Origin of the sequence: Pseudomonas sp. IT-P44, assembly GCF_949768225.1 — a bacterium.
GTDB classification, from domain to species: domain Bacteria; phylum Pseudomonadota; class Gammaproteobacteria; order Pseudomonadales; family Pseudomonadaceae; genus Aquipseudomonas; species Aquipseudomonas migulae.
The window spans coordinates 1-54,956 of the sequence record NZ_CATKQM010000029.1; the positions used below are offsets into that span (position 1 = coordinate 1).

General features: G+C 58.3%; 59 protein-coding genes and 2 tRNA genes (1 of these 61 running past the window's edge). 38 read left to right on the plus strand and 23 right to left on the minus strand.

From position 1 onward, the window contains the following. Positions 1–98: 98 nt before the first annotated feature. Entirely contained in the window at positions 99–2,549 is a 2,451-nt protein-coding gene (locus ACM6IO_RS16505) for a glycogen/starch/alpha-glucan phosphorylase (RefSeq protein WP_008028030.1), read from the minus strand. Between the two features lie 259 nt (positions 2,550–2,808). Here ACM6IO_RS16505 and ACM6IO_RS16510 point away from each other — a divergent pair, with 259 nt between their 5' ends. After that, positions 2,809–3,249: a YkgJ family cysteine cluster protein gene (locus ACM6IO_RS16510; RefSeq protein WP_085988407.1), complete on the plus strand. Its 441-nt coding sequence runs from the start codon at positions 2,809–2,811 to the stop codon at positions 3,247–3,249. Between the two features lie 202 nt (positions 3,250–3,451). Here ACM6IO_RS16510 and typA read toward each other — a convergent pair whose 3' ends face one another. Both typA and thiI read right to left on the minus strand, forming a co-directional pair. Then, complete coding sequence (gene typA, locus ACM6IO_RS16515; protein WP_008028025.1) at positions 3,452–5,272, minus strand: translational GTPase TypA; 1,821 nt, start codon at positions 5,270–5,272, stop codon at positions 3,452–3,454. Positions 5,273–5,411: 139 nt separating this feature from the next. Further along, entirely contained in the window at positions 5,412–6,866 is a 1,455-nt protein-coding gene (thiI, locus tag ACM6IO_RS16520; RefSeq protein ID WP_008040995.1) for a tRNA uracil 4-sulfurtransferase ThiI, read from the minus strand. A 330-nt stretch (positions 6,867–7,196) separates the two neighbouring features. Here thiI and glnA point away from each other — a divergent pair, with 330 nt between their 5' ends. The 5 genes from glnA to ntrC all read left to right on the plus strand — a co-directional run bounded on the left by glnA (position 7,197) and on the right by ntrC (position 12,777). Then, a complete protein-coding gene (glnA, locus tag ACM6IO_RS16525) occupies positions 7,197–8,603 on the plus strand; it encodes a type I glutamate--ammonia ligase (protein ID WP_192417192.1) in 1,407 nt (468 codons plus the stop codon). A gap of 298 nt (positions 8,604–8,901) precedes the next feature. Continuing rightward, on the plus strand, positions 8,902–9,411 hold the full coding sequence (locus tag ACM6IO_RS16530; protein WP_414911868.1) for a DUF4124 domain-containing protein: 510 nt from the start codon (positions 8,902–8,904) through the stop codon (positions 9,409–9,411). Then, a complete protein-coding gene (locus ACM6IO_RS16535) occupies positions 9,408–10,028 on the plus strand; it encodes a DUF4124 domain-containing protein (RefSeq protein WP_414911869.1) in 621 nt (206 codons plus the stop codon). The genes ACM6IO_RS16530 and ACM6IO_RS16535 overlap by 4 nt, the downstream gene beginning before the upstream one ends. A 230-nt stretch (positions 10,029–10,258) precedes the next feature. Further along, on the plus strand, positions 10,259–11,344 hold the full coding sequence (gene glnL / locus ACM6IO_RS16540) for a nitrogen regulation protein NR(II) (protein ID WP_008024908.1): 1,086 nt from the start codon (positions 10,259–10,261) through the stop codon (positions 11,342–11,344). Continuing rightward, positions 11,341–12,777, plus strand: a complete 1,437-nt coding sequence (ntrC, locus tag ACM6IO_RS16545; RefSeq protein ID WP_064675450.1) for a nitrogen regulation protein NR(I) — start codon at positions 11,341–11,343, stop codon at positions 12,775–12,777. Before glnL ends, ntrC begins: the two co-directional genes overlap by 4 nt. Before the next feature lie 522 nt (positions 12,778–13,299). Here ntrC and ACM6IO_RS16550 read toward each other — a convergent pair. Beyond that, positions 13,300–13,740: a hypothetical protein gene (locus ACM6IO_RS16550; protein ID WP_414911870.1), complete on the minus strand. Its 441-nt coding sequence runs from the start codon at positions 13,738–13,740 to the stop codon at positions 13,300–13,302. On the opposite strand from ACM6IO_RS16550, the gene trmL reads away from it, so the two are divergent. Then, positions 13,739–14,194 carry a tRNA (uridine(34)/cytosine(34)/5-carboxymethylaminomethyluridine(34)-2'-O)-methyltransferase TrmL gene (trmL, locus tag ACM6IO_RS16555; protein ID WP_008040998.1) on the plus strand — a complete coding sequence of 152 codons (456 nt, stop codon included), beginning with the start codon at positions 13,739–13,741 and terminating at the stop codon, positions 14,192–14,194. The genes ACM6IO_RS16550 and trmL overlap by 2 nt on opposite strands. Positions 14,195–14,325: 131 nt before the next feature. Here the strand turns inward: trmL and secB are convergent, their stop codons facing one another. Genes secB through ACM6IO_RS16570 form a run of 3 tightly spaced genes read right to left on the minus strand, consistent with a single transcriptional unit; the run spans position 14,326 to position 15,522 of the window. Next, a complete protein-coding gene (gene secB, locus ACM6IO_RS16560) occupies positions 14,326–14,811 on the minus strand; it encodes a protein-export chaperone SecB (RefSeq protein ID WP_007897410.1) in 486 nt (161 codons plus the stop codon). A gap of 41 nt (positions 14,812–14,852) precedes the next feature. Continuing rightward, positions 14,853–15,107: a glutaredoxin 3 gene (grxC, locus tag ACM6IO_RS16565; RefSeq protein ID WP_008024917.1), complete on the minus strand. Its 255-nt coding sequence runs from the start codon at positions 15,105–15,107 to the stop codon at positions 14,853–14,855. A 1-nt stretch (position 15,108) separates the two neighbouring features. After that, a complete protein-coding gene (locus ACM6IO_RS16570; RefSeq protein WP_008024918.1) occupies positions 15,109–15,522 on the minus strand; it encodes a rhodanese-like domain-containing protein in 414 nt (137 codons plus the stop codon). A gap of 153 nt (positions 15,523–15,675) precedes the next feature. Between ACM6IO_RS16570 and gpmI the strand changes: the two genes are divergently transcribed. From gpmI to ACM6IO_RS16590, 4 genes are all read left to right on the plus strand, one after another. Next, on the plus strand, positions 15,676–17,205 hold the full coding sequence (gene gpmI, locus ACM6IO_RS16575) for a 2,3-bisphosphoglycerate-independent phosphoglycerate mutase (RefSeq protein WP_414911871.1): 1,530 nt from the start codon (positions 15,676–15,678) through the stop codon (positions 17,203–17,205). A 217-nt stretch (positions 17,206–17,422) separates the two neighbouring features. After that, positions 17,423–18,721, plus strand: a complete 1,299-nt coding sequence (locus ACM6IO_RS16580; protein ID WP_008024921.1) for a murein hydrolase activator EnvC family protein — start codon at positions 17,423–17,425, stop codon at positions 18,719–18,721. A gap of 34 nt (positions 18,722–18,755) precedes the next feature. Further along, on the plus strand, positions 18,756–20,075 hold the full coding sequence (locus ACM6IO_RS16585) for a S41 family peptidase (RefSeq protein ID WP_008024923.1): 1,320 nt from the start codon (positions 18,756–18,758) through the stop codon (positions 20,073–20,075). Position 20,076: 1 nt separating this feature from the next. Continuing rightward, a complete protein-coding gene (locus ACM6IO_RS16590; RefSeq protein WP_414911872.1) occupies positions 20,077–20,844 on the plus strand; it encodes a divergent polysaccharide deacetylase family protein in 768 nt (255 codons plus the stop codon). 134 nt (positions 20,845–20,978) lie between these two features. Here the strand turns inward: ACM6IO_RS16590 and ACM6IO_RS16595 are convergent, their stop codons facing one another. The 7 genes from ACM6IO_RS16595 to ACM6IO_RS16625 all read right to left on the minus strand — a co-directional run bounded on the left by ACM6IO_RS16595 (position 20,979) and on the right by ACM6IO_RS16625 (position 26,789). Further along, the gene (locus ACM6IO_RS16595; RefSeq protein WP_008024926.1) at positions 20,979–21,734 is read right to left on the minus strand and encodes a substrate-binding periplasmic protein; all 756 of its coding nucleotides are present in this window, start codon (positions 21,732–21,734) and stop codon (positions 20,979–20,981) included. Between the two features lie 77 nt (positions 21,735–21,811). Further along, positions 21,812–22,582 carry an imidazole glycerol phosphate synthase subunit HisF gene (gene hisF, locus ACM6IO_RS16600; RefSeq protein WP_007972752.1) on the minus strand — a complete coding sequence of 257 codons (771 nt, stop codon included), beginning with the start codon at positions 22,580–22,582 and terminating at the stop codon, positions 21,812–21,814. Positions 22,583–22,591: 9 nt separating this feature from the next. Beyond that, positions 22,592–23,329, minus strand: a complete 738-nt coding sequence (gene hisA / locus ACM6IO_RS16605; protein ID WP_017336056.1) for a 1-(5-phosphoribosyl)-5-[(5-phosphoribosylamino)methylideneamino]imidazole-4-carboxamide isomerase — start codon at positions 23,327–23,329, stop codon at positions 22,592–22,594. A 42-nt stretch (positions 23,330–23,371) separates the two neighbouring features. Beyond that, entirely contained in the window at positions 23,372–23,629 is a 258-nt protein-coding gene (locus ACM6IO_RS16610; RefSeq protein WP_008024930.1) for a DUF2164 domain-containing protein, read from the minus strand. Next, positions 23,630–24,268, minus strand: coding sequence for an imidazole glycerol phosphate synthase subunit HisH (gene hisH, locus ACM6IO_RS16615; protein WP_192226824.1), 639 nt, complete (start codon positions 24,266–24,268; stop codon positions 23,630–23,632). It lies immediately after the preceding gene. After that, positions 24,268–24,861, minus strand: a complete 594-nt coding sequence (gene hisB, locus ACM6IO_RS16620) for an imidazoleglycerol-phosphate dehydratase HisB (protein ID WP_003218037.1) — start codon at positions 24,859–24,861, stop codon at positions 24,268–24,270. The genes hisH and hisB overlap by 1 nt, the downstream gene beginning before the upstream one ends. 263 nt (positions 24,862–25,124) lie before the next feature. Beyond that, the gene (locus ACM6IO_RS16625) at positions 25,125–26,789 is read right to left on the minus strand and encodes an OFA family MFS transporter (RefSeq protein WP_414911873.1); all 1,665 of its coding nucleotides are present in this window, start codon (positions 26,787–26,789) and stop codon (positions 25,125–25,127) included. Positions 26,790–27,013: 224 nt separating this feature from the next. On the opposite strand from ACM6IO_RS16625, the gene ACM6IO_RS16630 reads away from it, so the two are divergent. The 6 genes from ACM6IO_RS16630 to ACM6IO_RS16655 all read left to right on the plus strand — a co-directional run bounded on the left by ACM6IO_RS16630 (position 27,014) and on the right by ACM6IO_RS16655 (position 32,006). Further along, the gene (locus ACM6IO_RS16630) at positions 27,014–27,418 is read left to right on the plus strand and encodes an acetyl-CoA sensor PanZ family protein (protein WP_192226820.1); all 405 of its coding nucleotides are present in this window, start codon (positions 27,014–27,016) and stop codon (positions 27,416–27,418) included. Between the two features lie 70 nt (positions 27,419–27,488). Continuing rightward, a complete protein-coding gene (locus tag ACM6IO_RS16635; RefSeq protein ID WP_414911874.1) occupies positions 27,489–29,714 on the plus strand; it encodes an AsmA family protein in 2,226 nt (741 codons plus the stop codon). Continuing rightward, entirely contained in the window at positions 29,711–30,778 is a 1,068-nt protein-coding gene (gene mutY / locus ACM6IO_RS16640) for an A/G-specific adenine glycosylase (protein ID WP_414911875.1), read from the plus strand. The genes ACM6IO_RS16635 and mutY overlap by 4 nt, the downstream gene beginning before the upstream one ends. Next, a complete protein-coding gene (locus ACM6IO_RS16645) occupies positions 30,775–31,047 on the plus strand; it encodes an oxidative damage protection protein (RefSeq protein ID WP_008024947.1) in 273 nt (90 codons plus the stop codon). Before mutY ends, ACM6IO_RS16645 begins: the two co-directional genes overlap by 4 nt. Positions 31,048–31,150: 103 nt before the next feature. Beyond that, positions 31,151–31,226 (plus strand) — tRNA-Phe (locus ACM6IO_RS16650). 318 nt (positions 31,227–31,544) lie between these two features. Then, positions 31,545–32,006: a DUF4234 domain-containing protein gene (locus ACM6IO_RS16655; RefSeq protein WP_008041019.1), complete on the plus strand. Its 462-nt coding sequence runs from the start codon at positions 31,545–31,547 to the stop codon at positions 32,004–32,006. 82 nt (positions 32,007–32,088) lie between these two features. Here the strand turns inward: ACM6IO_RS16655 and ACM6IO_RS16660 are convergent, their stop codons facing one another. Further along, positions 32,089–32,538 carry a hypothetical protein gene (locus ACM6IO_RS16660; protein ID WP_008041020.1) on the minus strand — a complete coding sequence of 150 codons (450 nt, stop codon included), beginning with the start codon at positions 32,536–32,538 and terminating at the stop codon, positions 32,089–32,091. A gap of 261 nt (positions 32,539–32,799) precedes the next feature. Between ACM6IO_RS16660 and ACM6IO_RS16665 the strand changes: the two genes are divergently transcribed. The 6 genes from ACM6IO_RS16665 to vapC all read left to right on the plus strand — a co-directional run bounded on the left by ACM6IO_RS16665 (position 32,800) and on the right by vapC (position 36,608). Next, positions 32,800–33,858, plus strand: coding sequence for a PDDEXK nuclease domain-containing protein (locus ACM6IO_RS16665; protein WP_414911876.1), 1,059 nt, complete (start codon positions 32,800–32,802; stop codon positions 33,856–33,858). Between the two features lie 69 nt (positions 33,859–33,927). Beyond that, entirely contained in the window at positions 33,928–34,896 is a 969-nt protein-coding gene (locus ACM6IO_RS16670) for an alpha/beta fold hydrolase (RefSeq protein WP_414911877.1), read from the plus strand. A gap of 19 nt (positions 34,897–34,915) precedes the next feature. Beyond that, positions 34,916–35,332, plus strand: a complete 417-nt coding sequence (locus ACM6IO_RS16675) for a hypothetical protein (protein ID WP_008041027.1) — start codon at positions 34,916–34,918, stop codon at positions 35,330–35,332. A gap of 6 nt (positions 35,333–35,338) precedes the next feature. After that, positions 35,339–35,791 (plus strand): hypothetical protein, encoded by a 453-nt coding sequence (locus ACM6IO_RS16680; protein WP_008041028.1) that lies wholly within the window; start codon positions 35,339–35,341, stop codon positions 35,789–35,791. A 179-nt stretch (positions 35,792–35,970) separates the two neighbouring features. Then, positions 35,971–36,201 (plus strand): type II toxin-antitoxin system VapB family antitoxin, encoded by a 231-nt coding sequence (vapB, locus tag ACM6IO_RS16685; protein WP_008041029.1) that lies wholly within the window; start codon positions 35,971–35,973, stop codon positions 36,199–36,201. Next, the gene (vapC, locus tag ACM6IO_RS16690; protein ID WP_008041030.1) at positions 36,201–36,608 is read left to right on the plus strand and encodes a type II toxin-antitoxin system tRNA(fMet)-specific endonuclease VapC; all 408 of its coding nucleotides are present in this window, start codon (positions 36,201–36,203) and stop codon (positions 36,606–36,608) included. The genes vapB and vapC overlap by 1 nt, the downstream gene beginning before the upstream one ends. A 76-nt stretch (positions 36,609–36,684) precedes the next feature. Here vapC and ACM6IO_RS16695 read toward each other — a convergent pair whose 3' ends face one another. Next, on the minus strand, positions 36,685–37,011 hold the full coding sequence (locus ACM6IO_RS16695; RefSeq protein WP_192226808.1) for a hypothetical protein: 327 nt from the start codon (positions 37,009–37,011) through the stop codon (positions 36,685–36,687). Between the two features lie 368 nt (positions 37,012–37,379). Beyond that, positions 37,380–38,771, minus strand: a complete 1,392-nt coding sequence (gene gabP / locus ACM6IO_RS16700) for a GABA permease (RefSeq protein ID WP_008024968.1) — start codon at positions 38,769–38,771, stop codon at positions 37,380–37,382. Between the two features lie 553 nt (positions 38,772–39,324). On the opposite strand from gabP, the gene ACM6IO_RS16705 reads away from it, so the two are divergent. The 15 genes from ACM6IO_RS16705 (at position 39,325) to ACM6IO_RS16775 (ending at position 50,775) form a co-directional block, all read left to right on the plus strand. Then, positions 39,325–40,098, plus strand: coding sequence for an ABC transporter ATP-binding protein (locus tag ACM6IO_RS16705; protein ID WP_007897462.1), 774 nt, complete (start codon positions 39,325–39,327; stop codon positions 40,096–40,098). Positions 40,099–40,111: 13 nt separating this feature from the next. Further along, positions 40,112–40,858: an ABC transporter substrate-binding protein gene (locus ACM6IO_RS16710; RefSeq protein ID WP_008041033.1), complete on the plus strand. Its 747-nt coding sequence runs from the start codon at positions 40,112–40,114 to the stop codon at positions 40,856–40,858. Between the two features lie 78 nt (positions 40,859–40,936). After that, on the plus strand, positions 40,937–41,632 hold the full coding sequence (locus ACM6IO_RS16715) for an ABC transporter permease (protein WP_008024973.1): 696 nt from the start codon (positions 40,937–40,939) through the stop codon (positions 41,630–41,632). Then, positions 41,629–42,318, plus strand: a complete 690-nt coding sequence (locus tag ACM6IO_RS16720; RefSeq protein ID WP_008041034.1) for an ABC transporter permease — start codon at positions 41,629–41,631, stop codon at positions 42,316–42,318. Before ACM6IO_RS16715 ends, ACM6IO_RS16720 begins: the two co-directional genes overlap by 4 nt. Next, positions 42,299–43,528, plus strand: a complete 1,230-nt coding sequence (locus ACM6IO_RS16725; protein WP_414911878.1) for a methyltransferase — start codon at positions 42,299–42,301, stop codon at positions 43,526–43,528. The genes ACM6IO_RS16720 and ACM6IO_RS16725 overlap by 20 nt, the downstream gene beginning before the upstream one ends. 299 nt (positions 43,529–43,827) lie before the next feature. Next, positions 43,828–45,069: a nucleoside deaminase gene (locus tag ACM6IO_RS16730; RefSeq protein WP_414911879.1), complete on the plus strand. Its 1,242-nt coding sequence runs from the start codon at positions 43,828–43,830 to the stop codon at positions 45,067–45,069. A gap of 119 nt (positions 45,070–45,188) precedes the next feature. After that, positions 45,189–45,264, plus strand: a tRNA-Thr gene (locus ACM6IO_RS16735). Between the two features lie 125 nt (positions 45,265–45,389). After that, positions 45,390–46,208 carry a hypothetical protein gene (locus ACM6IO_RS16740; protein WP_414911880.1) on the plus strand — a complete coding sequence of 273 codons (819 nt, stop codon included), beginning with the start codon at positions 45,390–45,392 and terminating at the stop codon, positions 46,206–46,208. A 487-nt stretch (positions 46,209–46,695) separates the two neighbouring features. Beyond that, positions 46,696–47,052, plus strand: a complete 357-nt coding sequence (locus tag ACM6IO_RS16745) for a hypothetical protein (RefSeq protein ID WP_414911881.1) — start codon at positions 46,696–46,698, stop codon at positions 47,050–47,052. Between the two features lie 213 nt (positions 47,053–47,265). Next, positions 47,266–47,493: a hypothetical protein gene (locus ACM6IO_RS16750; protein WP_414911882.1), complete on the plus strand. Its 228-nt coding sequence runs from the start codon at positions 47,266–47,268 to the stop codon at positions 47,491–47,493. A 28-nt stretch (positions 47,494–47,521) separates the two neighbouring features. Beyond that, positions 47,522–47,956: a DUF2335 domain-containing protein gene (locus ACM6IO_RS16755; protein ID WP_414911883.1), complete on the plus strand. Its 435-nt coding sequence runs from the start codon at positions 47,522–47,524 to the stop codon at positions 47,954–47,956. Between the two features lie 551 nt (positions 47,957–48,507). Continuing rightward, positions 48,508–48,768, plus strand: coding sequence for a hypothetical protein (locus tag ACM6IO_RS16760; protein WP_414911884.1), 261 nt, complete (start codon positions 48,508–48,510; stop codon positions 48,766–48,768). 3 nt (positions 48,769–48,771) lie between these two features. Continuing rightward, on the plus strand, positions 48,772–49,068 hold the full coding sequence (locus tag ACM6IO_RS16765) for a hypothetical protein (RefSeq protein WP_414911885.1): 297 nt from the start codon (positions 48,772–48,774) through the stop codon (positions 49,066–49,068). Between the two features lie 115 nt (positions 49,069–49,183). Further along, positions 49,184–49,744 carry a hypothetical protein gene (locus tag ACM6IO_RS16770; protein ID WP_414911886.1) on the plus strand — a complete coding sequence of 187 codons (561 nt, stop codon included), beginning with the start codon at positions 49,184–49,186 and terminating at the stop codon, positions 49,742–49,744. A gap of 8 nt (positions 49,745–49,752) precedes the next feature. Next, positions 49,753–50,775 (plus strand): DUF262 domain-containing protein, encoded by a 1,023-nt coding sequence (locus tag ACM6IO_RS16775; RefSeq protein ID WP_414911887.1) that lies wholly within the window; start codon positions 49,753–49,755, stop codon positions 50,773–50,775. A gap of 3 nt (positions 50,776–50,778) precedes the next feature. On the opposite strand, the gene ACM6IO_RS16780 is transcribed toward ACM6IO_RS16775, so the two are convergent. The 6 genes in view from ACM6IO_RS16780 to ACM6IO_RS16805 are tightly spaced (at most 10 nt apart) and all read right to left on the minus strand, a layout consistent with a single transcriptional unit that may run on beyond the window. Then, positions 50,779–51,756 (minus strand): hypothetical protein, encoded by a 978-nt coding sequence (locus ACM6IO_RS16780; protein ID WP_414911888.1) that lies wholly within the window; start codon positions 51,754–51,756, stop codon positions 50,779–50,781. Next, positions 51,729–52,439, minus strand: coding sequence for a hypothetical protein (locus tag ACM6IO_RS16785; protein WP_414911889.1), 711 nt, complete (start codon positions 52,437–52,439; stop codon positions 51,729–51,731). Before ACM6IO_RS16785 ends, ACM6IO_RS16780 begins: the two co-directional genes overlap by 28 nt. After that, entirely contained in the window at positions 52,439–52,981 is a 543-nt protein-coding gene (locus ACM6IO_RS16790) for a DNA-binding protein (RefSeq protein ID WP_414911890.1), read from the minus strand. The genes ACM6IO_RS16785 and ACM6IO_RS16790 overlap by 1 nt, the downstream gene beginning before the upstream one ends. Further along, positions 52,978–53,901, minus strand: coding sequence for a hypothetical protein (locus tag ACM6IO_RS16795; RefSeq protein WP_414911897.1), 924 nt, complete (start codon positions 53,899–53,901; stop codon positions 52,978–52,980). Before ACM6IO_RS16795 ends, ACM6IO_RS16790 begins: the two co-directional genes overlap by 4 nt. Continuing rightward, positions 53,898–54,587 carry a hypothetical protein gene (locus ACM6IO_RS16800; RefSeq protein WP_414911891.1) on the minus strand — a complete coding sequence of 230 codons (690 nt, stop codon included), beginning with the start codon at positions 54,585–54,587 and terminating at the stop codon, positions 53,898–53,900. The genes ACM6IO_RS16795 and ACM6IO_RS16800 overlap by 4 nt, the downstream gene beginning before the upstream one ends. Before the next feature lie 10 nt (positions 54,588–54,597). Next, a protein-coding gene (locus ACM6IO_RS16805) for a phage tail protein (RefSeq protein WP_414911892.1) crosses the window boundary here: on the minus strand, positions 54,598–54,956 show its final stretch. Its footprint extends 2,155 nt past the window's final position; only the last 359 of its 2,514 coding nucleotides appear in the window; its start codon lies beyond the right edge, outside the window — the gene reads right to left on this strand; its stop codon occupies positions 54,598–54,600.

Consider the following 54,956-nt stretch of genomic DNA (forward strand, 5'->3'; position numbering starts at 1 on the left):
GCCCGCAAGGACATCACTGAAACATCTGGCAAACTGGTGCTTAGTATATCGGCCAGGTCCAACAACCGTCGGACCTTGCGCACATTTGTGGCTAAAAGTTACTCCAATGCTTTCCAGATATCCGTCGCGTACTCGCGAATGGTCCGGTCGGAGGAGAACCAGCCCATCCGGGACGTGTTCAACACCGCCGAACGCCACCACTCGTTCGAGTCGTGCCAATGGGCTTCAACACGCATCTGCGCGTCCCAGTAGGAATCGAAATCGGCGCAGACCAGGAAGCGGTCGTAGTCGATCAGCGAGTCAATCAAGCCGGTGTAACGGGATGGATCATCCGGCGAGAACACCCCGCCACGAATCGCTTGCAGCACGTCATTCAGCCGATGGGACGCGGCAATATCCGGCGTCGCATTGAACTCATGATTCTGTTTGCGCGCTTCAACCTGCTGCGCGCTGAGGCCGAAGATGAACATGTGCTCGGCGCCGATGCGCTCGCACATTTCCACGTTGGCACCGTCCAGCGTGCCAATCGTCAGCGCGCCGTTGAGGCCGAACTTCATGTTACTGGTGCCCGACGCCTCAAAGCCTGCGGTGGAAATCTGCTCGGACAAATCCGCCGCCGGAATGATGCTCTCCGCCAGGCTGACGTTGTAGTTAGGCAGGAACACCACTTTAAGCAAGCCGCGCACGGTCGGGTCGTTGTTCACCACCCGGGCGATGTCGTTGGTCAGTTTGATGATCAGCTTGGCCTGGTGATAACTGGCGGCGGCCTTGCCGGCGAAGATTTTCACTCGCGGCACCCAGTCGATTTCCGGCTCGGCGCGAATCGCCTGATACAGCGCGACGGTGTGCAGCAAGTTGAGCAACTGACGTTTGTATTCGTGGATCCGTTTGACCTGCACGTCGAACATCGCCGCCGGGTTGACCGCAACCCCAAGGCGCTCGTGAATGATGTACGCCAGCGCTTTTTTGCTGTGCAGGCGCTGTTCGGCGAAGGCCTTGCGGAACGCGGCTTTTTCCGCGAACGGCTCCAGATCGAGCAAGCGCTCTTCCGGGTTATCCAACAGATCAGGGCCGAGGGCATCGACCAACATCGAGGTCAATTCCGAGTTGGCCTGATACAGCCAGCGGCGGAAAGTAATGCCGTTGGTCTTGTTGTTGATCCGCTCCGGGTAGAGCTTGTGCAGTTCCGAGAACACGGTTTTGCGCATCAGTTGGGTGTGCAGCCCGGACACGCCGTTGACGCTGTGGGAGCCAAGGAACGCCAGGTTGCCCATGCGCACACGGCGACCGTTGTCCTCTTCGATCAGCGATACCGCGCGCAGCACGTCAAAATCATGGATGCCTTTGGCGCGCAGCGAGTCGATGTGCTGGGCGTTGATCAGGTAAATGATCTGCATGTGCCTTGGCAGCATCCGCTCCATCAAACCGACCGGCCAGGTTTCCAGCGCTTCCGGCAACAGCGTGTGGTTGGTGTACGAAAGCGTGTCGACGGTGACCTGCCACGCGGCGTCCCACGCCACGTCGTAGACATCGACCAATTGGCGCATCAGCTCGGCCACGGCAATGGACGGGTGAGTGTCGTTGAGCTGGATTGCCGCGTGGTCGCCCAGGGTCAGCACCGAGGTGTGCATGTTGCGATGACGGCGCAGCAAATCCTGGAGAGATGCCGCGACAAAGAAGTATTCCTGGCGCAGGCGCAGTTCCTGGCCGGCCTCGGTGCTGTCCGCCGGGTACAGCACGCGGGAGATACTTTCCGCCCGCGCCACTTCAGCGACCGCGCCGAGGTGGTCGCCGGCGTTGAAGCGCTCAAGGTGCAAATCTTCCATCGCGCGGGCACGCCACAGGCGCAGCGTGTTGACGCTCGCCCCGCGCCAGCCGACTACCGGGGTGTCATAAGCAATGGCGCGCACGGTTTCCGCCGGGGACCAGACTTGCTTGGACTTGCCGTTTGAGTCGGTCACGGTTTCGACGCTGCCGCCGAAGCCGATCGGGTAAACCACTTCCGGCCGTTCGAATTCCCACGGGTTGCCGAAATCCAGCCAGTGTTCGGTCTGTTCCTGCTGCCAGCCATCGACAATCGCCTGGCGGAACAAGCCGTGTTCGTAACGGATGCCATAACCGTGGCCGGCGATGCCGAGGGTCGACATGCTTTCCATGAAGCACGCCGCCAGACGACCGAGGCCGCCGTTGCCCAAGGCTGCGTCGGGCTCCAGCAGGCGGATGCGTTCGAGGTCGACGCCGAGCTCGGTCAGCGCTTCGCGGGCGACGTCGAGCAGGCCGAGGTTGCTCAAACTGTCGTAGAGCAGCCGGCCGATGAGAAATTCCAGGGAGAGGTAATAAACCCGCTTCTGACCTTTGCGGTAGATCTGCCGGGTGTGGTCCATCCAGTGCTCGACCATGTGATCGCGCGCCGCCAACGCAATGGCTTCGAACCAGTCGTGGTCGAAGGCGTGATCCGGGTCTTTACCCACCGCGTAGGTGAGTTTGGTCAAGACGGCGTCGCGGAATGCGGCCACCTCTGCTTCGCGAACAAGTGGTTCTTGAGTCATCGATAAGACCTCGAGCGAGCTTTGAGTTGTCTGAGCCTAGACGGTCTGACAGGCGGTAGAGGCTCTGGTTCGGCAGTTTTTCCTGTTAGTGCGAGATAGGTCGGCATTACCTTGTCGTGTACCTGAATCAATGCAGGGGCCGTGCCGGAATTCACGTGTTGTTGACCGCAGTTAAAAAAATCTGGCGAAAGGTTGTTCAAAAATCCACCAGTCCCGGTATGATCGCGCGCCCTGATGCACACGCTGGTAACAACCGATGATGAAGCCCAACCTGATCGCCGCCGCAGAGATCGATCGTCTCGATACCTGGGCCAAATACTCTGCGCCGATGTGCGGTTCCTGCATATCCAGCTGCTGCACCCTGCCGGTCGAGGTCAAGATCAAGGATCTGATCCGCATCGGCATCGTCGACGAGTTCGAGCGCGGCGAACCGGCGAAGAACATCGCCAAGCGTTTGCAGAAGGAAGGGATCGTCGAGCGTTACAGCCAGAAGACCGAGATCTTCACCCTCCAGCGCATGAGCAACAACGATTGCCTGTACCTGGATCGTAAGAGCCGTCTGTGCACTATTTATGAAAAGCGCCCGGATACTTGCCGCAACCACCCGAAGATCGGGCCGCGACCGGGGTATTGCGCTTACAAGCCGAAGGAAGTGGCGCGCGAGACCAGCAGCAGCCGTCGGCCCCTCGAGAAATTCTGATCCGGAATATGGGCGCCTGAACGGGCGCCTTCGCGGGCAAGCCTCGCTCCTACAAGGGCAGCGCATAACCTGTAGGAGCGAGCGATGCGGCGATCCGACTTGCCCGCGAAGGGGCCGGTGAAAACACCACACAAATCGCAGACAAACAAAAACGCCCCCGGCCTTTCGACCGGGGGCGTTTTCATTCAGCCTGAACTAAAACTCAGTTCTTGGCTTTCTTGGCAGCGCGGGTACGCTCGCCTTCGTCCAGGATCTTCTTGCGAAGACGGATGGACTTAGGCGTAACTTCACACAGCTCGTCGTCCTGGATGAATTCCAGGGCCTGTTCCAGGGTGAAGCGAACAGGTGGAACCAGAGCGATGGTTTCGTCTTTACCCGAAGCACGCATGTTGTCGAGCTTCTTACCTTTGGTTGGGTTGACGCCCATGTCGTTATCACGGCTGTTCAGACCAACGATCTGACCGTTGTAGATTTCCTGACCGTGTTCAACGAACAGCTTGCCACGTGCCTGCAGGGTTTCCAGGGAGTAGGTCAGAGCCTTGCCGGTTTCTACCGATACCAGAACACCGTTCTGACGACCGGACATGTCGCCGGACTTCATGGTGTCGTAGCGATCGAAGATCGAGGTCAGGATGCCAGCACCGTTGGTCAGGGTCAGGAACTGGTTACGGAAACCGATCAGACCACGAGCAGGGATGTTGTATTCCAGACGCACACGGCCTTTGCCATCCGGCACCATGTTGGTCAGGTCGCCCTTACGCAGACCCATCTCTTCCATGACCTTGCCCTGGGATTCTTCAGGGGTGTCGATGGTGACGTTTTCAAACGGTTCCTGCTTCACGCCGTCAACCTGACGGATGATCACTTCAGGACGACCAACGCCCATTTCGAAGCCTTCGCGACGCATGGTTTCGATCAGTACCGAGAGGTGCAGCTCACCACGGCCGGAAACCTTGAACTTGTCAGCCGAGTCGCCTTCTTCAACGCGCAGAGCAACGTTGTACAGCAGCTCTTTGTCCAGACGTTCCTTGATGTTACGGGAAGTCACGAACTTGCCTTCTTTACCGCAGAAAGGCGAGTCGTTCACCTGGAAGGTCATGGAAACGGTTGGCTCGTCAACGGTCAGAGGCTTCATCGCCTCGACGTTGTCCGGCTGGCACAGGGTGTCGGAGATGAACAGCGAGTCCATACCGCTCACGCACACGATGTCACCGGCAAACGCTTCTTCAACGTCGATACGGTGCAGACCGTGGTGACCCATCAGCTTCAGGATACGGCCGTTGCGTTTCTTGCCGTCGGCGCCGATGGCGACAACCGGAGTGTTCGGCTTGACGCTACCACGAGCGATACGGCCAACACCGATAACACCCAGGAAGCTGTTGTAGTCCAGTGCCGAGATTTGCATCTGGAACGGGCCTTCACGGTCAACTTTCGGCGCAGGTACGTTGTCGACGATCGACTGGTACAGCGGGGTCATGTCTTCAGCCATGTCGGTGTGGTCCAGACCGGCAATGCCGTTCAGGGCCGAGGCGTAGACGACTTTGAAGTCCAGCTGTTCTTCGGTGGCACCCAGGTTGTCGAACAGGTCGAAGATCTGGTCCAGAACCCAGTCCGGACGCGCGCCTGGACGGTCAACCTTGTTGATGCACACGATCGGACGCAGGCCGGCTTCGAAAGCCTTCTTGGTCACGAAACGGGTTTGCGGCATAGGGCCGTCTTGAGCGTCAACCAGCAGCAGAACGGAGTCAACCATCGACATTACGCGTTCAACTTCGCCGCCGAAGTCGGCGTGGCCCGGGGTGTCCACGATGTTGATGTGGTAGCCGTTCCAGTTGATGGCGGTGTTTTTCGCCAGAATGGTAATACCGCGCTCTTTTTCCTGGTCGTTGGAGTCCATCACGCGCTCGTCGTTGAGCTCGTTGCGCTCCAGAGTGCCGGATTGACGCAGGAGTTTGTCTACCAGGGTGGTTTTACCATGGTCAACGTGAGCAATGATGGCGATGTTGCGTAGATTTTCGATCACTTGTGTATCTCGATCAGAGGATTCGGTGTGCTGACAAGTCTTGGCAGCGATTAACAGTAGAGTCAGGCCTTGCCGTTACAGCTTGACGGCAGAGTCGGGGGGCCGATGACGCAGGCCACAGGCAAACAGCCCCGGGCTCTTAGCTCGGTCGATAAACGCGCACATTGGCATGCCCCTCACTGAGCAAATGGTGGGCATGCAGGCGACTCATCACGCCTTTGTCGCAATACAGCAGGTACTGGCGAGTAGGGTCCAGTTCCTTGAAACGAGCGTTCAATGCATAAAACGGCATCGTCTGTACCTCAATGCCACCGAGTTCCAGCGGCTCGTCTTCAGCGGCATCCGGGTGACGGATGTCGATGATGATCTGGCCCGCCAGTGCTTCGCTGACTTCTTCGATTTGCAAATCCTGGCCCAATTCGTCGATCACGCGATCGATCGGCACCAGTTTGGCGTTCTCGAGCGCACGCTCAAGGACTGCCATGTCGAATTCTTTCTCTTCATGCTCCACCCGGTGGCGCTTGGCAGCCGTCTTCGGGTTGACTGAAATGACCCCGCAATACTCCGGCATGTGCCGGGCGAAATCGGCGGTACCGATTTCGTTGGCCAGATCGATGATGTCCTGCTTGTGACTGGCGATCAGCGGGCGCAGCACCAGCTTCTCGGTCACGCAGTCGATCACGTTCAGATTCGGCAATGTCTGGCTCGACACCTGGGAGATCGCCTCCCCGGTCACCAGCGCTTCGATTTGCAGTCGATCGGCAATTTGGGTCGCAGCGCGCAACATCATACGCTTCAATACTACGCCCATATGACTGTTATCGACTTTACCGAGAATTTCTCCCAGTACTTCCTCGAACGGCACACTGACAAATAACACGCGTTGGGAGCTTCCGTACTTCTTCCAGATGAAGTGCGCGACTTCCATCACGCCCAGCTCGTGAGCCCTTCCGCCCAGATTGAAGAAGCAGAAGTGGGCCATCAGGCCGCGACGCATGATCTGGTAGGCCGCCACAGTGGAGTCGAAGCCGCCGGACATCAGCACAAGCGTCTGCTCCAGTGCACCCAGCGGATAACCGCCGATGCCGTTGTGCTGACTGTGGATCACGAACAACCGTTGGTCGCGAACTTCGATTCGGACTTCGATTTCAGGCTTTTTCAGGTCGATCCCGGCGGCACCGCACTGGCGGCGCAACTGGCTGCCGACGTATTTCTCAATATCTATCGAGCTGAATGGGTGCTTGCCGGCGCGTTTGCAACGCACCGAGAAAATCTTGCCGGCCAGTGCATCACCGTAGTGCTGCTTGCATTTTTCAACGATGTCGTCGAAATCACCCAGCGGGTACTCATCGATTTGCAGGAAGTGCGCGACGCCCGGCATGCAGCTCAGACGCTCGCCCATCTCCTTCAGAGCCTTGGGATCGCTGACGCGGGTTTCCAGCTCGAGGTTGTCCCACACACCGTTCACCACCACGGCCGGATCCAGATCGCGGAGCACGGCACGGATGTTCTTGGCCAACTGGCGGATGAAACGCATCCGTACCGGGCGGCTCTTGATGGTGATCTCTGGGAAGACTTTTACGATTAATTTCATGGAAACAGCGCGCGCGAGGCCTGCCGAAAAAGGGGGGCGCGGATTATAGCGGAAATTGCTCAAGGTTTAACCAGTTAATGTGCAGAAGGTTTTGCACGCACCAAAACAGGTCATTTATTGATTTTAGCGCCACATTGTAGGGCGGGATTTTCCCCATTAATGCGCTTTACACCTTTATAAGCGTGATATTGGGGCAAAAAACCCATGGTGGGGCACTGGCATGCAATTTGCTCCCTTGTGAGGCAGGTTGCCTTGGCAGAGTATTCGCGCCGGCATCACCCACATTCTAAGGGCATCCACTACTAAGCCCGAAGCCACCCGGAGGACACTATGTCGAAGTCGGTTCAACTCATCAAAGATCATGACGTCAAGTGGATTGATCTGCGCTTCACGGACACCAAAGGCACCCAGCACCACGTGACCATGCCGGCTCGCGACGCGCTGGATGAAGACTTCTTCGAAGTCGGCAAGATGTTCGACGGTTCCTCCATCGCTGGCTGGAAAGGCATCGAAGCCTCCGACATGATCCTGCTGCCGGACGACAGCACTGCCGTACTGGACCCGTTCACCGAAGAGCCGACCCTGATCCTGGTCTGCGACATCATCGAACCTTCGAGCATGCAAGGCTACGATCGCGACCCACGTGCGATCGCCAAGCGCGCAGAGGAATACCTCAAATCCACCGCCATCGGCGACACTGTGTATGCCGGTCCGGAGCCAGAGTTCTTCATCTTCGACCAAGTGAAGTTCAAGTCCGACATCTCCGGTTCCATGTTCAAGATCTACTCTGAACAAGGCTCGTGGATGTCCGACCAGGACGTGGAAGGCGGCAACCGTGGCCACCGTCCAGGCGTCAAAGGCGGTTACTTCCCGGTTCCACCGTTCGACCACGACCACGAAATCCGTACCTCCATGTGCAACGCACTGGAAGAAATGGGCCTGACCGTCGAAGTTCACCACCACGAAGTGGCAACTGCCGGCCAGAACGAAATCGGCGTCAAGTTCAACACCCTGGTGAAGAAAGCCGACGAAACCCAAACCCTGAAGTACGTCGTGCACAACGTGGCCGATGCCTACGGCCGCACCGCTACCTTCATGCCTAAGCCTCTGTACGGCGACAACGGCTCGGGCATGCACGTGCACATGTCCATCTGGAAAGACGGCAAGAACACCTTCGCAGGTGAAGGCTATGCCGGCCTGTCCGATACCGCTCTGTACTTCATCGGCGGCATCATCAAGCACGGTAAGGCCCTGAACGGCTTCACCAACCCGGCGACCAACTCCTACAAGCGTCTGGTTCCAGGCTTCGAAGCTCCAGTGATGCTGGCCTACTCGGCCCGTAACCGCTCCGCTTCGATCCGTATTCCTTACGTGTCGAGCCCGAAAGGCCGCCGTATCGAAGCACGCTTCCCGGATCCAGCTGCCAACCCGTACCTGTGCTTCGCAGCACTGATGATGGCTGGCCTGGACGGTATCCAGAACAAGATCCACCCTGGCGATGCAGCTGACAAAAACCTGTACGACCTGCCGCCTGAAGAGGCGAAAGAGATCCCACAAGTTTGCGGCAGCCTGAAAGAAGCCCTGGAAGAGCTGGACAAAGGTCGTGCGTTCCTGACCAAAGGCGGCGTGTTCTCCGATGACTTCATCGACGCTTACATCGCTCTGAAAAGCGAAGAAGAAATCAAGGTACGCACCTTCGTACACCCACTGGAATACGAGCTGTACTACAGCTGCTGATCCGGTAGCGCCTGCGCAAGCGGCGTGACAAAAAGAGGCCTCCTTCGGGAGGCCTTTTTTGTGCCCGCGATTCCGCGGATGACCCCGCTTTTCTGTGGGAGCGAGCCTGCTCGCGAAGGGGTCGTCACATCCAACATTGATTTTGAATGACGCACCGCTTTCGCGAGCAGGCTCGCTCCCACAGGGACTTGCGCAGCCTGATGTATTGCAGGAAATCATGCCCGAATGTTTACAGCTTGGGCCAACCGCCGCCACTGACCTATGCTGCAACCCAACGCGTTCGTTTCTGGTCGATTTTATGGGTCGTGGTTTTCTGTTCATCCTGCTGTTGATCGCCCTGCCCGCCGCCGCGCAGATTTATAAGTACACCGACGCCGCCGGCAACACCGCCTACAGCAATCAACCACCCGACGGTGTGAAGGCTCAGCCGGTCGAACTGCCGCCGCTCAACAGCGTCGAGCGCCAAGCGCCTCCCACCCCACCCGCACAAGCCACCAGCGGCGAACAACCTCGCAGCGCCTACAAGGTGCTGGAGCTGACCAACCTGCCCACCACCGAAGCGCTGCGAGCCAACAACGGTACCTTCACCGTCAACGTGTTGATCAAACCGCGCTTGCAAGGCCCGCATCTTTTCAGGCTGCTGCTGGACGACCAGCCTTACGGCCAGCCGAGCAACGTGCCGATCCTGCAACTGGTCAACATTGATCGCGGCACTCACAGCCTCGCGGTGCAGGTGATCAACGGGGAAGATATCGTGCAGCAGAGTCCGACCGTAACCTTCACGGTTCAGCGGGTGCACAAGCCGTGAGGTTATGGCTGCTGGCCGCCTGCCTGATCGCGTTGTCCGCATCGGCCGAAGTCTTCACTTACATCGACGCACAGGGCAATCGGGTCTTCACCGACCAGCCTGGCTCCGGCAACGCCAGACGCGTACCGCTGGCGACGAGCAACCGCATGTCCGCCAACCCGACCGGCGCAGCGCCGGTGATTGCCGAGAAGCGGACCGAAACCAAACCCCTGTTCCGCTACGACATGCTGCGAGTGCTGGTGCCCGAGCCCGACGCCACAATCCGCAGCAGCGCCGGCGAGCTGATCGTCAGCATCACCAGCGAGCCCGGCCTGCAACGAGGCCATCGCTACCGCTTGTTGCTGGACGGGCAGCCCACCGCTGAACCGGGTCCGAGCCCGGTGTTCGCCTTGAGCAACATCGATCGCGGCAGCCACAACCTGTCCGTGGAAATCCTCGACGAACACGGCCGCATCGTCGAGCGCACCGCCAATCAACCGTTCCATATGCTGCGCATTTCCTTGGCACAAAAACGCCAGGTCAAACCCTGCGCGCTGACCGACTACGGCCAACGACCGGAATGTCCGCTCAAGGACAAACCCATCGAGCCAAAAAATCCCTTCCTGCGTTTCTTCTAACCTCGTTCAGCTTTGCGCACTATATTGGTGCGATAGGTTGCACCGTACCCAAATATCAACCCATTTTGGTTCGAAAGTACCCGCAAAAGCTGGCAGAACGCCACGCAAACGAGCGTCAAACGCCCGTTTCAGGCCTTTGACGCTTCTTTTCGGAGCCTTGGTTTGGTTTTTGCATTTTCCTCATATCGGCGCGTTATTCACGCGCATGCCCTGCTCCAAAAGAGGTCCTGATGACCATTAGCGACGCACTGCATCGATTGCTGCTCGACAACCTGACCACCGCCACCATCCTGCTCGACGCCGAACTGCGCCTCGAGTACATGAACCCGGCGGCGGAGATGCTGCTGGCCATCAGCGGCCAGCGCAGCCATGGGCAGTTCATCAGTGAGTTGTTCACCGAATCCACCGAAGCCCTGAATTCCCTGCGCCAGGCAGTCGAGCAGGCGCATCCGTTCACCAAACGCGAAGCGATGCTCACCGCCCTGACCGGCCAGACGCTGACCGTCGATTACGCGGTCACACCGATCCTGGCCAACGGCGCCACCATGCTGCTGCTGGAAGTCCACCCGCGTGACCGCTTGCTGCGAATCACCAAGGAAGAGGCGCAGCTGTCGAAGCAGGAAACCAGCAAGATGCTGGTGCGCGGCCTCGCTCACGAGATCAAGAATCCGCTCGGCGGGATTCGCGGTGCGGCCCAGCTGCTCGCCCGCGAACTGCCGGAAGAAAGCCTGCGCGACTACACCAACGTCATCATTGAAGAAGCCGACCGCCTGCGAAACCTGGTCGATCGCATGCTCGGCTCCAACAAGCTGCCATCGCTGGCCATGTGCAACGTCCACGAAGTGCTGGAGCGCGTCTGCCACTTGGTCGAGGCCGAAAGCCAGGGCTGCATCACATTGGTGCGCGATTACGACCCAAGCATTCCCGACGTGTTGATCGACCGCGAACAGATGATTCAGGCCGTCCTGAATATCGTGCGCAACGCAATGCAGGCCATCAGCAGCCAGAACGAGCTGCGCCTGGGCCGCATCAGCCTGCGCACCCGCGCCATGCGCCAGTTCACCATCGGCCACGTGCGCCATCGCCTGGTGACCAAGATCGAAATCATCGACAACGGCCCCGGCATTCCTGCGGAACTTCAGGAAACCATCTTCTTTCCCATGGTCAGCGGGCGCCCGGACGGTACCGGGCTCGGCCTGGCCATTACCCAGAACATCATCAGCCAGCACCAGGGCCTGATCGAATGTGACAGCCATCCAGGCCACACCACCTTCTCGATCTTTCTGCCACTGGAACAAGGAGCCACATCGACATGAGCCGTAGTGAAACCGTGTGGATCGTCGATGACGACCGTTCTATCCGTTGGGTCCTGGAAAAAGCCTTGCAGCAGGAAGGCATGACCACGCAAAGCTTCGACAGCGCCGATGGCGTGATGAGCCGCCTGGCGCGCCAGCAGCCGGACGTGATCATCTCCGACATTCGCATGCCGGGTGCCAGCGGTCTGGACCTTCTGGCGCGGATTCGCGAGCAACACCCACGGCTGCCAGTGATCATCATGACTGCGCACTCCGATCTGGACAGCGCTGTCGCGTCCTATCAGGGCGGCGCGTTCGAATACCTGCCCAAGCCGTTCGATGTCGACGAAGCGGTGTCCCTGGTCAAGCGCGCCAACCAGCACGCCCAGGAACAGCAAGGCCTGGAAGTCCCGGTCGCCCTGACCCGCACCCCGGAAATCATCGGCGAAGCGCCGGCGATGCAGGAAGTGTTTCGCGCCATCGGGCGCTTGAGCCACTCCAACATTACCGTGCTGATCAACGGTGAATCGGGTACGGGTAAAGAGCTGGTCGCCCATGCCCTGCACCGTCACAGTCCACGGGCGGCTTCGCCATTCATTGCGCTGAACATGGCGGCCATCCCGAAAGACCTGATGGAATCCGAGCTGTTCGGCCATGAAAAAGGCGCGTTCACCGGTGCGGCCAACCTGCGTCGCGGACGATTCGAACAGGCGGATGGCGGCACGCTGTTCCTTGATGAAATCGGCGACATGCCGGCGGACACGCAGACCCGTTTGCTGCGCGTGCTGGCAGACGGCGAGTTCTACCGCGTCGGCGGCCACGTGCCGGTCAAAGTCGACGTGCGGATCATCGCCGCGACTCACCAGAATCTGGAAACCCTGGTGCACGCCGGGAAATTCCGTGAAGACTTGTTCCACCGCCTCAACGTGATCCGCATTCATATTCCACGCCTGTCGGACCGTCGCGAAGACATCCCGACCCTCGCCAAGCACTTCCTCAGCCGCGCCGCGCAAGAACTGGCGGTCGAGCCGAAGCTGTTGAAAAGCGAAACCGAGGAATACCTGAAGAACCTGCCGTGGGGCGGCAACGTTCGTCAGCTGGAGAACACCTGCCGCTGGATCACGGTGATGGCTTCGGGTCGCGAAGTGCACATCAGCGACCTGCCGCCAGAGCTGCTGAGCCTGCCACAGGATTCGGCGCCGGTGACCAACTGGGAGCAAGCGCTGCGCCAGTGGGCCGATCAGGCGTTGGCGCGTGGTCAGTCGAGCCTGCTCGACAGCGCGGTGCCGGCGTTTGAGCGGATCATGATTGAAACCGCGCTCAAGCACACTGCTGGCCGTCGTCGTGATGCAGCGGTTTTGCTGGGTTGGGGGCGTAATACCCTGACGCGCAAGATCAAGGAATTGGGGATGAAGGTGGATGGTGGGGATGATGATGAAGGGGAAGAGGGTTAATTAGCCTTTAGATCATCATCGTTGCATAGATCCATTCGCGGGCAAGCCTCGCTCCTACAGATTCGTAAAAATCCTGTAGGAGCGAGGCTTGCCCGCGAAGCTTTTGGGGTCAACATGCACCGACTGAATGCAGAGTGAACCGCAATCGCGCACACCAACCGATCCAAAACCCCACCTGCGTTCACAATCGAACCCCTGGCGAAAAAACACGAAAGCCCCGTATTACGGGGCTTTTGGCGTTTCAGAGCGCGTGATTGTTTCAAGCTGTTAAAACCTGGCACGCCCCCTGCAATAGTCCATTCAGTGATTCAGTTCACTACCCGGTTTCGGGGACCTTGGTACAGGCAGGCCGGGGATTCCCCTCTTTACATCGGGCTCACACCGCACTTGCGACGAGCCCAAACAGTTTTGGGGCCCTTGATACAGGCAGGTCAGGGGTTCCTTCTTTACACCGGGCTCACGCAATGCGCGAGCCCTCCCGTTTTGGGAACCTTGGTACAGGCAGGCCGGGGATTCCCTCTTTTATTGCTCCCGGAGATGGATCTCCAGCCGCCAGCGGTCATCGACCTCGCTACCGGCCCACTCGCCCTGCAGTGGCCGGGCCGCCACCACCGACAGCAACAACCCCCCATCACTCAAACGCACCCGCCAGTTCACGTTCTTGTCGTTGAGCTTGAGCTGACCTTTCTGCGTCTTGCCCTCCGCCTCGAACAGCAACGCCAGGCTGCCGTCGATAAACTCGCCGTGGGACTTGGGTTCGTTGTTGAACCACACCACCAGGCCGTCGTTCGTCACCTCGATCTGCTGCAATTCACTGGGGTTGGGCGTGGTCAGGCGACCGATCATCAGCCCCACCATTACCCCGACAATCGCCAGCGAACCCATCACGCGCGGGAATAGTTTCGAACGGGGATCCGCTTGCGGCGTAGAATGCCCGTCATCTTTACCTTCGGAGCCGTGCATGTTTCACGTCATCCTTTTTCAACCAGAAATTCCGCCGAATACCGGCAACGTTATCAGGCTGTGCGCCAACAGTGGCTGCCACCTGCATTTGATCGAACCGCTGGGCTTCGAGATGGACGACAAGCGCCTGCGCCGGGCCGGCCTCGATTACCACGAGTATGCCACCCTGCAACGCCATGCGGACCTCGCCAGTTGCCTGGAGAGCCTTGGTCATCCAAGGGTGTTCGCGTTTACCACCAAGGGTTCGCGGCCGTTCCATGACGCGAGCTTCGCCGAGGGCGATGCCTTTCTGTTCGGCCCGGAAAGCCGAGGCTTGCCGGCAGAAGTGCTGGATGCCCTGCCCGGCGAACAACGTCTGCGTTTACCGATGCGCGAAGGCTGTCGCAGCCTGAACCTGTCGAACACTGTGGCGGTTGCCGTCTACGAAGCGTGGCGGCAGAACGACTTCAAATAACACCCCATAACAAATGTGGGAGCGGGCTTGCTCGCGAAGGGGCCATAACATTCAACATCATCGTTGACTGTTACAGCGCTTTCGCGAGCAAGCCCGCTCCCACATTGGACTTTCTACGACGCTCAGACCGTTTACTGAACGGTTGGAGTCTCGCCAGCCGCCTGCATGCGTTGCAGTTCTTGTGCGTACAGCGCGTCGAAGTTCACCGGGGCCAGCATCAGGGCCGGGAACGAACCACGGGTCACCAGGCTGTCCAGGGTTTCGCGAGCGTACGGGAACAGGATGTTCGGGCAGAACGCGCCGAGGGTGTGGCTCATCGAAGCGTCGTCCAGGTTCTTGATCAGGAAGATCCCGGCCTGTTGCACTTCAGCGATGAACGCTACTTCTTCACCGTTTTTCACGGTCACGGACAGGGTCAGCACGACTTCGTGGAAGTCGCCTTCCAGTGCCTTCTGGCGGGTGTTCAGATCCAGACCGACGCTTGGTTCCCACTGCTGGCGGAAGATCGCCGGGCTTTTCGGGGCTTCGAACGACAAGTCACGTACGTAGATGCGCTGCAAGGAGAATTGCGGTGCGGTTTCTTCTTCGCTAGCTGCAGTGTTCTGTTGGTCAGTCATCTCAGATCCTTTCTGATCTTGGGGTCTTATAGGGAAGGCATTCAGGCCTTGAGCATGGCGTCGAGCTTGCCGGCGCGCTCAAGGGCAAACAAATCATCACAACCGCCAACGTGGCGCTCACCGATCCAGATCTGCGGCACGGACGTGCGCCCGGCCTTCTGGGCCATGGCGGCGCGCACCTGCGGCTTGCCATCGACCTTGATCTCTTCGAAGGCCACGCCTTTGTTCTCGAGCAGGTACTTGGCTCGCGAGCAGTAAGGGCAGTAATCGCTGGAATAGACGACGACGTTGCTCATATCACTTCACCAGCGGCAGGTTGTCGCCTTTCCAGCTGGAAATACCGCCGGACAGCTTGGCGGCGGTGAAGCCGGACTTCATCAGTTCGCGAGCGTGAGTGCCGGCGGTCTGGCCCATGGCGTCGACCAGGATGATGGTCTTGGCCTTGTGTTTTTCCAGTTCGGCCACGCGAGCGGCCAGTTTGTCGTGAGGAATGTTCAACGCGCCAACAATATGACCGGCGGCGAAATCCTTGACCGGACGAATGTCGATCACAACGCCCGCGTCCTTGTTGACCAGGCCGGTCAGTTCACCGGTGCTCAGGCTGCGGCCGCCGCCTTGCATCTGATAGGCGATCAGCAACGCCAGCAGTACCACGAAGATACCGACGAGCAGATAGTGGTTAGTGGCAAATTCAATCAGGTGAGCAACCATCGAAGGAGGTTCCAGGGCGTTAAAATGTCGGCCAGTATACACAGCCACTATGGTGGGCCAAACCCCGTCCGGCGGTGACGCCGTCGGAACTTCGCTTTAAACTGCCACTCCCTTTTCCATTGCCCTCTTTTAACTCAGCCACGAGTGGAATCCATGACTACCACGCCTAAACCTTTGGTCCTGATTATTCTCGACGGCTTCGGTCACAGTGAGAGCCCTGAATCCAACGCCATCTATGCGGCGAAGAAGCCCGTACTGGACCGTCTGTGGGCCACCGTGCCGAACGGTCTGATCTCGGGCAGTGGCATGGACGTCGGCCTGCCGGATGGCCAGATGGGCAACTCCGAAGTCGGCCACATGAACCTCGGTGCCGGCCGCGTTGTGTATCAAGACTTTACTCGCGTGACCAAATCGATCCGCGACGGCGAGTTCTTCGAGAACCCGACCATCTGCGCGGCTGTGGATAAAGCCGTTGCCGCCGGCAAAGCCGTGCACTTCATGGGCCTGCTGTCCGATGGCGGCGTTCACAGCCACCAGGATCACCTGGTTGCCATGGCCGAACTGGCTGCCAAACGCGGCGCGGAAAAAATCTACCTGCACGCCTTCCTCGATGGCCGCGACACGCCGCCGAAAAGCGCCCAGTCGTCGATCGAACTGCTCGACGCGACCTTCCAGGCCCTCGGCAAAGGCCGGATCGCCAGCATTATTGGCCGTTACTTCGCCATGGACCGCGACAACCGCTGGGACCGCGTGTCCCAGGCTTACAACCTGATTGTCGATGGCAATGGCGAATTCAACGCCGCCACCGCCCAGGAAGGCCTGCAAGCCGCGTACGAGCGTGGCGAGAGCGACGAATTCGTCAAAGCCACCTCCATCGGTGAGCCGGTTAAAGTCGAAGACGGCGACGCCGTGGTGTTCATGAACTTCCGCGCCGACCGCGCCCGCGAGCTGACCCGCGTGTTCGTCGAAGACGGTTTCAAGGATTTCGAACGTGCGCGCCAGCCAAAACTGGCCGGTTTCGTCATGCTCACCCAATACGCCGCCAGCATCCCCGCGCCATCGGCCTTCGCCGCCGGCAGCCTGGACAACGTGCTCGGCGACTACCTGGCTAAAAACGGCAAGACGCAGCTGCGTATCGCCGAAACCGAGAAGTATGCCCACGTGACCTTCTTCTTCTCAGGCGGTCGTGAAGAACCTTTCCCGGGCGAAGAACGCATCCTGATCCCGTCGCCGAAAGTCGCTACTTATGACTTGCAGCCGGAAATGAGCGCGCCGGAAGTCACCGACCGCATCGTCGACGCCATCGAAAACCAGCGTTACGACGTGATCGTGGTCAACTACGCCAACGGCGACATGGTCGGCCACAGCGGCGTGTTCGAAGCAGCGGTAAAAGCCGTGGAATGCCTGGACCTGTGCGTCGGCCGCATCGTCGATGCGCTGGACAAAGTCGGCGGCGAAGCGCTGATCACGGCTGACCACGGCAACGTCGAGCAGATGTCCGACGAAACCACTGGCCAGGCGCATACCGCGCACACCACCGAGCCGGTGCCGTTCATTTATGTCGGCAAGCGTGACCTGAAGGTGCGTGAAGGCGGCGTGCTGGCGGATGTGGCGCCAACCATGCTGAAGCTGTTGGGCCTGGAAAAACCGGCTGAAATGACCGGGACTTCGATCCTCGTCTAATCACCGTCAATCCCTGTGGGAGCGGGCTTGCTCGCGAAAGCGGTGTGTCAGTCGACATCAACCTTGATTGACACACCGCATTCGCGAGCAAGCCCGCTCCCACATTGGTATTGCGTGGTTTTTCGGGCCGGTTATCACACAGCCCCAATTGGGCGTTTTTTTTGCAGCGTGGGGCGGGCATACTAGGCCGTCCCTTTCCCTGGTGTCGCCCGCCTCTATGCTTCGCGTCCTGATAGCCCTTGCCCTGACTTGCCTGCTCCAACCGGCCTTTGCTGACGAGCGCGCGCAAACCCAACAACAGTTGGACGCCACGCGTCAGGACATCGCCGAGCTGAAAAAACTGCTGGGCAAGCTCCAGGAAGAAAAATCCGGGGTGCAGAAAGACCTCAAGGGCACCGAGACCGAGATGGGCAAGCTCGAGAAGCAGGTCGAAGCCCTGCAAAAAGAGCTGAAGAAAAGCGAATCCGAGCTGCAGCGTCTCGATGGTGAGAAAAAAAAACTCCAGAGCGCGCGCATTGAACAGCAAAGACTGATCGCCATTCAGGCCCGCGCGGCCTATCAGAACGGCCGTCAGGAGTATTTGAAGCTGCTGCTCAACCAGCAGAATCCGGAAAAATTCGCCCGCACCCTCACCTATTACGATTACCTGAGCCAGGCCCGCCTGGAGCAGTTGAAGAGTTTCAACGAAACCTTGCGTCAATTGGCCAATGTCGAAAAAGACATCGCCCTGCAACAAGCGCAGTTGCTGGTGCAAAAGAGCAGCCTCGACAGCCAGCGCGATGAACTCGACAAAGTCCGTCAGGAACGCCAGCAGGTCCTCGCCAAGCTCAGCGATGACGTAAAGGCTCGCGATCAGAAACTGGCCGCCCGCGAGCAGGATCAGGCAGACCTGTCTAAAGTCCTTAAAACCATCGAAGAAACCCTGGCCCGCCAGGCTCGTGAGGCAGAAGAAGCGCGGCAAAAAGCGCTGATTGCCCAGCAGGAAGCCGAAAAAAAGCGTTTACGTGAGGCTCAGGCGGCAGCAGATGCAGACGCCACTGACGCCCCACGCAAACCCGTTAAATCGACACCCGGCGCCTTGGTATCAAGCTCAGGCGAGACGTTTGGCGGCCCGTTTGCTTCCAGCCGGGGAAAACTTCCATGGCCGGTTGATGGTCGACTGCTGGCACGCTTTGGCGAAACCCGTGGCGACGACGCCCGCACCAAGTGGGACGGCGTGATGATCAGCGCCTCCGCCGGCAGCCAGGTGCATGCCGTGCACGGAGGCCGCGTGGTGTTTGCCGACTGGCTGCGCGGTGCCGGCTTGCTGGTGATCCTTGACCACGGCAACGGTTTTTTGAGTCTTTACGGTCACAACCAGACGCTGCTCAAGTCTGCGGGTGACGTGGTGAAAGCCGGTGAGTCCATCTCCACTGTCGGTAACAGCGGCGGGCAGGACACTCCAGCACTGTATTTCGCAATTCGTCAGCAGGGTCACCCGAGTGATCCGGCGCAATGGTGCCGCGCGCAAGGATAGGCGTTGAGTCACCTACATTAGGAGTTCGTTCGACATGCTGCATTTGTCCCGTCTTACCTCGCTGGCCCTGACGATCGCACTGGTGATCGGCGCGCCTCTGGCGTTCGCTGCTCAACCGGCTCCGGCGGTCGCGCCTGCGGGCACTGCTGCAACCACCAAGGCGCCGCTGCCGCTGGAAGAGTTGCGCACCTTTGCCGAGGTCATGGACCGGATCAAGGCAGCCTATGTCGAACCGGTGGACGACAAGACCCTGCTGGAAAACGCCATCAAAGGCATGCTCAGCAACCTCGACCCGCACTCCGCCTACCTGGGCCCGGAAGACTTCGCTGAATTGCAGGAAAGCACCAGCGGCGAATTCGGCGGCCTGGGCATCGAAGTCGGTGCCGAAGACGGCTTCATCAAGGTGGTTTCGCCGATTGATGACACGCCCGCCTCGAAGGCCGGCATTCAGGCCGGCGACTTCATCGTCAAGATCAACGGCCAGCCGACTCGCGGCCAGAGCATGACCGAAGCCGTCGACAAGATGCGCGGCAAGATCGGCCAGAAAATCACCCTGACCCTGGTTCGCGATGGCGGCACGCCGTTCGACGTGACCCTGTCCCGCGCCATCATTCAGGTGAAGAGCGTGAAGAGCCAGTTGCTGGAGTCCGGCTACGGCTACATCCGCATCACTCAGTTCCAGGTCAAGACCGGCGAAGAAGTCTCCAAGGCCCTGGCCAAGTTGCGCAAGGACAACGGCAAGAAGCTCAAAGGCATCATCCTCGACCTGCGTAACAACCCTGGCGGCGTGCTGCAGGCGGCGGTGGAAGTGGTCGACCACTTCATCACCAAGGGCCTGATCGTTTACACCAAGGGCCGCATCGCCAACTCCGAGCTGCGCTTCTCCGCTACCGGCAAAGACGAAAGCGAAGCGGTGCCGATGGTTGCGCTGATCAACGGCGGCAGCGCCTCGGCCTCGGAAATTGTGGCCGGCGCCCTGCAGGATCAGAAACGCGCGGTGGTCATGGGTACCACCAGTTTCGGCAAGGGTTCGGTGCAAACCGTGCTGCCGCTGAACAACGACCGCGCGCTGAAGATCACCACGGCGCTGTATTACACGCCGAACGGCCGCTCGATCCAGGCCCAGGGCATCGTCCCGGACATCGAAGTGCGCAAGGCCAAGATCACCAGCGAGCAGGACGGCGAATACTTCAAGGAAGCCGATCTGCAAGGTCACCTGGGCAATGGCAACGGCGGCGCCGACAAACCGACCGGCTCCAGCGCCAAGGCCAAAGCGATGCCGCAGGATGATGACTACCAGTTGGCCCAAGCCCTGAGCCTGCTCAAAGGGTTGAGCATCACTTCCGGCCGCTGAGATGCGCCTGCGGTTGGTTCTCGGTCTGCTGTGCTGTCTGGCGGGTGTTGCTCACGCGGCGCCCGCCCCTCAAAAAGCCTACATCAGCCTGATCATCGATGACCTGGGGCAGAACCTGCCCCGGGATCGCCGCGTGCTGGCCCTGCCCGGCCCGGTGACCACGGCGATCATGCCCGACACACCCCACGCCACCGAATTCGCCCGCGAAGCCCATCGCGCCGGCAAGATCGTCATCCTGCACATGCCGATGGACCCCGCCACGGGGCCGTTCGCCTGGCATCCCGAGCTGCCCATCGAAGAGCTGGAGAAGCGCCTCGACGCGGCGTTCAAAATGGTCCCGTACACAAGCGGCATCAACAACCACATGGGCAGTCGCATGACCGCACAGCAACCCGCCATGGCCTGGTTGATGGCGGAATTGCAGCGGCGACACAAGTTCTTCGTCGACAGCCGCACCAGCGCGCAAACCGTGGCAGCGGCCGAAGCACAGAAGATCGGGTTGGCGAGTGTTTCGCGGGATGTGTTTTTGGATGATGAGCGAACGGAAGCGGCGATCTTCACCCAGCTACAGACCGCGATCAATCTGGCGCGCAAACAGGGTTCGGCGGTGATGATCGGGCATCCGTATCCGCAGACGCTGGCAGTGCTGGAGCGAGAATTGCCGAAGCTGAAAGCTCAGGGCATTGACTGGATTGATATCAAGTTGATGATCAGCGTGCGCAGTAACCGCGCAACGACTGCGCACGGCAAGGATGGCGTTTACCGCTAACTTGCCGCCTCGCAAAACAACTGTGGGAGCGGGCTTGCTCGCGAATGCGGTGTGTCAGTCAATGTTAATGTCGACTGACACTGCGCATTCGCGAGCAAGCCCGCTCCCACATTAGATTGTGCAGGTCACCGAGATTAGAGATACCGCCCCATGATCTCGTCCACCACGCCTTCCTTGCGCAGCTGATCCAGCGCGGCTTGCAGCTTGGCGACGGTTTCATCCGGCACGTCTTTGTTCAGCGCCAAATACAGCTCCGCACTGTTGAAGCGCAGCACGGTCTTGAGCCCGGTGACACCGTCCTGACGCGCCAGGTAACGCCCGGCCGGGTCGCCCGTGGCCCACAAGTCGATCTGGCCGCTGGTCAACTTCTTCGCGTTGTCCTGATCCCGCAGCACGACAATCGGCTTCAACCCTTGCTTGGCCAGCGTCTCGGCAATCGCATCGCCCTTGTACGCACCGATCTTGTATTTGCGCGCATCTTCCAGCGTTTCCAGGCTGATCTTGCTGTCCGCCTTGGCCAGCATGATCCAGTCATCCGGACCGATCGGGCCGACCCACTTGAATAGCTTTTCACGGTCCGGCAGTCGTGCCATCACGAACACGCCATACCCGGGTTTCTCGAGGGCGAGCTTGTAGATGCGCTCCCAGGGGAAACGCAGGGTCAGGCTGTAGGTTACGTCGGCACGCTTGAACATCTCGCGGACGATGTCCACGGCGATGCCATTGATGTTCTCGTCCTGAGCGAAGTTCTTGCCGTTCTTGGCCATGTTGTAAGGCGGGAAGTTTTCCGTCAGCAGCACCAGGTCGGCGTCGGGATTTTCGGTGGCGTGCACGCCACTGATTTGCAATAGAGAAGCGCTGGCGAGGGCAAGAAGAAGGCGTTTGAGCATGTCTGGCTACCGAGATCCATGGCGTACCCAAGAGTGCCTTGAGCCCGCCATGATGTCCACTGGCCTGTATCGTTTGTTTAGCGCATCACGATGCCGCGATGGGCCATGTAGGCCTTGGCTTCCTGCACGGTGTATTCGCCGAAGTGGAAAATACTCGCGGCCAGAACGGCGCTGGCGTGACCTTCGATGATGCCGTCGGCCAAATGCTGCAGGTTGCCGACGCCGCCGGAGGCGATCACTGGAATACCCAGCGCATCGCTGATCGCACGGGTAACGCCCAGGTCGAAGCCGTTTTTCATGCCGTCCTGGTCCATGCTGGTCAGCAGGATTTCGCCGGCTCCCAGGCCTTCCATCTTCTTCGCCCACTCGACCGCGTCGAGACCGGTCGGCTTGCGCCCGCCGTGAGTGAAGATTTCCCAGCGTGGGGTTTCGCCCGGACCGGAGACCTTCTTCGCATCGATGGCAACCACGATGCACTGCGAACCGAAATGCTGCGCCGCCTCACCCACGAACTCCGGGTTGAACACGGCAGCGGTATTGATCGAGACCTTGTCCGCGCCGGCATTCAGCAGGTTGCGAATGTCCTGCACGGTACGCACGCCGCCGCCTACGGTCAGCGGAATAAAGACCTGGCTGGCCATGCGCTCAACGGTATGCAGCGTGGTGTCGCGACCGTCGACGCTGGCGGTGATGTCGAGAAAAGTAATCTCGTCGGCACCCTGCTCGTCGTAACGACGGGCGATTTCCACCGGGTCGCCGGCATCGCGGATGTTTTCGAACTTCACACCTTTGACGACCCGGCCGTTATCCACGTCCAGGCAAGGGATGATGCGTTTGGCCAGCGCCATGGTCAGTCCTCAGCCTTTGTACGAATCGCAGAAAGCTTGCGCTTCAGCGACGTCGAGGGTGCCTTCGTAGATCGCCCGGCCGGTGATCGCGCCGATGATGCCCGGTGCCTTGGCGTCGAGCAGCGACTTGATGTCACCGAGGTTGTGGATACCGCCGGAAGCGATCACCGGAATACGCGTGGCAGCGGCCAGCGCAGCGGTGAACGGCACGTTGCAGCCCTGCATCATGCCGTCTTTGGCGATGTCGGTATAAACGATTGCAGACACGCCGTCGGCTTCGAACTGCTTGGCCAGGTCGATGACCTGAACGGTGCTGATTTCAGCCCAGCCATCGGTGGCGACGAAACCGTCTTTGGCATCGAGGCCGACGATCACTTTGCCCGGGAACGCGCGGCAGGCTTCAGCGACGAACGCCGGATCCTTCACGGCTTTGGTGCCGATGATCACGTAGCTCACGCCCGCTTTGACGTAGTGCTCGATGGTTTCCAGCGAGCGGATACCACCGCCGATCTGGATCGGCAGGTTCGGGTAGCGCTTGGCGATGGCGGTGACCACTTCGCCGTTGACCGGCTGGCCTTCGAAGGCACCGTTCAGGTCGACCAGATGCAGACGACGGCAACCGCCCTCCACCCACTTGGCGGCCATGCTCACCGGGTCATCGGAGAACACCGTGGAATCTTCCATGCGGCCCTGGCGCAGACGAACACAGGCACCGTCTTTGAGATCGATAGCGGGAATAATCAGCATCTGGCAAACCTTCAAATTCGAGTGTTCAGCTTCGCTCGGAAATCAGTTTTTCTCGAGCGCCCACAAGTCGCTTTCGATGCTTTCGAACCTTTCTTTAAGGTGCGTCTGCACATCGAAAATCGCCCTGTTGTAATAGTGCGGCGCAATTTCACGGGTAAACAGCTCAAGGATTTCGGCCGCTTCGAACGAACCCAGGTCCAGTTCGAAGCGATCCTCCATGAAGCGTTTGATCTTGTGATTGGCCTCGTTCTCCTGCTCGGGAGTGAGGGTCAGGATCGGCGGCTTCTTCTTGACGGCCATTTACCAGCGACCATCCCACGCAGCGAAGTTCTGCAGCAATTGCAGGCCATGGGTATGGCTCTTCTCCGGGTGGAACTGCACGGCGAAACGCGAGCCATCGGCCAGCGCCGCAGCGAAATCGACACCGTAGTGACCGCCACCGACCACCTGCCGCGCGTTACCGGCAGCGATGTAGTAGCTGTGCACAAAGTAGAAACGCGCCAGGTCCGGAATGTTGTGCCATAGCGGGTGACTCACCGTCTGCTTCACTTCGTTCCAGCCCATGTGCGGGACTTTCAGGTGTTCGCCGTCTTCAACAAGGCCTTTGCCGAAGAACTTCACCGCGCCCGGGAACAGGCCGATGCAGTCGACGCCGTCGTTCTCTTCACTTGTGTCGAGCAAGGCTTGCATGCCGACGCAGATGCCGAGGAACGGACGGTCCTGGCTGACTTCACGCACCAGCGAGTCGAAACCCAGGCGACGGATCTCCGCCATGCAATCGCGAATCGCGCCAACGCCGGGGAATACCACCCGGTCAGCTTCGCGAATCACGTCGGCATCGCTGGTGATCAAGACCTTGCCGGCACCGACGTGCTCGAGGGCCTTGGCCACCGAGTGCAGGTTGCCCATGCCGTAATCGATAACCGCGACCGTCTGCATTACAGAACGCCTTTGGTCGATGGCATCTGACCGGCCATGCGGTCATCGAGCTCTACGGCCATGCGCAGTGCGCGGCCGAAAGCCTTGAACACGGTTTCGATCTGGTGGTGGGTGTTGGTGCCACGCAGGTTGTCGATGTGCAGGCTGACCAGCGCGTGGTTGACAAAGCCCTGGAAGAATTCCTGGAACAGGTCAACATCAAAACCGCCAACAGTGGCGCGGGTATAGGGAACATGCATCTGCAGGCCAGGGCGGCCGGAGAAGTCGATCACCACGCGCGACAGAGCTTCATCGAGCGGCACGTAGGCGTGGCCGTAGCGACGGATGCCTTTCTTGTCGCCGATGGCTTTGGCGAAAGCCTGACCCAAGGTGATACCGACGTCTTCCACGGTGTGGTGGTCGTCGATATGCAGGTCGCCCTTGCTGACGATATCCAGGTCGATCAGCCCGTGACGGGCGATCTGGTCCAGCATGTGCTCAAGAAAAGGAACACCGATATCAAATCGGGCCTTTCCGGTGCCATCCAGGTTGATCGAGGCTTTGATCTGGGTTTCCAGAGTGTCGCGCTCGACTGACGCCTTACGTTCGGCCATCACCAGCTCCGCAAAATCATTGGGCGAAAAAGGCAGCCATTATAGGGGCGCGGGCGGGAAACAGAAACACGAGAGGTGATATGACTGACGGAGTGAATTCAACAAAGTCGGTGGTGTACCTGTCATGACATGTAGGAGCGAGCGGTGCGGCGCTCCGACTTGCCCGCGAAGGCGGTGTACCTGAAACACCGCATCATCGTTCTTCGCGAGCAAGCTTCGCTCCTACAGGTAGCAGTGCGCCCGACGGATCGGGCGCGGGGTACTTAGTGGAACAGAACCGCCGTTTTTTGCAGGGTCACCCAAACACCCCACGCCAACGGAATCCCCACCACCAGCCACGCTGCAATCGCCAACGGCTTGGTGCCCGACGCCGCCTTCCACTCCAGCGAGGTGCTGGCATCAGCACCCTTGTCGTGGCCCAGCGCCTGTTCGGCGGCCAGTTCAGCGTCAGTCATGAAGTACTTGTCGGCCACTGGACGCACCAGCAGGTTGCAGACGAAACCCAGCACCAGCAGGCCCGAGAGGATGTACAGCGTGATGTCGTAAGCGGCGGCACGTTCAACGCCGATGCTCAGCTGATACTCACGCAGGTAGTTCACCAACACCGGACCCAACACACCGGCTGCCGCCCAGGCGGTCAACAGACGACCGTGGATCGCACCGACCATCTGTGTACCGAACAGGTCCGCCAGGTAAGCCGGAACCGTCGCAAAACCGCCGCCATACATCGACAGGATGATGCAGAACGCCGCCACGAACAGCGCAACGTTGCCCAGGTGACCAAGGTTCGGGATCAACGCGTACAGCGCAAAACCGAGGGCGAAGAACACGAAATAGGTGTTTTTGCGGCCCAGGTAATCCGAGAACGATGCCCAGAAGAATCGGCCGCCAATGTTGAACAGGCTCAGCAAACCGGTGAAGCCGGCAGCAATCGCGGCAATCGAGGCCAGTTGGCCCGCGTCGAGCTGACCAAACGTCTGGTCGGTGCCGAGCAATTTGCCGGCGAACACTTCCTGCAACAGCGGCGAAGCCATGCCGAGGATGCCGATACCGGCGGACACGTTCAGGCACAGCACCAGCCACACCAAACGAAATTGCGGGGTTTTCCACGCCACATTCACGTGCACGTGACGATGAGTGATCATCGCGTTCGAAGCTTTTTTCGCCGGAGCGGTCCAGCCTTCAGGCTTCCAGCCGGTTGGTGGTACGCGATAGGACAGTGCGCCGCCGATCATGAACACGAAGTAAATCGCGGCCATCACCAGGAAGCTCTGCCACACGCCCACGCTGTCTGCCGAAGCGAAGTGCCCCATCAAGGCTGCGGCCAGCGGAGCACCGACCATCGCGCCACCGCCGAAACCCATGATCGCCATGCCGGTCGCCATGCCGCGCTTGTCCGGGAACCACTTGATCAGGGTCGAGACCGGCGAGATGTAACCCAGGCCCAGGCCGATACCGCCAATGACCCCGGAGCCGATCCACATCAGCCAGATCTGGTGCGTATACACACCCAGCGCCGAAATCAGCAGACCACCACACCAGCACAGTGCCGACACAACGCCAGCCTTGCGCGGCCCGGCGTGTTCCAGCCAGCCACCCCAGATCGCGGCCGAGCAGCCGAGGAAGATGAAGAACAGGGTGTAGATCCAGCCGAGCATCGAGATCGGCCAGTCGCATTGCGACGAGAACACTTGCGAGATGAAGCTCATGTCCGGTGCACAGGCCACTGCCTTGGTCACGCCCAGAGCTTTGGACAGTGGCAACCAGAACACCGAGAAGCCGTAGGCCATGCCGATGCAGAGGTGGATGGCCAGCGCGGCCGGTGGCACCAGCCAACGGTTGAAACCGGGCTTGGCGATGATGCGCTCCTTGGACAGGAACGCAGGCTGGCCGGCATAGATGCCGTCCGCCGTGATGCTCGTGGTCATTGTGTATCCCCCAATTATTAGTATGGTTCGCCAGTCACTGCTCACCTCCAGCCTTTATGCGCACGCATGACTGTTTTTTTGAGGTAAAGCTCCATTTTGGTGCGACATCGCGTCGCAGAAGGACGGACGAACCGGCAGAGGTTACCATTTGCACGTGACAGAAAAACCAAACTGATATCACGTTTTTGCAAGTCATCTGTTCTCGTACCACTGAAGGAACCGTCATGCCTGTCATCGTCGAGCTGCTGAACGAAGCCACCTACCAGGATCAGCAGGATTTGCAGAAGATTTACCGCGACGCGCCGGATTGGCTGTTCGCGCCGTTTACCGATGATGTGCAGTTGATCGAAGGCTGCCTGCGGGACGGCTCGTTGATCGCCGGGCGTTTCAATGATCGCCTGCTGGGCGCGGCACGTTTGCAAAGGCACCAGGACGTCTGGCATCTGTCCCAACTGTGTGTACGAAAAATCACCCGTCGTCGTGGGGTTGCCGAACGAATGGTGAACGAAGCGCAGAAACTGGCGTCGCAATCGGGTGCGACATTGCGCCTGCTGGCACCTGCCGGGCACCTTGAGTCCCAGGCGCTGGCGGCCAAACTGAAAGTGCCACTGGATGTGCTGCCGGGTTGATCGCTGACCGGTCGTCCACTTCTGAGCGCTATACTCCCCGGCTAAATCGACTAACTACAAGGACTCGCCCATGAAAGCGTTCGGCAAAATCCTGGGTCTGGTACTTCTCGGGTTGTTGCTGATCATTGTGGCGCTGGGCTTTGCCCTGACCCACCTCTTCGATCCCAACGACTATAAAGACGAGATTCGCCAGATTGCCCGCGACAAGGCCCACATCGAGCTGACGCTCAATGGCGACATCGGCTGGAGCCTTTTCCCGTGGCTGGGCCTGGAATTGCACGAAGCCAGTGTCGCGACCCTGGCCAAGCCCACCGAACCGTTCGCTGACTTGCAGATGCTCGGCCTGTCGGTGCGCGTGCTGCCGCTGCTGCGCCGTGAAGTGCAGATGAGCGACGTGCGCGTCGAAGGCCTGAACCTGCGCCTAAACCGCGACAAGGACGGCCACGGCAACTGGGAAGACATCGGCAAAGTGCCGGCGACTGCCAACTCGACCGCTCCTGCGGTCACGCCCGGCGAACCTGCACCGCAAACCACCGTTCAAGTGGAAAAACCGGCGCAGCCGATCCGCCTGGACATCGACAGCCTGACCGTCAACAACGCCCGCGTTGAATACAGCGACGAGAAGACCGGCCAGCACTTCAGCGCCGAAAGCATCCAGTTGAGCACCGGGCCGGTCCACGATTCGACCAACATCCCGGTCAAGCTCACCGCGTTCCTGGGCACCAATCAGCCCGTTCTGCGGGTCCGCACCGAGCTCAATGGCGAGCTGCGTTTTGAACGCGCCTTGCAACGCTACAAATTCGAGGACATGAAGCTGTCCGGCGAAATCGCCGGTGATCCGCTGCAAGGCAAGACCGTGACCTTCGCCGCCCAAGGGCAGTTGCTGCTGGATAAAGCAGCGAACGTCGCCGAATGGACTGGCATCAAGATTTCCGCCAACCAGTTGCGCGCACTGGGCGAACTGAAGGTCAACGACCTCGACAAAACGCCGCAGATCAACGGCGGCCTTTCGATTGCCCAATTCGACCTGGCGAAATTCGTCGACAGCATCGGCCAGAAACTCCCGGCGATGGCTGAAGGCAGTTTGAGCAAAGTTGAACTGGTCAGCCGCATTGCCGGTACGCCGACCAGTCTGGTGCTCGACAACATCAACCTGAAAGTCGATGACAGCACCTTCAGCGGTCGTATCGCCGTCGAGGATTTCGCCAAGCAATCGCTGCGCGCCGCGCTCAAGGCTGACACCTTCAACGTCGACCGCTACTTGCCGCCAAAATCCGCCGAAGCCAACAGCGCGACGCAAGTGCGCCAGGCCGAAGTGGCCAACACCGAAGCCGATGCCATGGCCGGCGCAGGCAGCACACCGCTGCCGGACAAGCCCACCAAAGACGCGTGGAGCAACGAGCGCCTGCTGCCGGTGGAGCGCCTGAGCAAACTCGACGTGGATGCTGACCTGACCTTTGGCCAGTTGACCCTCGACAAGTTGCCGATCCAGAACGCGGCGCTCAAGGCCAATGGCAAGGAAGGCCTGCTGACGCTTGAGAACCTGCGCGGCGACCTGTACGACGGCACCTTCGAATCCAGGGGCACCCTCGACGTACGCCAACAGACACCAGCGCTGAACATGCAGACGCGCATCAGCAAAGTGCCTGTGGAAAAGATCCTCGAAAGCCAGGGTAAAAAACCGCCAGTCAAAGGCCTGGTCACGCTCGACAGCAACCTGACCGGTAATGGCAACAGCCAGAAAGCGCTGATCGAAACCCTCAACGGCAATGCCAGTTTCGTCATCAACAACGGCGTGCTGCTCAATGCCAACCTCGAACAGCAACTGTGCAAAGGCATCGCCACGCTCAACCGCAAAACCCTCAGCGGCGAACCACGCGGCAAGGACACGCCGTTCCAGGAGCTCAAGGGCAACCTGGCCTTCCGTAATGGCGTGGCCAGCAACCCGGACCTGAAAGTGCGCATCCCGGGCATGACCGTGAATGGCGAAGGCGACGTCGACCTGCGGGTGCTGGGCATGGATTACCGCGTCGGCATCATCGTCGAAGGCGATACGAGCGCCATGCCGGATCCGGCCTGTCAGGTCGGCGACAAATTTGTCGGCATAGAATGGCCGTTGCGCTGCCGTGGCCCGCTTGAGCTTGGCGCCAAGGCTTGCCGCCTCGACAACGAACGCATGGGCCAGGTCGCGTCCAAAATGGCGGGCGACAAAATCAGCGAAAAAATCGACGAAAAGCTTGGCGACAAAGTCAGTCCCGAGCTGAAAAACGCATTGAAGGGGCTGTTCAAGCGATGAGATCCGAGCAGTTTTCATCGGCGGTGCTGGACTGGTACGACCGCCACGGCCGCCACGATTTGCCTTGGCAGCAAGGCATCACACCGTATCGGGTGTGGGTCTCGGAGATCATGTTGCAGCAAACCCAGGTCAGCACCGTGCTGAATTACTTCGACCGGTTCATGGCCTCGCTGCCGACGGTCGAAGCCCTGGCCGCCGCGCCGGAAGACGAAGTGCTGCACCTGTGGACCGGCCTCGGTTACTACACCCGCGCGCGCAATTTGCAGAAGACCGCGAAGATCGTCGTCGCTGAGTACGGCGGCGAATTTCCGCGGGATGTGGAAAAGCTGGTCGAGCTGCCGGGGATCGGCCTGTCCACGGCGGGCGCCATCGCCAGCCTGAGCATGGGCCTGCGGGCGCCGATCCTCGACGGCAACGTCAAACGCGTCCTGGCGCGCTTTACGGCGCAAGAGGGTTATCCGGGCGAGCCGAAGGTCGCCAAACAGCTGTGGGCGAACGCTGAGCGCTTTACGCCGCATGATCGGGTCAACGCCTACACCCAGGCGATGATGGATCTGGGCGCCACGCTTTGCACTCGCAGCAAGCCGAGCTGCCTGCTCTGCCCGCTGGAAAAGGGCTGCGAAGCGCACATGCTCGGCCTGGAAACCCGCTACCCGATCCCGAAGCCACGCAAAGCCGTGCCACAGAAGCGCACGCTGATGCCGATGTTCGCCAACGGAGACGGCGCGATTCTGCTTTACCGTCGCCCTTCCACGGGTTTGTGGGGCGGTCTGTGGAGCCTGCCGGAACTCGACGACCTCGACGACCTGCAACATCTGGCCTCGCAGCACTCGCTGGAGCTGGGCAGCCAACAAGCGCTGCCGAGCCTCGTACACACGTTCAGCCATTTTCAGTTGTCCATCGAACCCTGGCTGGTTCAGGTTCAGGAGGCCGGCCATCACGTGGCCGAGGCCGACTGGCTCTGGTATAACCTCGCCACCCCGCCGCGCCTGGGCCTTGCCGCCCCGGTCAAAACCTTGCTCGAACGCGCGGCCGCCGTATTGAACGCAGGAGAGTCGTCATGACCCGCACCATCATGTGCCGCAAGTACAAAGAAGAATTGCCAGCCCTGGAGCGCGCTCCATTCCCGGGCGCCAAAGGTCAGGACATTTTTGACCACGTATCGGCGAAGGCCTGGGCCGACTGGCAGAAACACCAGACCCTGCTGATCAACGAAAAACGCCTGAACATGATGAACGCCGAAGACCGCAAATATCTGCAAGGCGAGATGGACAAGTACTTCTCCGGCGAGGAATACGCCAAGGCTGAAGGCTACGTTCCGCCTGCAGAATAATCCCGCTTTATCGGGGGTCGGAACGTAAGCGACGGTAATAATTAAATTTTTTTTGAAAACTTGCTTGACGACCCCCTGAAAAACCCGTTTAATGCGCCCCGTTGCCCAGATAGCTCAGTCGGTAGAGCAGGGGATTGAAAATCCCCGTGTCGGCGGTTCGATTCCGTCTCTGGGCACCAAATACCGAAAACCCTGAATCGCAAGATTCAGGGTTTTTTTATGCCTGCGATTTAACGAAGTCCGGCACACGGCAGTGGAAGCGACGGATCGACGATCCAAAAACAAAACTCGCCTTCAGCAAGGCTCTATAGTAGCGTTGTGCCACAAACTCGACCGACACCACGGAAACCCGTCCGGTCGATTTCAATGCAATCCACTGCCCCACGGCGCAGTTGGAATACGCACCAAAAAGGACAGGTAACAACGCAAGGAATGCCTCCCCCCGCAGTAAACACCAGCGCTACACATCCCCTTAAGCCAAAGGACATGGAAAAGTTATGTCAACAATCAATGAACTAAAAGACAAGATCGATACGAAGACCTGGAACCTGGTGTTGCTCTCCATCGCCACTGCCGGGATCTATCTTATTTTGTGGCTATACAAAAACAGCAAAATCATCAGCGACACCACCAAAGTCCGATTGGTAGATGACGCTTACATTATCTGGATCGCTGTATGCGCCGGCTTAAGCGGCACATTCTCCAACCTGGGCAACGTGGCTCTGGATTTCACGTCCGCAGTTCTCGGCCTTGCCAGTGGCGTGCTGTACATCGTATGGGCATTCAAGGCTAAAACGGCGCTGACGGAATATGCCCTCAGCGAGCACAAGGTCGACCTGCGAATGAACGCCTTCTACACGTTCCTGTTCAACGTGTACTACATCAACTACTGCATCAACGATCTGCCGGAAGAACAGCGTAAGCAGCAGATCCTGAGAGGCCAGACCGCTCAAGCCTAAAACCACGCAATGGGCGGACAGATGATTTTCTGCCGCCCATTCGCTGGAACAAAGGCATCGGCCGGCCAACTCCGGCCAACTGCTAGCTTTCACCGGCCCAGTGAAAGACCAGATTACGTGCAGGGCCACTTCCTACGTCGGCACTATCACGCCGCACTTCTCCATGTCGCGTAGCAACCACGGTGTACTTGCCGGGCGGTAGCTGGACATAAACCAGCGGGCCAGCCTCGTTCAGCGTCAACACGGTTTGCCCTTGGGCTTTCTGAATGACCACGTCGACGTCGGGAATGTATTTATTCTCCGCCCCGACCGAAAACGTCATGTGCAAGTTATAGCCAGCCGTTTGCTGGATGGCCTTCGACTCATCCAGGCCTATACCGCCGGACAGATAAGTAATTCCGTTTTGCTCCTGCGGTTGAACTTGCACGCCAGCGCTGTCGATTGGTTCAAGACTGGCGGCAGACGACATCACCGGGAACATCAACATGCCCACCGCGGCGATGGGCAACGCAAGGGAATGCACGTACTTCATGATCACGCCTCCCGGGCTCCATGGAACCCATTTGTCATGCCTTTTAGATTTCCTCTCGAACGCCCGGGTTTTAGATTGATTGGTACTTGGGGTCACTGCGAAATGGACTACACGTTATATTCCTGAAGCACGACTTGCCGTCGGAGCGATCCCGCAAACCCAATCGGGCTTTCCTTCCGGCTTACCAGCCACGCCCGGCATCGCTGCCCCCACCTCCACTGCCATCCTCTTCTGCCTGTTCATTCCTTTGCAGAAGACGCCATGAGCTCACTCAACCCCGCTAACACTCAGGATGCACAACTCGCCTCACTACTCGGCAATCTTGGAGAGCTGATTCGTGATGCACGGCAGAAAGTGCTACGCACGGTCGATACGGTCCAGGTACAAACTTGCTGGCAGATTGGGAGGCATATTGTCGAGTTCGAGCAGGAAGGGGCTCGACGGGCGGGGTACGGAAAGCAATTGCTGGCAACGCTGGCGAAGAGCCTGACAGCAGAATTCGGGAAGGGCTTTGATAACTCCAATCTTCGCTACATGCGCCTGTTTTACCAAGCATTCCCAATTCGTGACGCACTGCGTCACGAATTGAGCTGGACCCACTACCGCAGGCTTCTGCGCGTCGATAGTGACACCGCGCGCACGTGGTATATGGACGAAGCTGCCAACCAAAACTGGTCATCCCGCGCCCTGGAACGCCAGATCAACACCCTCTATTACGAACGCCTGCTCACCAGCCGCGATCGACCTGCCGTCCGACAGGAAGCCACCACCAACATCCAGAAAATGAAAGCACACCCACGAGACTTCATCAGGGACCCGGTGATGCTGGAGTTTCTTGGCTCAACCAACGCAGGTTTGACTCAAGAAACCAATCTGGAGCAAGCATTGATCCATCAGCTTCAAGCCTTCCTGCTGGAACTGGGTAGAGGATTTGCCTTCATCGCTCGCCAGCAACGCATCAGCACCGAGAGCAAAGACTTCTACATCGATCTGGTGTTTTACAACTACGTACTCAAGTGCTTCGTCATCTTCGATCTGAAGCGCGGCGAACTGACTCATCAGGATGTTGGCCAGATGGACATGTACGTACGCATGTATGACGACCTCAAGCGCGGACCGGAAGATGGCCCCACCGTCGGCATCATTCTCTGTGCGAAAAAAGATGAATCAGTGGTGCGCTACTCGGTGCTGAAAGACAACGAACAACTCTTCGCCAGTAAATACAAAACAGTCCTGCCCAGCGAAGACGAACTCCGCACTGAACTGGACCGGGAGCAGGCGGCAATCGAGGAGCGACTGCTCGATCAGATCCCCCTGTGAACACAGATGGATTGTCCACCCGCCGCACGAAGACTATCGTTGGCAGCTACCCGCAAAGGTCTGAAGCCGATGAATTTGCAGGACATGTCACTGGCCCCCACTCAAATCGAGTTGCCGCTGCCAACTCCCGTTTCTGGCGAACCATTCAAAGAGCCCGCCGCAGACGGCTTCATCCTCGGCGGTTTCACCTGGCGGCACGCCTTTCAGGACCTCGTGCGCCCGGTCGTCATCATCAACGCCGCCACGTCAGTCCGCTGCCGGCACTATTCGCGCTTCGCCGACTACCTGTTCGCCAACGGCTTCGATGTCATCACCTATGACTACCGTGGCATCGGCGAATCACGCCCTGCGTCATTGAAAAATCTCGACGCCTCATGGACTGATTGGGGCGCGCTGGATTTCGAGGCGATGCTCAACCGCGCTCAGCGCGAATTTCCCGGCCAGCCCATCGATGTCGTCGGCCACAGCTTTGGCGGCTGTGCGGCGGGCCTGGGAGCCTCAGGGCAGCTGATTCGGCGACTGGTCACCGTCGGTGCGCAATTCGCCTACTGGCGCGACTACGCGCCCACTCATCGCTGGCGGATGTTCGGCAAGTGGCACGTGGTGATGCCTCTGATCACAATGATCTATGGCTACTTCCCCGGAAAGCGTCTTGGCTGGCTGGAAGACACGCCCGCCGGTGTCGTTAGGGACTGGAGCACGCCCACGCGCCGATATGAAACGCGGCCCAGCGGTCGCACGCTGGCCAAAAAACCAGGGGCGACGATGAAAGCCAGGACACTGGCCATCAGCATCACAGACGATCCTTACGGCACGATCCCGGCCATCGAACGCCTGCTCGGCTACTTCAGTGGCGGTACGAACACCCACTGGCGAATAGCCCCCGAAGACATCGGCGAAGCAGAAGTCGGACATTTCGCCTTTTTTCGTAGCGCATACCAAGCCACACTATGGCCCATTGCATTGTCCTGGCTGCAAAGCGGTGAACTGGCCCCCGATACCCCCGGGCGGACAGTACCGCGCAGCGAGTCCTTTTAACGCACGACGGATCAAAACCATGGCCTCCGCCAACAAGCAGCAAAAACGCGCCACCCGCGCCAAAGCCAAGGCCAAGCAGAACCGCACCCAACGGGCTGCCGCGCCGGTCGAGCTGGACCCGAACGATGATCGCATCGACTTCGAATCGGTGGACCTCACCGAGCTGTTCAAGAAAATGATCGACGCTGAAAAAACCAGTCAGCAAGCCATGTGCATCGCTTTCCTTGAAGACCCATTGCTGGAACTGGTGTACGAGCAGGAAGGCGAAGAAGGCGCGATGGACTTCATCCTCGCCGCGCTGATCGAGTACCGCCAATGGTCCACCGAGGTCGATGAAGCCGGTGCCCTGGCGTGGATCGAATCCCCGGCCTTCCAGGCCGACTATGTAGCGGCCTCCGACATCATCGCAGCCCAAACCCAACAGAAACCGAACTGAGTTCCCATGGCCTCCCTGAACAAGCAACAGAAACGCGCCAAGCGCGCCAAGATCAAAGCCAAACAGATCAACATCCACGGCAGGAAACCCGCCGCGCTGGATGACGATCTGGGTGAAATCGGCGAGCCGATCCCGGAATACACCCTGGCGATGTTCAGCAAGATGCGCGACGCCGAAGCTGTCGGCCGCAGTGAAATGCTCTCCGTGCTGCTGACGAACCTCGCCTTTATCATCATTGACCATCCAGAACTGCTGGACATGGAAAACGCCGACGATGAAGGCATGGCCGCCACTCACCTGGCCGCCGACATGTTGATCGACTACCGCATGTGGGCCGACGGCATGGATCGCGAAACCGCCCAGGCATGGCTGACCGACCCGCAATTCATCACCGACTTCGGCATTGCGCTGGACAGCTATCGCCAGTCGCCGGATGCACAGGAAGAAAAGGGCGAATAAAAGCCCTCAGAAATAGAAACGGCCGCTTGTCATCACTGACAGCGGCCGTTTTTTTGTACGCAGCAAACCGGAAAATGTGGACGACCTCCCGTCAGCGGTAATGTATATCCCATTGACATATCCCTTTAGAAAACTATTCTTCAGACTTACTACACCCGCCACTGCTTGAGGAGGCAAAAATGGAACAGACAACGCTTTTCATGAGCAATCGAAGCCAGGCCGTTCGCCTTCCCAAAGCTGTTGCAATGCCTAGCGATGTAAAAAGAGTGAACGTGGTCGCCATCGGCCGCGCTCGCATCATCACACCGGCAGACGAGACATGGGACAGCTGGTTCGACGGGGACAGCGCAAGTGCAGACTTTATGACCGATCGCGACCAACCCGCTGATCAGGAGCGCGAGTCGTTCTGATGATCAAGTTCATGCTCGACACCAACATCTGCATCTTCACCATCAAGAACAAGCCGCAAATCGTAAGAGAGGCTTTCAACCGTCATGACGGACAGTTGTGCATCAGTGCGGTGACGCTGATGGAGCTGATCTACGGCGCCGAAAAATCTGCGACTCCCGAAAAGAATTTGGCGGTGATCGAGGGCTTGGCGGCTCGCCTCGAAGTCTGGCCTTTCGACAATGAAGCAGCTGCACACACCGGAATGATTCGATCCGAGCTTGCGAAAGCGGGAACACCCATAGGCCCCTATGACCAAATGATTGCCGGACATGCGCGCTCGCGCGGACTCATTGTGGTAACCAACAACCTGCGAGAGTTTGAGCGGGTCAAAGGTTTACGCGTAGAAGACTGGGCTCATCCGGATTGAATTAAACGCATCCAACAAAAACGGCCGCCTGTCATCACTGACAGCGGCCGTTTTTTTACAAACCTGAAAACAACAATCAGGCAGCCGCAGCTTCCAGACGTGGAATTTCCATCCCGACCTTGGCGCTGGCGTAGCTCAGGTCACCGCTGGCGATGGATTGAGCCTTGAAACCGGCGCCGATCAGGTCGCGCACGTACAGCTTGTTGTAGATGAACATGAACACGAAGTTGCTGAGGCCGAATGTGACGCAGGCCACGATGAACATGATCGCTGCCCACTTGATGTCGCCACGGAACAGTGGCGGCAGGAAGCCGAAGAAAAACACGGTCCACGAGAAGCCGATCGGGGCTTCCTTCATGGCTCCGGTATTAGGGTTTTTGAACACAACCGATGTAAACGCCATGCCTGTCTCTCCTTGATGCCCCAATGAGTAAGCTGAATGGCCGGGCTAGCTCCATACAGCGCTGGCTCGTGACTGCCGCGCAAACGGCAGGCGCACGCAAATGCATCTGTGACAAGCATCAGATGAGGGAGCAGGCAAGAAAGGGTCGAGGGGCTTTAGCCGGGAAGGCTGGGGCGTCGAACAATCCGTGTCCTGAAACTCCATTGCATCCCGCAACAGCGAGATACACATTCGGCAAGGAGGCTACTATCTCGACATCATCGTGTCCATCAGGGAGCAGACCGATAAACCCCCTGAATGAAAGCAAAAACGACCGCGATCATGGCTGATGGCGGTCGTTTTCATTACATCGACAGTGTGCGTAAAGCTTAGCGCGCCACTGCGCCAACCAGTTGCTCATTGCGACGACGGCGAGCCACCAGCAAACCGGTAGCCACCACCAGAGCACTCAGCAAACCGGTCGCGAGGATCTCCACACGGTGGGCGTCCTGGAACAGCATGATGGTCAGGGCCGCGACGATGAAGACGATCACCGCGTAGGTCAGGCCCGGGAACAGCCACATGCTGAAGGCGATTTTTTCACCGCGGGCCATACGCTGTTTGCGCATGCGCAGTTGCGAGATCGCGATCACCAGGTACACCAGCAACGCGATGGCGCCGGAGCTGGCCAGCAGGAATTCGAACACGGCAGCCGGAGCCACATAGTTGGCGAATGTTGCCAGGAACGCTGCACCCGTGGACAGCATCACCGCCCAGTATGGCGTGCCACTTTTGTTGGTGCGCGTGGACACGGCCGGTGCATCACCGCGCTTGCCCAGGGAGAACATCATGCGCGACGAGGTGTACAGCGCCGAGTTCAGGCAGCTGGTCACAGCAACCAGTACCACGATGTCGACGATCATCTTGGCGTTCGGGATGCCCATACGCTCAAGCACGGTCTGATAGGAACCGACGCTGGCCAGAACCGGGTCGTTCCATGGCACCAGGGCCACGACGATGAAGATCGAAACGAGGTAGAACAAACCAATCCGCCAGATCACCGAGTTGGTGGCCTTCGAGATTTGCTTGCCAGGGTTCTTCGATTCTGCGGCCGCGATGGTCACGATCTCGGTGCCCATGAAGGAAAACATGGTCGTCAGGATCGCGCCCAGTACCGCGCCCATGCCGTTTGGCAGGAAGCCCTGGGTGTCGAAAATGTGCGAAACGCCGCTCACCTGGCTGTTCGGCAGGAAACCGAAGATCGCCGCGATGCCCAGAATGATGAAACCAATGATCGCCACGACCTTGAGCAGGGCGAACCAGAACTCGAACTCGCCGTAGTTCTTCACGCTGAACAGGTTAGTGATGGTCAGCAGCATCGTGATGACCAGGGCGAAAGCCCAGATGTCCACGCCAGGGAACCAGGCGTGCAGGATGGTCGCGGCGGCGTTGGCCTCCAACGGGATCACCAGCACCCAGAACCACCAGTACAGCCAGCCGATGGTGAAACCGGCCCAGTGACCGATCGCACGATCGGCGTATGTCGAGAAGGAGCCGGTGTCTGGCGAGGCAACCGCCATTTCACCCAGCATGCGCATCACCAGCACCACCAGCATACCGGCGGCTGCATAAGCCAACAGCACGGCCGGGCCTGCTGCAGCGATCGCGTGGCCCGAGCCAACGAACAGGCCGGCGCCGATAACCCCGGCGATCGACAGCATGGTCACATGACGCGGTTTGAGCCCCTGTTCGAGGCCGTTAGAGCTTTGGGTATTGCTCATTGAAACTACCTTTGTAAGGAAAAGCGAATGCGTGCATCCCGTCGTGAACTCTCTTCTGTAAAAAGAAACCAACGGGGCGTTCCGGAATCTGCACGCAATAATTGCGCCAAAATGTTTCAAAACCCTCTAACCCGGCGATCTCACCCTGACCGGACAGTCATCGCAAGTCATTGAAAATAATGGCACTTCGCCAGAGCGTTACCCTGCGACTCACTTAAGGAACGAATCAGCGCACCGGAAACACACCCAACAAATGCTCAACGCACAATAAAAGTGCGGATCAGGAACGTTTGGCCGGTTAGCGCTTCCAACACCCCGCCAAAGCTGGCAACATCGCGCCCTTTTTTACGGGACAGCCGCGCCACATCGGGTTCAAACGGCTGTTCGGTTGATAGCAGCGCGACAGTCTGCTGTACCGATGCGACAACCTGTCACATGCCACCCGTTTACCGCCCGTAGCGCTGTTGGCTGCCATTCAGACGCTATGCTAGGTTGGCCGCCTCGCCAGGAAGGCCCGCCAACAGCAGGAGCGCAACATATATGAGGAACGCACATGGCTGAGGCCACGCCCGCGCTTGAAATCCGCAACTTGCACAAACGCTACGGACAGCTTGAGGTGCTCAAAGGCATCTCGCTGACCGCCCGCGACGGCGATGTGATCTCGATCCTGGGTTCCTCCGGCTCCGGCAAGTCCACGTTCCTGCGTTGCATCAACCTGCTGGAAAACCCGCACCAGGGTCAGATCCTGGTGGCCGGCGAAGAACTCAAGCTCAAAGCCGCCAAGAACGGCGAACTGGTCGCGGCCGACGGCAAGCAGATCAACCGCCTGCGCAGCGAGATTGGTTTTGTGTTTCAAAACTTTAATCTGTGGCCGCACATGAGCGTGCTCGACAACATCATCGAGGCCCCACGCCGCGTGCTCGGCCAGAGCAAGGCCGAAGCCATCGAAGTCGCCGAAGCCTTGCTGGCCAAGGTCGGCATCGCCGACAAGCGTCATGCGTACCCGGCGCAACTGTCTGGCGGCCAGCAACAGCGCGCGGCCATTGCCCGCACGCTGGCGATGCAACCCAAGGTGATCCTGTTCGACGAACCCACCTCCGCCCTTGACCCGGAAATGGTCCAGGAAGTACTTAATGTCATCCGCGCACTGGCCGAAGAAGGCCGCACCATGCTGCTGGTCACCCACGAAATGGGTTTTGCCCGTCAGGTGTCCAGCGAAGTGGTGTTCCTCCACCAGGGCCTGGTAGAAGAGCAAGGATCGCCACAGCAGGTGTTCGAAAACCCGCTTTCGGCGCGCTGCAAACAATTCATGTCCAGCAACCGCTAACGGAGCTACCCGCATGCAGAACTACAAAAAGGTCTTCCTGGCAGCCGCCGTCACCCTGGCGTTCAGCGCCGGTGCCATGGCCGAAACCCTGAAGATGGGCATCGAAGCGGCCTACCCGCCGTTCAACAACAAAGATGCCAGTGGCAATGTCGTCGGCTTCGACAAGGAAATCGGCGACGCCCTGTGCGCCAAAATGAAAGTCGAATGCACCGTGGTCACCTCCGACTGGGACGGCATCATTCCGGCCCTGAACGCCAAGAAGTTCGACTTTCTGATCTCCTCGATGTCGATCACCGACGAGCGCAAGCAGGCCGTCGACTTCACCGACCCGTACTACTCGAACAAGCTGCAATTCATCGCCAAGAAAGACGTCGACTTCAAAACCGACAAGGATGCGCTGAAAGGCAAAGTGATCGGCGCCCAGCGCGCGACACTGGCCGGCACCTGGCTCGAAGACAACATGCCTGGCGTTGAAACCAAGCTTTATGACACCCAGGAAAACGCTTACCTCGACCTGACCTCCGGTCGTCTGGACGGCATCCTGGCGGACAAATACGTCAACTACGAGTGGCTGAAAAGCGACGCCGGCAAGCCTTACGAATTCAAAGGCGACCCGGTGGAAGAAAGCGACAAGATCGGTATCGCCGTTCGCAAGAACGACCCGATCCGCGAGAAGCTGAACGTCGCACTGAAAGAAATCGTTGCTGACGGCACCTACAAGAAGATCAACGACAAGTACTTCCCGTTCAGCATCTATTGATACTGACCTGCCGGACCGGTGCCGTTTTCTGACGGCGCCGGTCCCCGGCCTTGCCTGCCGCGATTTGAAAAGAAATCCATGATTATCGACCTCTACGGATTCGGCCCGGCGCTCGCCGCTGGCGCGCTGATGACTGTGAAACTGGCACTTTCGGCCCTGTGTCTCGGGCTGGTGCTCGGTTTGCTCGGCGCCTTGGCCAAGACTTCCCCGTACAAGCCGTTGCAATGGCTTGGCGGCACTTATTCGACACTGGTACGCGGCATTCCGGAACTGCTCTGGGTGCTGTTGATCTACTTCGGCACGGTCAACCTGATGCGTGCCCTGGGCGAGTTTTTCGGCAACCCCGACCTTGAACTCAATGCCTTTGCGGCCGGCGTGATTGCGCTGGGCCTGTGCTTTGGCGCCTACGCCACGGAAGTGTTCCGCGGTGCAATTCTGGCAATCCCCAAAGGCCACCGCGAAGCCGGTGTGGCACTGGGCCTTTCGAAATTTCGTATTTTCACCAAGCTGATCATGCCGCAGATGTGGCGCATCGCCCTGCCCGGCCTGGGCAACCTGTTCATGATCCTGATGAAAGACACCGCGCTGGTGTCGGTGATCGGCCTGGAAGAAATCATGCGTCACGCGCAAATCGGCGTGACCGTGTCCAAACAGCCGTTCACCTTCTATATGGTGGCCGCGTTCATGTACCTGGGCCTGACGATTCTGGCCATGACAGGCATGCACTTCATGGAAAAACGCGCCGCTCGCGGCTTCGCGAGGAGCACCCAATGAACTGGGAAGTCATCATCAAGTGGCTGCCGAAACTGGCTCAGGGCGCAACGCTGACCCTGGAACTGGTGGCCATCGCCGTGATTGCCGGCCTGTTGCTGGCGATTCCGCTGGGCATCGCGCGTTCGTCACGCCTGTGGTGGGTACGGGCATTTCCCTACGGCTATATCTTCTTTTTCCGTGGCACGCCGTTGCTGGTTCAGCTGTTCCTGGTCTACTACGGCCTCGCGCAGTTCGATGCGATCCGTAACAGCTCGATGTGGCCGTACCTGCGCGATCCGTTCTGGTGCGCCACGGCGACCATGACCTTGCACACCGCGGCCTACATCGCCGAGATCCTGCGCGGTGCGATCCAGGCGATTCCACCGGGCGAGATCGAAGCGGCACGGGCGTTGGGCATGTCCCGGGCCAAGGCGCTGTTCTACATCATCCTGCCGCGAGCGGCGCGCATCGGCCTGCCGGCGTACAGCAACGAAGTGATCCTGATGCTCAAGGCCAGCGCGCTGGCCAGTACCGTGACCCTGCTGGAACTGACCGGCATGGCTCGCACCATCATTGCCCGGACGTATTTGCCGGTGGAGATCTTCTTCGCCGCAGGCATGTTCTATCTACTGATGGCTTACGTGCTGGTTCGCGGTTTCAAGCTGCTGGAGCGCTGGTTGCGCGTCGATGCCTGCCAAGGGCGTTGATTCCCGCGTGTTGACGGGCGAGGCCCTGCTCGCCCGCTTCATGGCGCTGGATGCTTTTCTGATCGAGCACCAGGCGCTGTGGAAGCCTCGACCGTTTACTCATCTGCAACTTCCTTGGGAAGCGTCCTACCCGGAGCTGGCTGAATGGCTACGCGGGCGGTCGCTGGAAGACGCGGAAAACAGTCATAACCAACCTTGTCTTCTGGATGCGCCGGAACCGTTTGCTTCGCTGGCGGCGCTATCCCTTGAGCTAGGCTCGGTGGGTGAGCTGCCGGCTCACACGCTGGAGACCGCAGGACATCGGTTGAATGTCGATGTGCCGGGACGCAAGTGGCAGCAGATCGAGGCGTTTGCCAGTCGGTTGTCGTTTGCTGCGCCACCGATGCATTGGCTGGATTGGTGCTCGGGTAAAGGCCACTTGGGTCGACGTCTGCTGCAAGCCGGTCAGCAGCTCACGTGCCTGGAACAGGATCCTGCACTGGTGCTAGGCGGTCAGGCGCTAAGTCAGCGCCATCAACTGCATGCGCTGCATGTCGAGCAGGATGTGCTGGCACCCGGCGCCGCCTCTTTGCTGAACGCCGATCACACACCGGTCGCACTGCATGCCTGTGGCGATCTGCATGTGCGATTGATCCAGCTCGCCAGCGCCGCCGGGTGCAAACAAATGGCCATTGCGCCGTGTTGCTATAACAGGATCAGTCTTCCTGCATACCAGCCAGTTTCCGCTGTCGGTTTGCGCTCCGACCTACAGCTGTCACTCGACGATCTCTCACTCCCGATGAGCGAAACCGTCACCGCCGGCGCCCGCGTCCGACGTCAGCGCGACACGTCCATGGCCCGACGCCTGGCTTTCGACCTGCTGCAACGGCAACTTCGCGGTGTTGATGAATACCTGCCCACGCCTTCCCTGCCGAGCGCCTGGCTGGACAGATCATTCGCCGACTACTGCCACCATCTGGCCGCATATAAAGAGTTATCCACAGTCGGCCCGCAAGACTGGTCAGCGCTCGAAGCCGCCGGCTGGCAGCGACTGGCCGAAGTACGCAATCTGGAGCTGCTGCGCGGACTTTTCCGACGCCCGCTGGAGCTTTGGCTGAACCTTGATCGAGCACTATTCCTCACCGAGCAGGGTTATACCGTTCGCCTCGGCACCTTTTGTGAAACCCCACTCACGCCGCGTAACTTCCTGTTGCTGGCGGAACGCGCCTAAAACAGCCACAGCCTGTGGATAACTCTGTTGATGAAATATCGTGGATCCAATGTTTACGCCTGTTTCAGGGCTGAAACCAAACTGTTCAATTTTCGTACACCCGAATAAAAAACCGGAAAAACAGGCATTTGCGAGAAAATGAGACTGGATCCACATTTTCGATCTTAACCGCGTGCATCGCCTTCCCCGTTGTGCATAAGCATTAATTCAAAAGAACATAAACGCCCTGGAAATCCTCAACTATCTTTGCCAAGCGTCAGAATTCTCTGACGTCAGGGACAGCAAGGAGCTGGGAAAACATGAGCACATTGAACAGTGCACAGGAAGCCGTCGATACCGTCGCCAACGAAGCCATTGTCGCTGCGCTGCAGCAAACCTTCGCGGTAGGCGGCGCCATCATCAACAACGCAACGGGCGAGGTCATCGCCGCGCTGCATAACAACGTGCTGATGCCTTTCCCTGGCAGCGGCACGACTTACTTTCTACCCCACGACCCGACCGCCCACGGCGAACGACAACTGGTGGACTGGTACTACGAAAACGTCGCGCCACTGAACCTGCCACCGCCCAATCAATTGACCGTCGTCACCACGCTCGACCCATGCGCCATGTGCGCCGGTTCGCTGCTGACCGCAGGATTCAACGTCGCCGTCAGTGCGATCGATGACTACGCGGGTATCAACTACAACAGCCAGTTCACCTTTCCATCGCTGCCGCCGCAGATCCGCCAACAGGCGCAGGACACCTGGGGCTATTACGCGATTGCAGCGCCAGTCAGCCGCGCCTATCAGGGTTCAAACAGCCCGGTATTCGGCGGCCAGACCATCGACTCGGCGGCGTACTTCCTGTGCAGCTCGATCTTCTCCGCCAGCGTCAACACAGTGCGCGACGCCAGCAACAACAGCGGCCTGCCGCCGGATCAACTGCAAAACCCCGCCACCCTGCCGGCGAATAGCAAAGTGCGCCAGGCACTCACGGCGCTCAGTCCGTTCGCGCTGACCGTGCAATCGGCCAACCCGCGCGATCCCGGCGCGGAACTCGCGCCTCCCCTGCTGAAAACCGCGCAGCAAAGCACGGTGTTCAACTCGGTGGCGCTAATCGACCCGTTCGGCAACCTGCTGGTGTGCCTGGGAGGCGTCGAGAACCAGTCGCCGATTCGTACAGCGTTCATGGAAACGACCCGCAGCTATGCCGTCATGCGCTGGACCCTGATGAACGACCCTGATCCAGCCGTTCGCGAACAGGCAGCGCAATACTTGACCCATCCGAAGTACGGCACCTTCGTCTTCCTCTATGCCCCCGATCCAACAACGCCCCAGGCCGTGATGACCTTCGGCGCGTACGGTTCGACCATGGAAGGCCCTGTGCCGCAGAGCTATCCGTCCAACCTGCAATACGTGTTGCTGCCGGGCAACACCACCGCGCAAGCGTTGTCGACACTGGCCCAGAACCTGCCGCCGTTCTATACGCAAAGCGTGCAAGTGGCGCCTGCGCAGGTGCTGAGTCAGGACCTGATCAACGCGGTTAAAAACGGCGTGTGATGCTTCATTGGCCTGCCCCGCAGATGCGTCTGTGGGGCTGGTCTGAAGGCTGCGTAAAAATAGTCTGAATTCAGGGGTTTACAGAACCAACCCAATCGCTATAATCGTCGCCCTAACACGCCGGTATAGCTCAGTTGGTAGAGCAACTGACTTGTAATCAGTAGGTCCCGGGTTCGACTCCTGGTGCCGGCACCATATAAATCAAAGGCTTGCAGCGATGCAGGCCTTTGCTTTTTCTGTCACACGTAACAACGCACGTAACAAGACCGCCATGCTTCCAGCTCTGGCAGCGCGATGGCTCATTTCAAAGGGACGCACTTGTGACCTGGAAGGCTTGGGACTGGAAGTTTATCGTCGGCACTGTGATCGGAATCGCAGCTATGGTCGTTCCTCAGATAGACCTATCGTCCCGCTCGCTAACCGTCCGCCTGTTGGCTTCGTCGTCTTTGCAGCCTGCTCTAAACATTCAAAACCTTCAGATTTCGCTAAACGGTCAGAATGTCGAGTCGCCTTACGTCTCAACCATAGAGCTGGTTAATACCGGATCGAAGTCCATTACCAGTGCAGATTTTGACGGCGCCTTACAAATCCAAATGGCAAATAACGCCAAGTTGATTAGCGCCGAAATCACAAGCACGATTCCGAAGAACATCCCCGTCCGTGTCGCCACATCTGAAAACAAAACGGCCATTTCTCCGTTTCTTTCGAATCCCAAAGACTCCATTACCATCGCCATGATTACCTCTGGACCACGTCCGGCGTTCGAGGTGCGGGCTCGTATCGTAGGTATTAATGAAGTGGCGTTTGAGGACAATACGGTCCAAAGCAGCAGCTATTGGAAATTGCTCGGTAGGCTCGCGAGCTCGTACGGTCTCGTTTTCCTGTACTTCGTTTTCACGCCAATTGCTTTCCGAGACAGGCAATTGACGATGCCGCGTGGCCTCGCTTTCTGTATCGCGATTGCATGTGCGTTTGGAAGTGTTGGAACAGTCAGTCAAAACCTCGACGAGGTGTTGTCTGGCTTGCCTTACCCGAAACAATCGTCCTTCTTAATAGGGCTTGGAGTAACCCTGCTCATGGCGTATCTGGCACTCAGATACACGCGTCGTTTGATAGAAACAAACCGTTTGAAGGACTAAGTGTCGCGACTATACCTCAGCGAGATAGGCCGAACTTTTAGAGCCGTTGTGGTGTGTACGCGTATTGCGAAGCACCCCCTATGCGAAGCGGAAAAAAATTTAGGTTGACCCCTTAAAAGCTTGTCAGTTTTGTCAGATTACTATTCTAACTACTGTCTAACCCTTCTAAACCAAGGCTCTCAGCCGTTTTTATTGATGTCAGAAAGGTGTCAGCGACCTGTCAAAACCTGACAAAACAACAGTGTCAGATTTACAGTTTTCAAGTACCTGATTTATAAGGGTTTTTTATTTCATATGGCAAAACTGACACAAACATCCAGCCTCGGTGTCAGATCGGAAACCCAGTAAATACGGGGCCTCCAGAGCATTTGCTGACAGATATCCATGGTCTGACAGGGATTTGAGGGTCAGGTTAAAAAAACTTTAATGGGGCATCCCATAGCTATCCTTCAAAATGCCCCGGCGCGCACTGATCGAGGAAAAAAGCATGCGTAAGACAGCATCCCGAGCAGCAATACCCATCATCGAAATCATCAAGAACGGCGCGGCTTGGGAGGTGCATTGGGATTACCAGGAAGCACCCGAAAGTTCGATTCTGTTCCAGCGCGGCGAATACCTAAGGGGTTACATCGACGGCACCATGGATGATCTGGGCATTCATCCCGACAATGTGTTGTGTGCCAGCAGTGTGACCGGGACAGTAAAGAAGCTGAGCGAAGATCAGGCTGTGAGGTTGCGTGATGCCCTGAACCGCGTGCTGATCCCGATCGTGACCAAAGAATTTACGCGCCTGCAGAGTGCGAGCGAACTGCCTCACCTTCGATTGATTGATGTCGACGAGTGAAGCAGAAATTGCCGAGCTACGGACAACGATAGGAATTGTCACAGGCAATACGTTGCTTGAGAGCTGAATCGCGGCTAATCTCCAACTCGCTTCGACCCATCTGGTTCTGTTAAACAGAACGAACAGCTCGTCGTTTCGAGAGTCGAATCATTGAAGGGAATGCATTTGATCCGTAGAATGCACCCCCCATCCCATTAACCAACGGAAGCGAGCGTGAATCGTATGATCAAAAACATACTGTCCGGCATTGGCTCCGTCCTGGTTCTTTGCCCAACGAGTGGTTACAGCCACTACAAAGGCAACGGTATAGACTTCGAGCGCAGTGATTACGAAGCTCTAGAAGCTGACGTCAAAGCCATTGGCGATGATTTTTACCAAGCAGCAGAACATGGACGTCAGCATGCAGCCGAAGCGAAAAAAGCCAACAGCGAGTGCCGTTAATACCCATCCAGATGTAAGGGAGGGCCTTGTGGAACGCGAGTCGAAGCCTGCAGGCAATGGCAAAAATATTGTCGCAACCTCGTTCCAAGGCCCCCTGCCCCCTCCTAGTCTGCTTAGAGATTACGACGACGTCGTACCGGGCCTAGCGGCCAAAATCGTTGAGTGGACCACCTCCCAGACAGCACACCGCCAAAAAATGGAGGAACGTGCCATCGGAATCGATGAGAAGCTTTCCACCTGGTACGTTGCGGAAATTATGATTGGCCTACTTCTAGGCTTCCTGATCGCGGTCTCCGTAATCCTTGCAGTTATCTATCTCGCGATGAATGGGAAAGAGATTGCGGCTGGGGCGCTCGGTACGATCGGATTCGGCAGTATGGTCGCGGCGTTTATTACTGGTCGTCGGAAACGCGTGGCTGGTGAAGAAAGCAGCAAGCAAGAAAAGAAAAAGCCTACTAAATAGGTCGCTTTTTTCGCCCCTCGGGGCTCTGTCAAATATTGAAACGGGTCAAATGGCTTGGGGCCTAGGCGCCACGCGCTTTTTGACCCGTTTTAATATTGAATAAAGATCACCAAATACCCGCTGAATCTGAACACGTCCAATCTGAAAAACACACCAAAACCCACGTTTTAAAAGTTTTCGACCAATGAAAATGGGCACTCCGGCGTTCCCCCTTCCGAGCCCGCCTCTCTCGCCGCTGTGAAACCGCGCTGCATTCCCTCTCAAAACTTTGCACTTTGTGAAATGACTGGTCGCCTGCAGAGCCCCACGGCCCGCCTGGGCTGCGGGTTCGTTTGCACTACATCCGGAATTGCACAAAAAACGGACGCAAAGCCCGTCGGCGGGAGGGGGATAAGTGCTTTTTCAGATGTTTTTTTCTTCGCCGGGAGGAATTCCCAACGTGTGCCCCGCCTCGGCCTTGATCTCGTTTCATCGGATCGACATTGCCTCTGCGCATTAAGCGCTATACTGTTTATTCATACAGTATTTTTAGGTTGATTCAGAGGCGAGCTATGAACGCGGAGCATTTGGCAATTTCGGGTGATAGGAGCAGCGCGATTGCGCAGTGGGAATTAATTCTTCGGGACGAAGCTGCACTGCTCGATAATCCTGGGCGTCATCACAAAACACTACTTATTCAGGCCCACACCCTGCTCCGCCTTCAGTTGATCAACCGTGACGATCTAAGCGATCTCCTGGAGCAGGCTGACGGTGCTCTGGCCTACGCAGTGGAAGCACTGATTGATTGCCCCCATGGTGATCAGGCGGGCTAGAACATGCATATGCTTGTTACCCCTATGAGATGTCGAGGCATTGCGCTGACGGTCAAGGAGCGTGGGCGCTATCCAGCGATACAGGGCAATGTCATGGTGAACTCATCAGTAAGCCATGAGCTAGGACGTGCAACAAATATCGCGCGCATTGAAGTGGGCATGCCTCTCGATCCAGACCCGTTGCCGCCTTTGATGGACGCGACCTTAGCAGGGATGGCAGTGACTGGATTCGTTCTGAGTGGCATTGAGTACATTGAAGGGTGTGCATACGCACAATCTTGGTGGTGCCGTCTTAGGTAGCGTACCGTTTTGCGGCCGATTTTAGATCGCAGTATTATCTTAGGTGTGCTATGAATTGGCGGCGGCAGTCGAAGACGGTTGGTTTATATAAAGCGCATCAGGATGGCGCATCAAAATGGATCTCAACGATTTTAAAAAATTAATAAAGTCTCAGGCACCAAAAATCATTGCGGAAGAGTTCATACTGAAGAACTCGATACATGCTTTTGGATCAGAGGCGGATTATAGCGACTACATAAATATTATCCGAAAAGATCACCAGAGTGCTGGTCGAATCGCCATTGTCGGTTCTGCAAACTGGAAGTTTAGTTTAAATCCTGACAAAAACCTCAGTGTATTTCATGAGAAATCTGATATTGACGTGGCGATCATTTGCGCTGATAACTACTTACAAACGTGGGATGAATTAAGGTCATTTCACAGGAATCAATATTATTCCTTAGGGCTGAGCGCAAGACTCGCACTAAGGAGAAACGGAGAAAACGTTTACTCAGGATTCGTTTCGCCGAAGTGGGTTCCATCGCTAAAGTCCAAATTGCGGCAGCGATATGAAAAGCTCACAAACAAATACTCGACTGACTCGGTTGGATATAGAACCGTCAACATGATGTACTTCCGAAACTTGGACGAGACAATTGACTATTATGTACGCGGCATCCGCGCGGCGAGAGGATAGGTATATTTATGGAATATGAAGTTAGTCTACAAACCATTTCTTGGTTCAATCGACTTAAAAGTGATGACAGTTTGCAGATAAGCCCTAAATTTCAAAGAAGGGCCGTTTGGATGGATAAGGAGCGTTCCCTTCTGATGGATACTGTCCTTAGCGACCTTCCATTCCCAGAAGTTTATATGCAAGTGCAAACTAATACCGAGACAGGGCAACAGCAACATATCGTAGTGGATGGACAGCAGCGCATAACGTCTATCTTACAGTTCATCGACAATACATTTCCACTGCCAATTAACGACAACTGGCAGGGACAGTATTTCAGGGACTTAAATACTGAACAGAAGGAATTATTTTGGGATTACAAAATCGTTGTTCGCTTTCTTAGGAAAACAAACGATGATGAAATTCGAAATATTTTCACTAGATTAAATACTAATAACGTAGTTCTCAACGACCAAGAGTTGCGAAATGCAAGATATACGGGACATTTTAAGCAGCTAGCTGAGCGACTAGCGGACAATCCTTACTTTCAAAGTATTGGACTGTTCACTGCGCGAGATGTCCGCAGGATGCTCGACATTGAATATGTTAGTGAGCTTTTGCTTAGACAGGTCTATGGAATCACTAACAAAAAAGACTTATTAGAACTAGCCTACATGGAATTCGACGACGAATTCCCCATGGAGGTCGAACACGAGAATGCGTTCAATACGACCATCGGCTTAATAAAAACAATCCTGGACAAGGAAAACCTTCCACTCTTCAAATCCAAAGGTGTATTTCATTCTTTGTTCGGAGTCTGCCTTGAATACAGCCAAAAAACTGACCGCTTATACTTTTCGAATATCGAAGAAGTAAAGCAACAGCTTACTGAGCTCGTTGTACGCGCCAAACACAATGAGTTCGTACCTGAGGACATCGACATTGCCTCTTATGCAGAAGTTTCCTCTCGATCGACGTCAGACAAATCCAAGCGAGCTGAACGCGAGCGGATTTTTTGGGGAATTGTTAAAGCAGCGGAACATTTAGGCTAGTTCCTACTTAGTAATAACCTTCAGTGCGGTGCCTAAAAGCGCCGCTCGGCTGGCTTTGGCAACGAACTCGGCGACATCGGCCTGGCTTGGTATTGGTCCCTGTACATGAGTGTGAGCCGCCAGTTGCGTATTCATCTGCTGCAGCAGATCGAGCATGTCGCACACCACCTGGAACAGGTTCACGCCACTGGACCCGATCCAGTTCTTCGGCGCCTGCAGCTGCTGGCTGACCCCGGCCACGCTCTTGCGTAGACCCTGGATCTTTTCCTGCATATCGCCACCTACCGTGGCGTTGTGTTTCTGCCCGACCACCAGGTTTAGGTCCCGGCCGGTGGCCTGGTGCAGATCGTCCACCGCCGCCAGACTCGCGGATCCGCCCGACAGCAGCTTGAGTGCGCCCAGCGCCTCAATCTTTTTAATGCCCCCCACCGACTCGGTCGAATGGTCGTCCACCGTCCGGGTGTGATTCTGAAAGCTCTCGGTGTTGTCCAGGGCTTCGACTTCGCGCTCGATCGCCTTGTCCTGGATCTTTCCGTCAGTCTGGCGCAGCCAGTTGCCGTCGGCGTCGACACGCTGCTGGCAGGCCTCGCTGTGCTGCCAGACCTGATCGCCCTTCGGCACCCGGGGCAGGCTCAGGCCGTGCGGCAGGATCTGCGTGATAAAGGGTTTGTTCGGCAAACCGTAGGCGAAGCTGATCACCACCGTGGTGCCCTCCTCCGGAAAGCCGAACATACCCGCCTCTTGCCCACCCATCGGTGCCGGCAACGGCAGGCTGTTAAGGATCGGCAGGTCCGGATCTGGCTCGCCATCGGGCAGCAGCACTTCGACATCGACGCCAAAGCGCGGCCGGAAGTCGTCGCAAAGACCTGGTGCGGCAGGCGCATCAGGGACGGCCACCACACGGCCGAAGCGCGGCAAGTGGTAACCACCACTCAGTTCAGGGAATTGCCGGCCTACTGCGCGGCGGATTGCGTCTTCCATCGGATGGCCATCTGGTTGCCGGCGAGCGTCACGGACGTGATCCGATCGCCTTGGTTGATCGATGCACCTGGTCGCAACCCGGGAAGGGCCGCGACCATCGCGCTTTGATTGCTCTGGTAGCCGTCGAACAGCTCGGCCGGCAGTTGCAGCGGTTCGCGGGTGCCGAAGAAGCTATCCGCCCAACTGCCGACGAACACCTCGCCGTCACCTTGCTGCTGCCAAATAAAGTCGGGGATATTGAACACCGTGGCCAGACTGTCCATCGCCTGATATCCGGTGGCCAGGCCATAGAAATAAGGCGCCTTGACCTTGGCGTAGGGCTGGTCCGGCACCCGAAATCGTAGCCCGGTCTTGGTGCTGATCTCGGCCAGCACAACCTGCAGGTCCACATGGCGCAGATTCAGCGGTAGCGGATTGGCCAGGATCGCGGCCAGCTCGCGACAGGCCAGCACCTGCTCTGTGCTCGAGGCCGTGGTCGAGCGCTCGACGTAGCCGATGAAGTGGCGCTGCAGCGGGGCGTCGTTGTACCCAACATCGAGCATCACCAGGCCCTTTACAGCGGTGCCGGCCTGAATGGTGAACGTCGCCCGACCGGGGCTTTTCAGATCAAGCCGAACGTCCTCTTTGACCAGCGGGTAGACGGTGCCGTTGATCGTCAGCACTTTGTGCAGCTTCATGCTCATTACGGCGTTCCGCCCAGGTAGTTATCGAGTTTCTTCAACGTCGCTTCAAAGCCCGACAGTTCCTCACCCTTGCCATCACCACCGCCAGTCCCGTCGCCGGCAACGGCTTGCCCAGGTGCGGATTGCTTGGTGACGCTGTTGCCGGCACGGCGGTTTTCCACGCGCTCGGGGTTGGAGAGCTTTTCGGACAGGGTGAACTGCACCAACCAGGCGTTGAGCGAATCGTCTTCCCGGGCACTGACGCCTTCCGCGAACTCGACCTCGCGAATACCGAACGCGGCAGCGGTGTCGTTGACGATGCGGTATTTCTTGAGTTGGCCACCGCTGGCCGTGGCTTCCGCCAGGCGCATCAGCGTGCGCAGTTGGTCCTTATCCAAAAAGGGAATCATCAGCGTGACCGCCAGGGTCTTAGGTTTGAATCCCTTGTGCCCCTTATCGGTGCTGCTGGTCTGTCCCGACATGTCATCGGCTTCGATGCGCAGGTTGGCGGTGACCTTCATTTTCTTGCCGAGGATCTGCTCGCCGTCGAGTAGCAATGTCATAGGCCCACCAGCTCGCGCACAAAGCTCAAGCCCTCGAGCGATCCCACCAGCAGCACGCCGGCAGACAGCACCCATTCGTGCCCCGGGGCGTCGCCCTCGAGCAGCGATCGGCGAAGTTCGTTGACGTCACCAGGACCGATCAGCCGCGCGCGCATGCTGCCGTCAGCCCCTCCGTCGGCGAGTAACGCCTTGAGGTCATTCAGCTGTTGATTACGGCCCTGCTGCTGGGCGGCCTTGCGGGTTGCCAGTGCGGCGAGATCCCCCATCGGCGAGCTGTCGGCCGCGTAGCTCTCCAGCATCGCCAGTTGACCGGACATCGATTGTTTGGCGGCCTTGACCACGGTGCAGCGCTCGAGCGGCAGTGATTGCCAGCGCGGCAACGGGCCAGAACTGGGGATCACCCACTTTTCCGTTTCCAGCGTCGACAGGTGTTGCGCTCGTCGTTCAGCCCGCACCAGGTCAGGAATCGGCAGCAACGCATTGAAGCGTGACAACGTGCCGGCCCACTGGGCGAAGTTCGTGCCCAGGAACAGCAGCGACAGCGCGTATTGCGGTCCGGTTGGGCGACCGGAGTCAGTGCCGTCAGTGAGTTTGCTGGCCAGCTGCTGCAGCAGGTTCGGCGCGGACAGGAAACGCTGATTTCCGCGGCCCTGGCCAATGCCGCTTTGAAATGGGGTCACCGCCAGGCAGGCCGGCGCCTCGCCCATCTGCTGGCTCATTGCGGCACGGCCGGCGGCAATCGCACCTTTTGCCGCATCACCGACCGGCCCCGGGTTGGTGCTGGTCATGCCGTCGAGGCTCGCCAGGCGCAAAGCGGTGCTGACTAGCTCGCCGCCGGCCAGCTCCTTGGCCGCGTCCAACCCATCCATCCATTGCGTGGCCTGCTCGGGCCAGCGCATGGTCACCGGTGCCCAGTTCATGGCAGTACGTCCTCCCATGTCACCCGCTCCAAGGCGTCGACGTCACCGGCGGCCAAGGCTTGATCAAGTTGCTGTTTCAGCTCGTTGGCATGTTGTAGCAGCTGCAGCTTGAACAGGGTGAAGTCGTCACCGACTTGGCGCAGTTGCGCGAAGGTGTGCGGCCGGAAGGCCTTCGCCCCCTGCTCGTTACGGCAGGCGTAAGGCATATCAAACCCGCGCAACACCGCACCGGTGAGGTTCAGTTGATCATCCCACTGGCTGCTGTACTGGAACGACTCGCCGAGGGCTGATGATGCAAATCCACCTGTAATGACAGCCTCACAGGCTTGGTTGATCTCAATCACTTTGGCCGTGTGAACCGCCTGTGGGTCAAGCGCCCAACGACCTTTCTCCCAGTGATGCGAAGCCGTCGGCGGTCGCTCTTGAGTCATCGTCTCAGGCAGTGCCCCGAGTCTGCTCCACTGGATGGCCGCACCGGTTTTGGTCTCGTAAACCGTTCCCCGGTGATCGTCCAGCTGTTCCACGGATTCGCCGATCAAGGCCCAAGCCTTGCCGGACGCTGGTGCCGCCAGTGGCTCACTGAGCTGCACGAACCCGGCCGGGATCAGAACGCCGGCACCTGGAACAGGTGGCAGTACAACAGGCCCCGTCAGGGCACCGGCGGTGTCTTGTTGATAGATAGTCATAGAGGTTCCCTCAGATCAGTTTCATACGGCCGGGCCAGGCGATGTTGTGAGGGCGAGCAGCGCCGGTGGATGCCTGGTCACCCGCTTGCCCGGGCAGCGCGTAGCCGACACTTGGGGGAATACCAACGATACGCATGCCCCCGTAGTCCGCGATTTCATAGGAGTCCATACCCGCCACGGTTTGAGTGCGCGACACATTTGGTGCAATTCCGGGGACAAAGGTGTTCCATAGCCCGTCCCCGTTGTCATCGACCACAAGCAGCGAGCCTTTTTGCGACGAGCCCGGGGCCCGCCCCGAGAGCGTTAGATCGCCTTGCCCGGCCGCTTTGGCCGGTATGCTGAGGGTCAGTGTTTTGCCAGGAATATCGA

Bases quoted from the DNA above. Each gene is read 5' to 3' on its own strand.
- ACM6IO_RS16505 (WP_008028030.1), bottom strand. From the start codon at position 2,549: ATGACTCAAGAACCACTTGTTCGCGAAGCAGAGGTGGCCGCATTCCGC.
- ACM6IO_RS16510 (WP_085988407.1), top strand. From the start codon at position 2,809: ATGAAGCCCAACCTGATCGCCGCCGCAGAGATCGATCGTCTCGATACC.
- thiI (WP_008040995.1), bottom strand. From the start codon at position 6,866: ATGAAATTAATCGTAAAAGTCTTCCCAGAGATCACCATCAAGAGCCGC.
- glnA (WP_192417192.1), top strand. From the start codon at position 7,197: ATGTCGAAGTCGGTTCAACTCATCAAAGATCATGACGTCAAGTGGATT.
- ACM6IO_RS16530 (WP_414911868.1), top strand. From the start codon at position 8,902: ATGGGTCGTGGTTTTCTGTTCATCCTGCTGTTGATCGCCCTGCCCGCC.
- glnL (WP_008024908.1), top strand. From the start codon at position 10,259: ATGACCATTAGCGACGCACTGCATCGATTGCTGCTCGACAACCTGACC.
- ntrC (WP_064675450.1), top strand. From the start codon at position 11,341: ATGAGCCGTAGTGAAACCGTGTGGATCGTCGATGACGACCGTTCTATC.
- trmL (WP_008040998.1), top strand. From the start codon at position 13,739: ATGTTTCACGTCATCCTTTTTCAACCAGAAATTCCGCCGAATACCGGC.
- ACM6IO_RS16550 (WP_414911870.1), bottom strand. From the start codon at position 13,740: ATGCACGGCTCCGAAGGTAAAGATGACGGGCATTCTACGCCGCAAGCG.
- secB (WP_007897410.1), bottom strand. From the start codon at position 14,811: ATGACTGACCAACAGAACACTGCAGCTAGCGAAGAAGAAACCGCACCG.
- grxC (WP_008024917.1), bottom strand. From the start codon at position 15,107: ATGAGCAACGTCGTCGTCTATTCCAGCGATTACTGCCCTTACTGCTCG.
- ACM6IO_RS16570 (WP_008024918.1), bottom strand. From the start codon at position 15,522: ATGGTTGCTCACCTGATTGAATTTGCCACTAACCACTATCTGCTCGTC.
- gpmI (WP_414911871.1), top strand. From the start codon at position 15,676: ATGACTACCACGCCTAAACCTTTGGTCCTGATTATTCTCGACGGCTTC.
- ACM6IO_RS16580 (WP_008024921.1), top strand. From the start codon at position 17,423: ATGCTTCGCGTCCTGATAGCCCTTGCCCTGACTTGCCTGCTCCAACCG.
- ACM6IO_RS16585 (WP_008024923.1), top strand. From the start codon at position 18,756: ATGCTGCATTTGTCCCGTCTTACCTCGCTGGCCCTGACGATCGCACTG.
- ACM6IO_RS16590 (WP_414911872.1), top strand. From the start codon at position 20,077: ATGCGCCTGCGGTTGGTTCTCGGTCTGCTGTGCTGTCTGGCGGGTGTT.
- ACM6IO_RS16595 (WP_008024926.1), bottom strand. From the start codon at position 21,734: ATGCTCAAACGCCTTCTTCTTGCCCTCGCCAGCGCTTCTCTATTGCAA.
- hisF (WP_007972752.1), bottom strand. From the start codon at position 22,582: ATGGCGCTGGCCAAACGCATCATCCCTTGCCTGGACGTGGATAACGGC.
- hisA (WP_017336056.1), bottom strand. From the start codon at position 23,329: ATGCTGATTATTCCCGCTATCGATCTCAAAGACGGTGCCTGTGTTCGT.
- ACM6IO_RS16610 (WP_008024930.1), bottom strand. From the start codon at position 23,629: ATGGCCGTCAAGAAGAAGCCGCCGATCCTGACCCTCACTCCCGAGCAG.
- hisH (WP_192226824.1), bottom strand. From the start codon at position 24,268: ATGCAGACGGTCGCGGTTATCGATTACGGCATGGGCAACCTGCACTCG.
- hisB (WP_003218037.1), bottom strand. From the start codon at position 24,861: ATGGCCGAACGTAAGGCGTCAGTCGAGCGCGACACTCTGGAAACCCAG.
- ACM6IO_RS16625 (WP_414911873.1), bottom strand. From the start codon at position 26,789: ATGACCACGAGCATCACGGCGGACGGCATCTATGCCGGCCAGCCTGCG.
- ACM6IO_RS16630 (WP_192226820.1), top strand. From the start codon at position 27,014: ATGCCTGTCATCGTCGAGCTGCTGAACGAAGCCACCTACCAGGATCAG.
- ACM6IO_RS16635 (WP_414911874.1), top strand. From the start codon at position 27,489: ATGAAAGCGTTCGGCAAAATCCTGGGTCTGGTACTTCTCGGGTTGTTG.
- mutY (WP_414911875.1), top strand. From the start codon at position 29,711: ATGAGATCCGAGCAGTTTTCATCGGCGGTGCTGGACTGGTACGACCGC.
- ACM6IO_RS16645 (WP_008024947.1), top strand. From the start codon at position 30,775: ATGACCCGCACCATCATGTGCCGCAAGTACAAAGAAGAATTGCCAGCC.
- ACM6IO_RS16655 (WP_008041019.1), top strand. From the start codon at position 31,545: ATGTCAACAATCAATGAACTAAAAGACAAGATCGATACGAAGACCTGG.
- ACM6IO_RS16660 (WP_008041020.1), bottom strand. From the start codon at position 32,538: ATGAAGTACGTGCATTCCCTTGCGTTGCCCATCGCCGCGGTGGGCATG.
- ACM6IO_RS16665 (WP_414911876.1), top strand. From the start codon at position 32,800: ATGAGCTCACTCAACCCCGCTAACACTCAGGATGCACAACTCGCCTCA.
- ACM6IO_RS16670 (WP_414911877.1), top strand. From the start codon at position 33,928: ATGAATTTGCAGGACATGTCACTGGCCCCCACTCAAATCGAGTTGCCG.
- ACM6IO_RS16675 (WP_008041027.1), top strand. From the start codon at position 34,916: ATGGCCTCCGCCAACAAGCAGCAAAAACGCGCCACCCGCGCCAAAGCC.
- ACM6IO_RS16680 (WP_008041028.1), top strand. From the start codon at position 35,339: ATGGCCTCCCTGAACAAGCAACAGAAACGCGCCAAGCGCGCCAAGATC.
- vapB (WP_008041029.1), top strand. From the start codon at position 35,971: ATGGAACAGACAACGCTTTTCATGAGCAATCGAAGCCAGGCCGTTCGC.
- vapC (WP_008041030.1), top strand. From the start codon at position 36,201: ATGATCAAGTTCATGCTCGACACCAACATCTGCATCTTCACCATCAAG.
- ACM6IO_RS16695 (WP_192226808.1), bottom strand. From the start codon at position 37,011: ATGGCGTTTACATCGGTTGTGTTCAAAAACCCTAATACCGGAGCCATG.
- gabP (WP_008024968.1), bottom strand. From the start codon at position 38,771: ATGAGCAATACCCAAAGCTCTAACGGCCTCGAACAGGGGCTCAAACCG.
- ACM6IO_RS16705 (WP_007897462.1), top strand. From the start codon at position 39,325: ATGGCTGAGGCCACGCCCGCGCTTGAAATCCGCAACTTGCACAAACGC.
- ACM6IO_RS16710 (WP_008041033.1), top strand. From the start codon at position 40,112: ATGCAGAACTACAAAAAGGTCTTCCTGGCAGCCGCCGTCACCCTGGCG.
- ACM6IO_RS16715 (WP_008024973.1), top strand. From the start codon at position 40,937: ATGATTATCGACCTCTACGGATTCGGCCCGGCGCTCGCCGCTGGCGCG.
- ACM6IO_RS16720 (WP_008041034.1), top strand. From the start codon at position 41,629: ATGAACTGGGAAGTCATCATCAAGTGGCTGCCGAAACTGGCTCAGGGC.
- ACM6IO_RS16725 (WP_414911878.1), top strand. From the start codon at position 42,299: ATGCCTGCCAAGGGCGTTGATTCCCGCGTGTTGACGGGCGAGGCCCTG.
- ACM6IO_RS16730 (WP_414911879.1), top strand. From the start codon at position 43,828: ATGAGCACATTGAACAGTGCACAGGAAGCCGTCGATACCGTCGCCAAC.
- ACM6IO_RS16745 (WP_414911881.1), top strand. From the start codon at position 46,696: ATGCGTAAGACAGCATCCCGAGCAGCAATACCCATCATCGAAATCATC.
- ACM6IO_RS16760 (WP_414911884.1), top strand. From the start codon at position 48,508: ATGAACGCGGAGCATTTGGCAATTTCGGGTGATAGGAGCAGCGCGATT.
- ACM6IO_RS16765 (WP_414911885.1), top strand. From the start codon at position 48,772: ATGCATATGCTTGTTACCCCTATGAGATGTCGAGGCATTGCGCTGACG.
- ACM6IO_RS16770 (WP_414911886.1), top strand. From the start codon at position 49,184: ATGGATCTCAACGATTTTAAAAAATTAATAAAGTCTCAGGCACCAAAA.
- ACM6IO_RS16775 (WP_414911887.1), top strand. From the start codon at position 49,753: ATGGAATATGAAGTTAGTCTACAAACCATTTCTTGGTTCAATCGACTT.
- ACM6IO_RS16780 (WP_414911888.1), bottom strand. From the start codon at position 51,756: ATGGAAGACGCAATCCGCCGCGCAGTAGGCCGGCAATTCCCTGAACTG.
- ACM6IO_RS16785 (WP_414911889.1), bottom strand. From the start codon at position 52,439: ATGAGCATGAAGCTGCACAAAGTGCTGACGATCAACGGCACCGTCTAC.
- ACM6IO_RS16790 (WP_414911890.1), bottom strand. From the start codon at position 52,981: ATGACATTGCTACTCGACGGCGAGCAGATCCTCGGCAAGAAAATGAAG.
- ACM6IO_RS16795 (WP_414911897.1), bottom strand. From the start codon at position 53,901: ATGAACTGGGCACCGGTGACCATGCGCTGGCCCGAGCAGGCCACGCAA.
- ACM6IO_RS16800 (WP_414911891.1), bottom strand. From the start codon at position 54,587: ATGACTATCTATCAACAAGACACCGCCGGTGCCCTGACGGGGCCTGTT.